General features: G+C 38.8%; 57 protein-coding genes and 2 tRNA genes (1 of these 59 running past the window's edge). 20 read left to right on the forward strand and 39 right to left on the reverse strand.

What is annotated here, in order from left to right:
- Positions 1-271: 271 nt before the first annotated feature.
- Positions 272-874, reverse strand: coding sequence for a TetR/AcrR family transcriptional regulator (locus tag AC1M9P_RS11650; protein ID WP_092768015.1), 603 nt, complete (start codon positions 872-874; stop codon positions 272-274).
- Positions 875-958: 84 nt separating this feature from the next.
- On the opposite strand from AC1M9P_RS11650, the gene AC1M9P_RS11655 reads away from it, so the two are divergent.
- On the forward strand, positions 959-2167 hold the full coding sequence (locus AC1M9P_RS11655; RefSeq protein WP_481587696.1) for an oxygenase MpaB family protein: 1209 nt from the start codon (positions 959-961) through the stop codon (positions 2165-2167).
- Between the two features lie 42 nt (positions 2168-2209).
- Here AC1M9P_RS11655 and AC1M9P_RS11660 read toward each other — a convergent pair whose 3' ends face one another.
- From AC1M9P_RS11660 to def, 4 genes are all read right to left on the reverse strand, one after another.
- A complete protein-coding gene (locus AC1M9P_RS11660; protein WP_035268234.1) occupies positions 2210-3139 on the reverse strand; it encodes a metal-dependent hydrolase in 930 nt (309 codons plus the stop codon).
- Positions 3140-3307: 168 nt separating this feature from the next.
- Positions 3308-5353, reverse strand: coding sequence for a TonB-dependent copper receptor (locus AC1M9P_RS11665; RefSeq protein WP_481587697.1), 2046 nt, complete (start codon positions 5351-5353; stop codon positions 3308-3310).
- A 69-nt stretch (positions 5354-5422) separates the two neighbouring features.
- Positions 5423-5893, reverse strand: a complete 471-nt coding sequence (locus AC1M9P_RS11670; RefSeq protein WP_481587762.1) for a DUF2946 domain-containing protein — start codon at positions 5891-5893, stop codon at positions 5423-5425.
- A 71-nt stretch (positions 5894-5964) separates the two neighbouring features.
- Complete coding sequence (gene def / locus AC1M9P_RS11675) at positions 5965-6495, reverse strand: peptide deformylase (RefSeq protein ID WP_035268228.1); 531 nt, start codon at positions 6493-6495, stop codon at positions 5965-5967.
- 122 nt (positions 6496-6617) lie between these two features.
- Between def and AC1M9P_RS11680 the strand changes: the two genes are divergently transcribed.
- The 3 genes from AC1M9P_RS11680 to tsaC are packed head-to-tail and all read left to right on the forward strand — an operon-like array spanning position 6618 to position 9597.
- The gene (locus AC1M9P_RS11680; RefSeq protein ID WP_179999911.1) at positions 6618-7769 is read left to right on the forward strand and encodes a LysM peptidoglycan-binding domain-containing protein; all 1152 of its coding nucleotides are present in this window, start codon (positions 6618-6620) and stop codon (positions 7767-7769) included.
- A 14-nt stretch (positions 7770-7783) separates the two neighbouring features.
- Positions 7784-8980, forward strand: a complete 1197-nt coding sequence (dprA, locus tag AC1M9P_RS11685; protein WP_481587698.1) for a DNA-processing protein DprA — start codon at positions 7784-7786, stop codon at positions 8978-8980.
- Between the two features lie 47 nt (positions 8981-9027).
- On the forward strand, positions 9028-9597 hold the full coding sequence (gene tsaC / locus AC1M9P_RS11690) for an L-threonylcarbamoyladenylate synthase type 1 TsaC (protein WP_035268223.1): 570 nt from the start codon (positions 9028-9030) through the stop codon (positions 9595-9597).
- A 402-nt stretch (positions 9598-9999) separates the two neighbouring features.
- Here tsaC and AC1M9P_RS11695 read toward each other — a convergent pair whose 3' ends face one another.
- The gene (locus AC1M9P_RS11695; protein WP_481587699.1) at positions 10000-10890 is read right to left on the reverse strand and encodes a DMT family transporter; all 891 of its coding nucleotides are present in this window, start codon (positions 10888-10890) and stop codon (positions 10000-10002) included.
- A gap of 340 nt (positions 10891-11230) precedes the next feature.
- On the opposite strand from AC1M9P_RS11695, the gene AC1M9P_RS11700 reads away from it, so the two are divergent.
- The 4 genes from AC1M9P_RS11700 (at position 11231) to AC1M9P_RS11715 (ending at position 14293) form a co-directional block, all read left to right on the forward strand.
- Entirely contained in the window at positions 11231-11752 is a 522-nt protein-coding gene (locus AC1M9P_RS11700; protein ID WP_481587700.1) for a hypothetical protein, read from the forward strand.
- A 116-nt stretch (positions 11753-11868) separates the two neighbouring features.
- Positions 11869-12411 (forward strand): glutathione peroxidase, encoded by a 543-nt coding sequence (locus AC1M9P_RS11705; RefSeq protein WP_481587701.1) that lies wholly within the window; start codon positions 11869-11871, stop codon positions 12409-12411.
- A gap of 194 nt (positions 12412-12605) precedes the next feature.
- Positions 12606-13190, forward strand: a complete 585-nt coding sequence (locus AC1M9P_RS11710; protein WP_481587702.1) for a hypothetical protein — start codon at positions 12606-12608, stop codon at positions 13188-13190.
- A gap of 89 nt (positions 13191-13279) precedes the next feature.
- Positions 13280-14293, forward strand: a complete 1014-nt coding sequence (locus AC1M9P_RS11715; RefSeq protein WP_481587703.1) for a pirin family protein — start codon at positions 13280-13282, stop codon at positions 14291-14293.
- A gap of 6 nt (positions 14294-14299) precedes the next feature.
- Here AC1M9P_RS11715 and AC1M9P_RS11720 read toward each other — a convergent pair whose 3' ends face one another.
- Complete coding sequence (locus AC1M9P_RS11720) at positions 14300-14749, reverse strand: hypothetical protein (RefSeq protein WP_481587704.1); 450 nt, start codon at positions 14747-14749, stop codon at positions 14300-14302.
- A gap of 93 nt (positions 14750-14842) precedes the next feature.
- Between AC1M9P_RS11720 and AC1M9P_RS11725 the strand changes: the two genes are divergently transcribed.
- Positions 14843-15289, forward strand: a complete 447-nt coding sequence (locus AC1M9P_RS11725; RefSeq protein WP_481587705.1) for an AAA family ATPase — start codon at positions 14843-14845, stop codon at positions 15287-15289.
- A 35-nt stretch (positions 15290-15324) separates the two neighbouring features.
- On the opposite strand, the gene AC1M9P_RS11730 is transcribed toward AC1M9P_RS11725, so the two are convergent.
- From AC1M9P_RS11730 to AC1M9P_RS11790, 13 genes are all read right to left on the reverse strand, one after another.
- Positions 15325-16692 (reverse strand): NAD-dependent succinate-semialdehyde dehydrogenase, encoded by a 1368-nt coding sequence (locus AC1M9P_RS11730; protein ID WP_481587706.1) that lies wholly within the window; start codon positions 16690-16692, stop codon positions 15325-15327.
- Between the two features lie 541 nt (positions 16693-17233).
- A complete protein-coding gene (locus AC1M9P_RS11735; RefSeq protein WP_481587707.1) occupies positions 17234-17617 on the reverse strand; it encodes a hypothetical protein in 384 nt (127 codons plus the stop codon).
- A 55-nt stretch (positions 17618-17672) separates the two neighbouring features.
- Positions 17673-18320: a hypothetical protein gene (locus tag AC1M9P_RS11740; RefSeq protein ID WP_481587708.1), complete on the reverse strand. Its 648-nt coding sequence runs from the start codon at positions 18318-18320 to the stop codon at positions 17673-17675.
- A 206-nt stretch (positions 18321-18526) separates the two neighbouring features.
- On the reverse strand, positions 18527-18946 hold the full coding sequence (locus AC1M9P_RS11745) for a F0F1 ATP synthase subunit epsilon (RefSeq protein WP_035268205.1): 420 nt from the start codon (positions 18944-18946) through the stop codon (positions 18527-18529).
- Between the two features lie 26 nt (positions 18947-18972).
- Complete coding sequence (atpD, locus tag AC1M9P_RS11750) at positions 18973-20367, reverse strand: F0F1 ATP synthase subunit beta (RefSeq protein ID WP_035268203.1); 1395 nt, start codon at positions 20365-20367, stop codon at positions 18973-18975.
- Positions 20368-20393: 26 nt separating this feature from the next.
- A complete protein-coding gene (atpG, locus tag AC1M9P_RS11755) occupies positions 20394-21263 on the reverse strand; it encodes a F0F1 ATP synthase subunit gamma (RefSeq protein ID WP_035268202.1) in 870 nt (289 codons plus the stop codon).
- 89 nt (positions 21264-21352) lie between these two features.
- Positions 21353-22897, reverse strand: coding sequence for a F0F1 ATP synthase subunit alpha (gene atpA / locus AC1M9P_RS11760; protein ID WP_035268197.1), 1545 nt, complete (start codon positions 22895-22897; stop codon positions 21353-21355).
- Positions 22898-22944: 47 nt separating this feature from the next.
- Positions 22945-23481, reverse strand: a complete 537-nt coding sequence (locus tag AC1M9P_RS11765; protein WP_035268194.1) for a F0F1 ATP synthase subunit delta — start codon at positions 23479-23481, stop codon at positions 22945-22947.
- A gap of 11 nt (positions 23482-23492) precedes the next feature.
- The gene (locus AC1M9P_RS11770; protein ID WP_035268191.1) at positions 23493-23963 is read right to left on the reverse strand and encodes a F0F1 ATP synthase subunit B; all 471 of its coding nucleotides are present in this window, start codon (positions 23961-23963) and stop codon (positions 23493-23495) included.
- Between the two features lie 38 nt (positions 23964-24001).
- Positions 24002-24256 carry a F0F1 ATP synthase subunit C gene (atpE, locus tag AC1M9P_RS11775; RefSeq protein ID WP_035268188.1) on the reverse strand — a complete coding sequence of 85 codons (255 nt, stop codon included), beginning with the start codon at positions 24254-24256 and terminating at the stop codon, positions 24002-24004.
- An 80-nt stretch (positions 24257-24336) separates the two neighbouring features.
- Complete coding sequence (gene atpB, locus AC1M9P_RS11780) at positions 24337-25212, reverse strand: F0F1 ATP synthase subunit A (protein WP_035268181.1); 876 nt, start codon at positions 25210-25212, stop codon at positions 24337-24339.
- Positions 25213-25323: 111 nt separating this feature from the next.
- Positions 25324-25716 (reverse strand): ATP synthase subunit I, encoded by a 393-nt coding sequence (locus AC1M9P_RS11785; protein WP_035268179.1) that lies wholly within the window; start codon positions 25714-25716, stop codon positions 25324-25326.
- Positions 25717-25885: 169 nt separating this feature from the next.
- On the reverse strand, positions 25886-26728 hold the full coding sequence (locus tag AC1M9P_RS11790) for a metal ABC transporter solute-binding protein, Zn/Mn family (protein ID WP_481587709.1): 843 nt from the start codon (positions 26726-26728) through the stop codon (positions 25886-25888).
- 138 nt (positions 26729-26866) lie between these two features.
- On the opposite strand from AC1M9P_RS11790, the gene AC1M9P_RS11795 reads away from it, so the two are divergent.
- The 3 genes from AC1M9P_RS11795 to znuB are packed head-to-tail and all read left to right on the forward strand — an operon-like array spanning position 26867 to position 28929.
- On the forward strand, positions 26867-27358 hold the full coding sequence (locus tag AC1M9P_RS11795) for a transcriptional repressor (protein ID WP_035268172.1): 492 nt from the start codon (positions 26867-26869) through the stop codon (positions 27356-27358).
- Positions 27337-28125, forward strand: coding sequence for a zinc ABC transporter ATP-binding protein ZnuC (gene znuC / locus AC1M9P_RS11800; protein ID WP_035268168.1), 789 nt, complete (start codon positions 27337-27339; stop codon positions 28123-28125). The genes AC1M9P_RS11795 and znuC overlap by 22 nt, the downstream gene beginning before the upstream one ends.
- Positions 28126-28128: 3 nt before the next feature.
- A complete protein-coding gene (znuB, locus tag AC1M9P_RS11805; RefSeq protein ID WP_481587710.1) occupies positions 28129-28929 on the forward strand; it encodes a zinc ABC transporter permease subunit ZnuB in 801 nt (266 codons plus the stop codon).
- A 533-nt stretch (positions 28930-29462) separates the two neighbouring features.
- Here znuB and AC1M9P_RS11810 read toward each other — a convergent pair.
- A complete protein-coding gene (locus AC1M9P_RS11810; RefSeq protein ID WP_481587711.1) occupies positions 29463-30083 on the reverse strand; it encodes a LysE family transporter in 621 nt (206 codons plus the stop codon).
- A 160-nt stretch (positions 30084-30243) separates the two neighbouring features.
- Here AC1M9P_RS11810 and AC1M9P_RS11815 point away from each other — a divergent pair, with 160 nt between their 5' ends.
- The gene (locus tag AC1M9P_RS11815; RefSeq protein WP_481587712.1) at positions 30244-31164 is read left to right on the forward strand and encodes a Dyp-type peroxidase; all 921 of its coding nucleotides are present in this window, start codon (positions 30244-30246) and stop codon (positions 31162-31164) included.
- Between the two features lie 231 nt (positions 31165-31395).
- On the opposite strand, the gene AC1M9P_RS11820 is transcribed toward AC1M9P_RS11815, so the two are convergent.
- From AC1M9P_RS11820 to AC1M9P_RS11840, 5 genes are all read right to left on the reverse strand, one after another.
- On the reverse strand, positions 31396-31929 hold the full coding sequence (locus AC1M9P_RS11820) for a hypothetical protein (RefSeq protein ID WP_481587713.1): 534 nt from the start codon (positions 31927-31929) through the stop codon (positions 31396-31398).
- Positions 31929-34322 carry a hypothetical protein gene (locus AC1M9P_RS11825; protein ID WP_481587714.1) on the reverse strand — a complete coding sequence of 798 codons (2394 nt, stop codon included), beginning with the start codon at positions 34320-34322 and terminating at the stop codon, positions 31929-31931. The genes AC1M9P_RS11820 and AC1M9P_RS11825 overlap by 1 nt, the downstream gene beginning before the upstream one ends.
- A 5-nt stretch (positions 34323-34327) precedes the next feature.
- On the reverse strand, positions 34328-34840 hold the full coding sequence (locus tag AC1M9P_RS11830; RefSeq protein ID WP_481587715.1) for a hypothetical protein: 513 nt from the start codon (positions 34838-34840) through the stop codon (positions 34328-34330).
- A gap of 9 nt (positions 34841-34849) precedes the next feature.
- Positions 34850-38239 carry a type VI secretion system Vgr family protein gene (locus AC1M9P_RS11835; protein ID WP_481587716.1) on the reverse strand — a complete coding sequence of 1130 codons (3390 nt, stop codon included), beginning with the start codon at positions 38237-38239 and terminating at the stop codon, positions 34850-34852.
- 156 nt (positions 38240-38395) lie between these two features.
- Positions 38396-40096, reverse strand: coding sequence for an NAD-dependent malic enzyme (locus tag AC1M9P_RS11840; RefSeq protein WP_481587763.1), 1701 nt, complete (start codon positions 40094-40096; stop codon positions 38396-38398).
- A gap of 297 nt (positions 40097-40393) precedes the next feature.
- On the opposite strand from AC1M9P_RS11840, the gene AC1M9P_RS11845 reads away from it, so the two are divergent.
- The 3 genes from AC1M9P_RS11845 (at position 40394) to AC1M9P_RS11855 (ending at position 43797) form a co-directional block, all read left to right on the forward strand.
- Positions 40394-40996 (forward strand): hypothetical protein, encoded by a 603-nt coding sequence (locus AC1M9P_RS11845; RefSeq protein ID WP_481587717.1) that lies wholly within the window; start codon positions 40394-40396, stop codon positions 40994-40996.
- A gap of 269 nt (positions 40997-41265) precedes the next feature.
- On the forward strand, positions 41266-43056 hold the full coding sequence (gene argS / locus AC1M9P_RS11850; RefSeq protein WP_481587718.1) for an arginine--tRNA ligase: 1791 nt from the start codon (positions 41266-41268) through the stop codon (positions 43054-43056).
- Between the two features lie 132 nt (positions 43057-43188).
- The gene (locus tag AC1M9P_RS11855) at positions 43189-43797 is read left to right on the forward strand and encodes an SPOR domain-containing protein (protein WP_481587719.1); all 609 of its coding nucleotides are present in this window, start codon (positions 43189-43191) and stop codon (positions 43795-43797) included.
- A 48-nt stretch (positions 43798-43845) separates the two neighbouring features.
- Here AC1M9P_RS11855 and AC1M9P_RS11860 read toward each other — a convergent pair whose 3' ends face one another.
- The 6 genes from AC1M9P_RS11860 to AC1M9P_RS11885 all read right to left on the reverse strand — a co-directional run bounded on the left by AC1M9P_RS11860 (position 43846) and on the right by AC1M9P_RS11885 (position 49510).
- Entirely contained in the window at positions 43846-44457 is a 612-nt protein-coding gene (locus tag AC1M9P_RS11860; RefSeq protein ID WP_218947423.1) for an alpha/beta fold hydrolase, read from the reverse strand.
- A 1-nt stretch (position 44458) separates the two neighbouring features.
- On the reverse strand, positions 44459-45100 hold the full coding sequence (locus AC1M9P_RS11865; protein ID WP_092767910.1) for a glutathione S-transferase family protein: 642 nt from the start codon (positions 45098-45100) through the stop codon (positions 44459-44461).
- A gap of 136 nt (positions 45101-45236) precedes the next feature.
- Positions 45237-45635, reverse strand: coding sequence for an OsmC family protein (locus tag AC1M9P_RS11870; protein ID WP_481587720.1), 399 nt, complete (start codon positions 45633-45635; stop codon positions 45237-45239).
- Positions 45636-45657: 22 nt separating this feature from the next.
- Positions 45658-46608 (reverse strand): pirin family protein, encoded by a 951-nt coding sequence (locus AC1M9P_RS11875; RefSeq protein WP_481587721.1) that lies wholly within the window; start codon positions 46606-46608, stop codon positions 45658-45660.
- Positions 46609-47291: 683 nt separating this feature from the next.
- Complete coding sequence (gene guaA / locus AC1M9P_RS11880; RefSeq protein WP_481587722.1) at positions 47292-48860, reverse strand: glutamine-hydrolyzing GMP synthase; 1569 nt, start codon at positions 48858-48860, stop codon at positions 47292-47294.
- Between the two features lie 233 nt (positions 48861-49093).
- Positions 49094-49510: a DoxX family protein gene (locus AC1M9P_RS11885; protein WP_481587723.1), complete on the reverse strand. Its 417-nt coding sequence runs from the start codon at positions 49508-49510 to the stop codon at positions 49094-49096.
- A 198-nt stretch (positions 49511-49708) separates the two neighbouring features.
- On the opposite strand from AC1M9P_RS11885, the gene AC1M9P_RS11890 reads away from it, so the two are divergent.
- A complete protein-coding gene (locus AC1M9P_RS11890) occupies positions 49709-50356 on the forward strand; it encodes a DedA family protein (protein WP_035268957.1) in 648 nt (215 codons plus the stop codon).
- A 75-nt stretch (positions 50357-50431) separates the two neighbouring features.
- Here AC1M9P_RS11890 and AC1M9P_RS11895 read toward each other — a convergent pair whose 3' ends face one another.
- From AC1M9P_RS11895 to AC1M9P_RS11915, 5 genes are all read right to left on the reverse strand, one after another.
- Positions 50432-51022 (reverse strand): LysE family translocator, encoded by a 591-nt coding sequence (locus tag AC1M9P_RS11895; protein ID WP_092767920.1) that lies wholly within the window; start codon positions 51020-51022, stop codon positions 50432-50434.
- Between the two features lie 199 nt (positions 51023-51221).
- A complete protein-coding gene (locus AC1M9P_RS11900; protein WP_481587764.1) occupies positions 51222-51617 on the reverse strand; it encodes a hypothetical protein in 396 nt (131 codons plus the stop codon).
- Between the two features lie 29 nt (positions 51618-51646).
- The gene (locus tag AC1M9P_RS11905; RefSeq protein WP_481587765.1) at positions 51647-52483 is read right to left on the reverse strand and encodes a ParA family protein; all 837 of its coding nucleotides are present in this window, start codon (positions 52481-52483) and stop codon (positions 51647-51649) included.
- A gap of 79 nt (positions 52484-52562) precedes the next feature.
- The gene (locus tag AC1M9P_RS11910; protein ID WP_180028969.1) at positions 52563-52955 is read right to left on the reverse strand and encodes a SirB2 family protein; all 393 of its coding nucleotides are present in this window, start codon (positions 52953-52955) and stop codon (positions 52563-52565) included.
- A gap of 26 nt (positions 52956-52981) precedes the next feature.
- Positions 52982-53290: a BolA family protein gene (locus AC1M9P_RS11915; protein WP_035268950.1), complete on the reverse strand. Its 309-nt coding sequence runs from the start codon at positions 53288-53290 to the stop codon at positions 52982-52984.
- Positions 53291-53517: 227 nt separating this feature from the next.
- Between AC1M9P_RS11915 and AC1M9P_RS11920 the strand changes: the two genes are divergently transcribed.
- From AC1M9P_RS11920 to AC1M9P_RS11930, 3 genes are all read left to right on the forward strand, one after another.
- A tRNA-Gly gene (locus AC1M9P_RS11920) sits at positions 53518-53590 on the forward strand.
- A 47-nt stretch (positions 53591-53637) separates the two neighbouring features.
- A tRNA-Gly gene (locus AC1M9P_RS11925) sits at positions 53638-53713 on the forward strand.
- A gap of 271 nt (positions 53714-53984) precedes the next feature.
- The gene (locus AC1M9P_RS11930) at positions 53985-55355 is read left to right on the forward strand and encodes a phosphohexomutase domain-containing protein (RefSeq protein WP_481587724.1); all 1371 of its coding nucleotides are present in this window, start codon (positions 53985-53987) and stop codon (positions 55353-55355) included.
- A 39-nt stretch (positions 55356-55394) separates the two neighbouring features.
- Here AC1M9P_RS11930 and galE read toward each other — a convergent pair whose 3' ends face one another.
- Positions 55395-56414 carry a UDP-glucose 4-epimerase GalE gene (gene galE, locus AC1M9P_RS11935; protein ID WP_481587725.1) on the reverse strand — a complete coding sequence of 340 codons (1020 nt, stop codon included), beginning with the start codon at positions 56412-56414 and terminating at the stop codon, positions 55395-55397.
- Positions 56407-57671: the 3' portion of a glucose-6-phosphate isomerase gene (gene pgi / locus AC1M9P_RS11940; protein WP_481587726.1), read on the reverse strand. 409 nt of this gene lie beyond the right edge of the window; 1265 of the gene's 1674 nt are visible here — the last part of the coding sequence; its start codon lies beyond the right edge, outside the window; the stop codon is at positions 56407-56409. The genes galE and pgi overlap by 8 nt, the downstream gene beginning before the upstream one ends.

Here is a 57671-nt window from a genome sequence, read left to right on the forward strand (position 1 = left end):
TCGGCTATATTACCCTTTCTTTTCAGAAAGTCAACTAGCAATGTTAATTTATTTTCTAACTCATTCTCAAAACCTAGATCCAACCTATTCATCTAAACCTTTGTTTTTCAACAAGTTTTAATCAACATCACCGCCGATGGATGTGCATTATAGGCTATTTATTTTCTTACGCAACTACTTTTTCAATCTTTTCTATTTGTTTGTATAGTTAATAAACCAAATAAACATTAACTATATGTTTTTTATATATAATTTTTATTTGTATGAGCTTTTAACTCTTATCACTGTCTAAATAAGACAAAATCATTGCACTTAGTTCTCTTTTAAGCTGTTGTTCTGAAATAAGAAAATCATTGTTGCTTACAAACCTCATCATTGTGAACAAGGTACTATTAATAATTACAAAAGATTTATGCTTAAGTGTTTCGAAGTCCCAATGACGATAGAAACGATTAAATACATATAAACCAACTTCAAAAAAATGTTTTTCTAAAACCTTTGCTGCTTCGGAATTGTTGTAGCCATGCCAATGTTTCAGGACTTCAAAGAAGAAACCATTATCTTCTCTCATTACATCAAATCCGAATTGAAGACTAACATCGACTAAGGTTTTTAAATCCATTTCTTCTTGATTCATCGCCAGCGCTTTAAGTGACAAACCTAAGTTTTCACTCTTACGGCGTAACAATTCTAAAATTATCTGATCTTTATTTTCGAAATATTGATAGATAGAGCCTACGCTCACCCCTGATTTTTCAGATATTTTTGGCGTAGTGATTTGATCTAGGCCCATTTCAGAAATGCATATCAGAGTCGCTTCCAAAATACTATCGACTACCAGCTTTGCTCTTTGTTGTTGTGGTCTTTTTCTCATAGCTGCCATTCTAATAATGCGAATTGAATGCGAATAAATATTCATATTAATCTTTGATCAAACAATAACCAGATTAATTACACCATGTCAAATTTTAGCATTCCAAAACGTATGGCTTCATATGAGCGAATGAAGCGTAGCGATCTATTGTCTAAGCTTCTACACAAAATGACCGATCAAAACTTCATTCCAACTTATGCTGAATATTTAGAGTTAAATGAAAGTTTACATACGGGTGATGTGCCGATGGATCGCCTAATGGATTGGGTGATGACCAATCCACGCGAAAATCGAAAGCTTTTTGAAACAGCCTTATATCAAGGCTTAGATGCTCTTCCCAAACCAGTCCCTGAAATCAAAGCATTCTTTGATCTCGTGGAACAACAGCCTGTTTGGTTCGATCAAGAAAAAATTGATCGTGCAATTCAATTCACGCATCGTTTAGGCGCAAATGTCACTTTTATTATGCGTGATCTCGCGCTAATGACTGGATATCAATACCCTGGCTTTAATCAACCTTTAATTTTAACAGGTGCTCTAAGCAAATATGCAGGCAAGCGCTTAGCAGAAACGCATAAATGGTGGCTAGATGTTACTAAGCCGAACGGATTTCAACGCTTTAATGATGGCTTTACTTCAACAATTTTTGTGCGTTTCATCCATTCTTTAGTTCGCTACCATCTAAAAAAATCTAAAGATTGGGACTGGGATATTTGGGGAATGCCGATTAACCAATATGATCAGGCAATGACAAATATTGCTTTCAGCGGTGTAATGCTTTTAGGTATTCGAGCAATCGGTATTTTTCCAACCAAAAGTGAAGTCGATGCGATTATGCATTTTTGGAAATATACAGGCTGGTTGATGGGTGTTGACGAACACTGGCTGATTGATAAAGAGTCTGAAGGCTGGAAATTATTGCAATGGATGAATTATGCTCATCCTCAAGTGGATGAAAGTAGTCGTCAGCTTGCAGTAAGCCTATCCAAAGAACCATTTGAACGCGAATATAAACATTTTAAACGTTTCATGCAGAAAAAAGCCTACCAGAACCACTTAGATGTTACCCAAATCTTTATGGGCCGTAAAAAAATGAAAAATTTAGGGCTTAAGCCTCGAATACTGCCGTGGTATCCACTGTATCTACTGACCAAAAATACTGTGATTTATGCTGGCGCAAAAAAAATACCAAAGCTTGATCTTTATTTACAGCGTAAAGGGCGATCACAACAAGAACAAGCTCTCGATTTATATCAAAATGCAGGAAAACAGCTGGCAAGTATGCATCAATAAATAAAAAACCGAGCTAAGGCTCGGTTTTTTTCATGTATATTTTTAAGACATTCTTAATGTTGCCTCTTGCTCAGCTCGAAGTGCTGATGGAGAACGTGCTAGATAATCCAAAGCTTGTTGAGTATTACCTTCTTGCACTGGATGAAACTTTGGACTAAACCAACGGATAGTAGCTAAAGTTAAATGGCTGAAGGTAGGAATATGATCAGTCTTACGGCTAATTTTTTCCATTTGCATAATGAGTCTTAAAGTACCCATATGTCTAAACTTACCTGCATCTTTATCTTGTTTCAAAATTGTTTTGCCGCCTTCGACCCAAACCGCTGCCATAATAGGGAAGATAAAGGTCATCAAAGCATTTTTTGAAATTTGAAAATTAAACTCTGATTCAAACATATGTTTAAACAAATCATACGCAACCGTACGATGTTCAACTTCTTCAGCAAGATGCCAACGGAATAGATCAGCCATAATTGGATCGGCTTTATCCAATGAAGTATTGTCCAAGCTCCACTGCCCTGCCACACCAGTATAGTGCTCAATGGCTGCAATCACACCCAGTCGGAAGATTAACCACCGTTTTTCACCAACCACTTTTTTCATCATTTTGATACCTACTGGATTTTCTCCTAAAAGGATTTCAAAAAGATAATGCATGCGTTGAATGAACGGCTTTACATCTAATCCATGTTGATCAAAATAAACTTGTGCATGTTGATGAGTACGACCATGAATCGCTTCTTGCTGAATAAAACCTTTCACGTCAGCTTTTAATTGTTCGTCTTTGACGAACGGTAAAGCTTTATTAAATACACGGCAAAACCAAAACTCACCCGCAGGTAAAATCATATGTGCTGTATTCAACATATGGGTGGAAACAGGGTCATTTTCAATCCAATGCTTTGGAATATGATTGAAATCAAATTTTACTTTACGACCATGTAGTTGATGAACTTGACTCATTGTTGTCATTTTATTATCCATTACATCTTTTTTATTATTTTTAAAATAATGATAACCTCATCACAATATCATTTAAGGACATTCATATTTTATGTCTGACAATTTTAAAGAAAACACCCATTCAGACGGCGATCTAAATGGGTGTTAGGCTTAATACGTCAAATAAACTGAATATGACTAGAACTTCATACTCACACGCGCCCAATAATTACGTCCTATATTATTAAATTGCTCATTCTGTGCAAAACCAAATCCAGCACTACCTGCTTTATTTAAGTGTTCCGTATAAACTTTATCCAGAACATTATCAATTCCAATACTCAAATCAACACCTTGATGAATTTGATAAGTACCATTTAAAGACAGCGTCGAGAAACCTGAACTCGTTTTAAAGTCCTTACCCACAATATTACCTTGATTAATAGTGACACGATCCTGCCCATCTACCACTCGCCACAATAAACCTAAGTTAAAACGCTCTTGCACATATCTTAAATTTAAACGTGCTTCCAGCGGAGATATTTGAGGTAAAGGTTGATGATCAGTTGTGTTTTTTCCCCAAGCATACATCGCACTAAGATCTGCCTGAACAGCATCACTAAATTGATAACCTATTCCAGCTTCTGCCCCTGCGATTGTCGCATCGACATTTCTAGAATCAGCAGCATTTTTACCATGACCAGTCATTTTTGCTGGGTCATAATTCAATAATATGAAATCATTAATCAAACCGGCATAAGCTGATGCCCATGAACTGAGTGCCCCGTGATTATGTTGGTATCCAACATCCAACTGTAAGGTTTTTTCTGTTTCTAAATCCTTGAAAGTAGCAACAGCATTGCCTTGGTAATCTGTCTTAAATAACTCCCAATAATCTGGTACGCGCTCTACATAGCCTAGACCAATATAGGTTTTAGCATCATGCTCTGGATGTTGATTTTCAAACCGTATAAAACCACTTGGTAATGTTTCCTGACGTTCTTGAACCATTTTTAAGTTTTTAATCCTAACTTGATCAACCCGAACACCTGTGACCAACTTATTATGATCATTCAATGGATATGATAATTCAGTGAACCCGCCATAAGATTGAAACTTCATATCCTCTGTCAGTGGAGTATTCATCATTGGCATGCTTGAATGATACATTCCACCAGCATGTTGATTATTCTGAGTATCAACACCCGTAATGAATATTGCTTTATCCCACTCCATCGTTGTGGCTAAACGTGCATTCAAAGTACGACGTGTCACATTCATAGCGCGATCCGCCCCATCAACATCACGCAAACTAAAATTATCCATCACATGATCATTAAAGTTGTAATTGACTTGCGCCTCAACTTTTTTGACTACCTCTGAGAGATTCTTTTTCTCAAATCTTAATCCCAAGCTCTCGCGGGCAAATTTAGAACCATCCATATCTCGCCCAGCATATACAGCCTCACCATCAGCCTTACCGCCAGTTAACTCGATCCATGTATCTGCATTAGGTGTCCAGCCCAATGCTAAATCTGCATTCCATCGTTTCCAATCTGATGGTACGGTCGCCCCATTACCATCTTGATAACTATTTGAGACTGATCGGTTGCTATTGATTCGAATATATTTTTGTTCATCTCCTACCGCTGCCTCAATATTTTGGTCTAAACGCCCAAAAGAGCCCATTAATACACTTGCCTGACCTCGATAATTTTTTTCATCATTCAATTGTTCTGGGCGTCGCTCGAAAATCACTGTTGCTGCTGAACCTGTGTTGGCGTACTGGACAGTTTGGGGACCTTTAATCACCGAGATTCGATCATAGCTCTCAGGTGAGATATACGAAGTCGGTGAATCCATACGACTCGGGCATGCGCCTAAATTTTCAGTTCCATCTGTTAGAATTTTGATTCGTGATCCAAACATTCCACGAAAGGTCACATCACCGTTCGTACCTGCACCACTATTTACGCTGCTAAACCCTACAATACTTTGTAAGTAATCTGCGCCATCCGACGCAGGAATAGGCTGAATGGGTTGCTTCGGGTTTGCCCGTACAATCAAGCCATTAGCATCATTACCTTGTAGAGCTGTAGCAACAATTGGCGCTAAGTTAGTCGTGTGTGTATCAGGTGTTGGATTTAAAGTTGTAGATTGGACTTCAGCAAATGAAGTTTGCGAAATAAAGGCAATATAAATCGCAGCCGCTAGTGGCTGTAAATAGAATTTTGGCTGAGCCATGATATATTCACTCAAAATTTAAATATGACAATGCTAGAGTCATTCAAAACCCTAAAATAAAGACAATATTTAAGAAAAGAGTGGTGGTGCCCGACCTTGAGGTAAAAGGAATAAACGCTGTAAGTCGAAATAAATATGTTTGAACGCTTTTTGGAATGCGATCAAACGTATATTCAAACGTACAAAAACTTCTTTAACATTCAGCTCAGGTGGCAAAATCAAATTACCAAATACAGTACAGTATTGGCATTGATGGTTTGGGTCATGATGATCGTGCCCACTATGCGAGGATTCAACATAGCGCTTAGACTCATGATGTTCATGTAACGCATGTGAAGTGGAACCATGATGAGCATGATGAGCGAGCGTTGTAATACTAGAATGATTAGGCTGTTCGAATAAGGCACGGGTGATCGTTTCGCAGACCGGCGCAATTTGATATTGCGCTGGAAGCAAAGGCTGAAGAAAAACAGCGATCTGTAATAATACTGCTGCGAAACTCAGCAGCAACCCATTGCGGAACAAATTGTCATTCCAAATAAAATTTGAGCAATTATAACAAAGCCCAATCGAAATTGGGCTTTATCAATATATTTAAAGTTCTTAGAAAATTAACGCTTTACAGCAACTTTTTCTTTTTGACGCTGACGAACGACTTTTTCTACCTTTTCACGCGCTCTTTGGCGTTTTAAAGGAGATAGATAATCAACAAATAATTTCCCGTTCAGATGATCCATTTCGTGCTGGATACATACTGCCAAAAGACCATCAGCTTCTAATTCAAAAGCTTGCCCTTCTAAATTAATTGCGTCAATTTTGACGCGTGACGGACGCTCAACTTTATCGTATATTTGTGGAACTGATAGACAACCCTCTTCATAAGGTTGGGTATCTTCAGTTAATGGGGTGACTTTAGGATTAATAAAAACCATCGGCTGATTTTTATCTTCAGACAAGTCCATGACGATAAGCTGAATATGATGATCAACTTGGGTTGCAGCTAGACCAATACCTGGTGCTTCATACATGGTTTCAAACATGTCTGCAGCAAGTTGACGAATTTCATCCGTCACTTCCTCTACAGGTTTGGCAATAGTACGCAAACGGGGATCAGGAAAACTTAAAATTGGTAATAAGGCCATGCTGCTCCTCACCGGCTATGCCATTGATCTTAAAAATTAAATGAAGTTAATGCTTCATCAAATAATACGTGTAATATGCGTATTATAGCGCAAATAGATACATAATTTTAGGAATTATGATAATGAAAAAGGTTTTCAATGGCATGGCTTTTTCACATGCTCTGGGGTTAAAGAAACGCTGCCTTTCACTTGCAATTTGCATTAGTGCGGGCTTGTTTACCGCGCAAATGACACAAGCCAGTCCAAATGTAAGCCCACCATCGATTAAGGCCGGTGCTCCTCACGTTTATGTGGTCAAAAAAGGCGACACTTTGTGGGACATTTCAGGTAAATTTTTGCGCTCACCTTGGCGTTGGAAAGAAATTTGGGCATCCAATAAACATGTCAAAAATCCACACTGGATCTACCCAGGTGATCGCTTACTACTCTGTACATTAGATGGGCGTCCACTGATTGGTAAAGATGAAGGTGACGGTTGTGAAGGCGTTATTCGTCGTCATCTTGGTGCTATCAATCTAAAACCTCAAGTACGTGTTGAAAGCTTAGGGAATACCATTCCAATTATTCCCTTGGATGATATTCAACCTTGGCTAGAAAGAAGTATTATCGTTGCGCCTGATGCTTTGCAAAGCACACCTTATATTCTCGGTTCGGCAGATCGTCGTATCGTTGCTGGGGAAGGTCAAACAGTTTATGCACGTGGTCAAGGGATTAACCCTGGACAAAGCTACGGTGTTTATCGTGAAGCTGAACCGTATGTTTTCTTAGATGAAAAAGGGAAAAAATACACAGGTGCACTTGAACTGATTGAGGTAGCTACTGCAGTCGCTGTTGCCAACGAAAATGAAATTTCAACCTTAGAGCTTAAACAAAGTTTTAATGCCGAAGTTCGTCGCGGTGATTACGTTTTACCTAAATTTCAAAATGAATTACCAAGCCTCTTCTATCCAACGGCAACAACGGATATTCAGCCAGGCGGTCAAGTGATTCGTGTTATGGGTTCTATTGGTACAGCAGCTCAACATAGTGTTGTCACCATTAACCGAGGAAACGTTCACGGTGCAAAAAATGGTCACGTGTTAAGTATTTTCCAACAAGGCGAAGTGGTTAAAGACCCGAAGACCAAAGAAAATATTCAACTGCCTAATCAGCGTGTGGGCAACTTAATGATTTTTAAAACTTTCGATCAATTAAGTTACGCTTACGTGCTAGACAGCGCACTTCCAATTAAAGTAGGTGCTGTATTAGAACCATCACCAATGGTTGAAAATTAAAATTAGGTGCGGATATGTTGAACGAGATTAACGACCATCAGTTGGCTTATATTAAACTCTGGTATCTCGTTCAACATTCACTCAGTGCTTATCAAAAACTTGTTCAGCATTTTGGTTCAGCTCAAGATGCTGTACAGAAAAATCATCTAAATCAATGGCATCAGCTCAACTTACATAAAAACCATATCGAGCGTGCATCTCAATTTTTCTCTGATCAACAGCAACAAGAATTTGAGCGAATTCTGTATCAAATTCATCAACATTCTGATTTTATACTCACTGAGCAAGATCCAGACTACCCTCAGCAATTGATGCCCTATCATGACCGCCCCCCAATTTTATTTGGGAAAGGTAAAGCACAACATTTATCTGAAGCACAAATTGCCATTGTTGGAAGCCGTAAACCAAGTCCACATGGCAAACAAGTCGCATATGATTTTGCGTATTATCTGAGTGATCAAGGTTTTTATATCACGAGTGGATTAGCACAAGGGATTGATGAAGCAGCCCATCAGGGTGCTTTGCAACATGGCAGAACAATCGCCGTTATCGGTACAGGATTAGATTTAATTTACCCATCACAAAATCGCCCATTACATGATCAAATCTTGAAGCAGAACGGGACCATCATTTCTGAGTTTTTACCCGGTACAAAACCGCTTCAGCATAATTTTCCACGCAGAAATAGAATCGTAAGTGGCTTAAGTTTAGGAATATTGGTAGCGGAAGCTCAATTGGGCAGTGGTTCATTAATTACGGCCCAAGCTGCTGCAAATCAAGGTAAAACGACCTTTGCAATTCCAGGTCATATTTATAGTGAATTTCATCAAGGTTGCCATCAGTTGATTCGTGAAGGTGCCATCTTAGTTGATCATCCTGATCAGATCATTGAAGATTTAGCCCTGCCGACTCAATGGCAACATCAACAAGCATCTCTGTCACGAAAAAACAATCCTAATGAGTTCCAAAATGACGAAATAGTTCATTCAGTAGACCATCCAAAGTTAAGTAAGTATGAGGATGATGAGCATTCGATTCCTATACATCTGTTAGCTGTATTTCAACAATTAGATTGGGTTGGACGCGATCTCGATCAAATTGCTGCAACCCTTGATTTAGACACAGCGACACTCACCAGTCACTTGATGGAGTTAGAACTTTTAGGACGCTGTATTCAACAATCTGGGTTATACCTTCGTTGCCGTAATTAAAATTAAGGTTCACAATAGTCTTTTAATCAAGAGAATGGTGAACGCTTATGTTAACAACCTCAGTTGCTGAGGCTGCTCAATGTCTAAAACAAGGTCAAGTTTTGGCTTATCCTACAGAAGCAGTATGGGGCTTAGGTTGCGACCCTTTTAATGAAAATGCTTTTAAAGAAATTTTAAGATTAAAACAACGCCCTATCGAAAAAGGGGTGATCTTACTGGCTGGTCAAGTCAGTCAGGTTGAACATTTATTATCAAAGCTTCCTCAAGACCGCCGTGATGCGGTAATTGAAAGTTGGTCACAAACATCTTATCAAGATCGCGCCACAACATGGCTTCTCCCTGCTGATGAGCAAATACCACTTTGGATTCGAGGCAAACATCCTAAGGTTGCTATTCGAGTCACCAACCACCCTCTTTGCATCGCACTGTGCAACGCATTTGATGGGTTTATTGTTTCAACCAGTGCAAATCCTGCTGGTTTAGACCCCGCTCGCTCATTGCAAGAAGTCAATCAGTACTTTGGTGCTGAATTAAATTATTTAAATGGAGATTTAGGCCTGAGCCAAGAACCTAGCCGAATATTAGATGCAGAAACTGGTGATGTCATTCGTGCTTAAAAAGCATGATATGCTGAGACTTAAAACTTATTATTTAAGACAAAAAAAAGCTCAGTCATAAAGGTATTGACTGAGCATATAAAAGGATGTGCTAATCACATCCAGAGGGTTCAGAAATTCATCTGTACAGAAAAAGAGTGTATTATCGCTTTCTCTGCAGTACGCATATTATGCTACAAAAAAAAATATTACACAATTACTAAGACTTAGAGTTTCAAATCATCATTTTTCTTATAAAGATTAATTATTAGTTCAATTGATATAATTAAGTACCTATTTTTAATTATTAATTTTACTTTTTAAAAAGCCTAATGATAGTTAATTTAGATCAATAAGCTTTTATAGATTTTAAGTATAATAAAAAAATAAATCGATTGTCTGTTTTTTAAACACTCTTAGCCTTTATGAATGAAGTTTTTTCTGTGCTAAAGCAATACCTATCAAAATCACGATTCCGCCTAAACTGTGATAAATCGTCCATGCTTCTTTTAACCAAACATAAGCAATGATGGCGGTAAAGATTGGCATTAAGTTCATAAAGATGCTGGTTCGATTTGGGCCTAAATGTTGAACAGCCAACATCCATACTAAGGGCGCAATAATCGAAGGGAAAATTCCCGCATATAACACACTCAAGCCGTTATCCAGATCAATTGCATCGAGACCCAATACGGCAACGAATGGTAAGTGGTACAACACTGCAAAACCAATCTGAATATAAAGACTAATCATTAAAGGGAGCTCGAGTTGCCACTTTTTGAGAAATACACCATAAAAAGCATAGAAGAATACCGCGACGATCATAATCATGTCGCCCCAATGCCCACCCAGATGCATCAGTGTATCTAGACGCCCCTGACCGATGACATAAATCAGGCCGATAAATGATAAAATACTACCCACCACTGCAAATCGCGTTGGAAACTCTTTTAAAATCATCAATGAAACAAAAATGGTGAAAATTGGAATAAAGGCATTAATTATGCCCATATTGGTTGCAGTCGTGTAATGTGCTGCGGTGTAGGCTAACCCCTGATAAAGCACCATACCAAATGCACTCAGCACTGATAATTTCACTAAGTTATGTCTTACCAGAGTACGCTGTTTGATGACTTTGGGCAGGATGAAGGGTGTTAAAATCAAAAAGGCAATAATCCAACGATAAAAACTAATACTGACAGGTGAAATATACACTGCAACATATCGTGTAATGGCTATATTCAACGACCAAATCAATACAGCAATGACTGGCAACGATAAAGCCCAGAGCAAATGCTTTTTTTCAAATGTCATATTTTCATCCTAATTTTTATTTAATCGTTAAGATCAAGATTTCATCAATTTTTAGACTTTTTCATTCCATGAAACACACTCCCCCCTCATTGTTAATGACTGCAGAACAGCCATCTAAGTCTGAGATTTTTACTTAAAAATTAAGTAGAGTGCTGTTCTATTTTAAAACACTTTTCACTTTTTTACAGGGATTCCTCTACAAAACAACACTAGAAGCTGTGTGTGAGCTATGAGATCGTAAATGCTTGAATTTTCCCATCAACGGGTTAACTGAATATTTTTCAATGTGCTTCATCGTGAATGTGAGTGCATTGAACCGAGCATATAAAAAGGATAAATTATGAAAAAACTTCTCATTGCATCACTATGCACTACAGCTGTTTTTCTAACCGCTTGTGATAAAAAGTCTAACGATCAATCCTCACCTACTGCCGCTGAAACGGTTCAAAGCAATACATTAAGTACCAATGTAAATGCAGATATTCAACATGACTTAGATTTACTGGATCAAATTTCAAATACAAAAGCTCAAGAGGCTTTGGCATTTCAAAACGAAGTGACACAAGCTGCGCAAAATAATAATAAAGCTGAATTAGACGCAGTGGTTGAGAAGATGGATAACTATGTGGATCAATTTAATGATGATCTGGACAAACTTGCGCTCAAAAGTACTGAAGGTGCATCTCTTCGAGATAAAATGAAAGAATCGAATGAGCTTGGATTGGACCTCGTAGAAGCAGGTGTTAAAGAAAAGCCTGATATGAATGAAATCACTGAACTACAAAAGAAAGCTGTTGAGTTACAACAAAGCTTGTTACAGGACATGCAGAATCTTAAAAACCAAGTCGGGACAAAATCTTAACTCATAAAGCAGGCCGTCAGGCCTGTTTTTTTTCACTGTAGACACCTTGGTGAGAGCTATATGCCATGGTATTTTCAATCTACATATTTTAAGTACTTTATGATTAGGACATTGAAATGGCTTCAGTTTATAACATTCCAGTAAATACAATTCAGGGGCAGCCTGTTGATTTATCACAATTCGAAGGCAAAGTATTATTGATCGTGAATGTAGCGTCTAAATGCGGCCTTACGCCACAGTACGAAGGTCTGCAAAAACTCTATAGTGAAAAAAAACAACAAGGATTCGAAATTCTTGGCTTTCCTTCCAATGACTTTCTTGAACAAGAACCAGGAAGCAATGAAGAGATTGAACAATTTTGTTCAGTGAATTATCAAGTGGACTTCCCTCTTTTTGCGAAAGTTCCAGTGGTTGGAGAAGACAAACATCCGCTATATGAAACTTTAACAAATGCCATTTCAGAGCGTATTGGTGAGGGGCCGTGGTGGAAAGATCTGGTTGATTACGGTTTAACGCCTAATAATCCCCCTGAAGTATTATGGAATTTTGAGAAATTCTTAGTTTCAAAAACAGGGGAAGTCATTGCTCGTTTTGCACCAGACATCACCGCAGATGATGCGCGTATTGTTGATGCAATTAATGCTGAACTGGCGAAATAATCTCATCAAGATCAAGTGACGATCTTGTCACTTGATTATTTCTTATTCAATTCAATAAATATCTTCATTAATCTGTCAAAATCATAAGTTACTCTTTCACATCAAAATTTTTGTTATTGCTTTGCAAATATTCAGATTTAACTCATATTTGTATCGTATCTTGGAATGAAGTGATTAACGATTTGGTTTTATTAATGAAAGTATTTCAAAGCATTATTACCCCTTTTGCATTATTTGGCTTCGGTCTCGTGATGTTAGGTTGTCAGCCGCAAACCCAACCCGATCAAGAAAAGGAATCAACAGCAGCTAATGTTGAAGAATCTTCTCCTGTCCAAGTCACTGATCCAGCTGACTTAAAGTCAGGCAATATGTTTTACATTGTACGTGATGTGGCAGATGTACAGCTGAAAGCAGGTGGATATATTGAGCAAATTCAACAGCTACAATCTGATTTAGAACAAGCTGTAAATAATAAAGATCGACAAAAGTTAGATCAGTCAGTGCAAAGTTTAAAATCTCAATTACTGGGCTTTAACGATGCGTTGACAGGACTTGACCTAAAAAGCCAAGAAATTGCCCAGATTCGTTCTAATATTTTAACGGCAAATGAAAATGTATTAGCTTCACCATTACTAAACGGCCAAGTGAATTTAAACAACATCGATTTTGCAGCTTTAGAAAAGCAAATGGGTAATATCCAAGGTGAAATGGTGAAATTAGCCAGTATGCTTTTGACTCAGTCCGGATCATCTACAGAAAATAATCGAGCCGAGGATTGATATACATTATTCTCACAAAATAGAGATGGTGGAGTGAGGGATTTCTCTTTAATTTGGATCTTAAATAATTCAAATATCATGGAGTCGGCATGTCTACCTCACCCATCTATAATATAACTCCTATTACTTTTCGTTTAGATTTAAAAGATCCTTTCATCTTTACTGCTCATCATATTGATCACTACCCTGCCGGGAATGCTGAAATGGGACCAGTTCATCCTGCAATCAATCAAGAATTCAATATGTATTATGGCAGTGTTGTTCCTGGCTTTCCCGAACATCCTCACACGGGTTTTGAAACCATTACTTTAGTGGAACAAGGTTATGTCGATCATTTTGATTCCTTGGGTAATGGTGGACGATATGCTGCAGGCGATGTGCAATGGCTAAGTACAGGAAATGGTGTTGAACACTGTGAAATGTTCCCGTTAATTCATCAGGATCGAGAGAATCCTTTTGAATTATTTCAAATTTGGTTTAACTCATCTCCAGAACAAAAAAAACAACCTGCTGATTATAAAATGTTTTGGCGTGAACAAATTCCTCATGTGAAAGTGACTGATCACCAGTCTCGCAACATTGATATACGAGTTATTTCAGGACAATATCAAAATCAAAATGCATTAAGTCGCCCACCACACTCTTGGGCAGCTGCAGCAGAAAATAAAGTGAATATATACTTAATTACTTTAGAAGCTGGCGCACACCTTGAAATTGCAGCCACCACCGCGACCTCTACTCGATTTGCTTACTTCTATCAGGGTTCAACTTTAAATATTGCTGATTCAACCATTCAATTTAAACATCTTGTAGAGCTTAAAGCTGACACCGAAATTCAACTTGAAGCAGGTGATCAAGAAGCGAGAATCTTATGGTTAGAAGGTGAACCTATTGGAGCACCAGTTGCAATGCGAGGACCTTTTGTACTGAACAGCAAAGAAGAGCTTGATGTTGCATTCAAACGATATCGTGAGACCCATTTCGGTGACTGGCCTTGGCCAAGTGATGCTCCAACGTTTTCACGTGAAACACCCCGTTTTGCCAGCTATGAAGGTGGTAAACGCAAGGAGTATCCTGAACAAATGAGTTCAGATGGGGCTTAACAAGGTTTAAATATTACAGTATTCATCTTTGCCCAATGCTCGTTTAATATCCTGTTCAAAACGCGCATTGGGAAAAGGATAACGTTGAGGCAAATACAAGGTAAATCTTGTCAATGTAGGTGATAACTTTTCTACAGTTGCCTTATGAACATATTCACCACGTTCTGTTCGAGCAAATAGGGTTGCCATTTCAATATGCTCTTCAAGCTTATTTTCAGTAAAGACTAGGTCATCATCACGTGTGAAACCGATACATCGACGATATGCTTGTCTCAGATTTTGAAATACGCTGAGATAATCCAACTCGATTTCAGCACTTAAACCATTTTTATACGAGTTGGCAACCAAGGCCGCTTCAGTAGGTTCATTGGGCTGACTTAAATAATAATTTTGACATGCGGTGAGCTGACTGAAGGTGAATATGCTTAGCGCGATAATTAGACTTTGACGATACATTATTTTATTTGGATTTATTAGACTTATACCTGAATTGTAGCAAAGTCTAAGCCGTGATTTAATTCAGCTTTATACTTTTAATGTAATTGAACCATGCAACTGATCATCTTCACTGGAGTTCAAGCTTCAGGCAAATCAAGCTACTATCTTTTACATTTGGCGCATTCACATTTAAGAATTAACTTAGACATGCTAAAAACTCGCCATCGGGAAATCATGATCTTTGAAGCATGTCTAGCCTCTAAAACCAAAACGGTGATCGACAATACCAACCCAACCAAAGCAGACCGTGCTCGTTATATTCAACGTGCTAAATCAGCAGGCTTTGAAGTGATTTCATATTACTTTGAAACAGATTTGAAAAGTACGCTAGAACGTAATGGTCAACGAAGCGGTAAAGCCAATATTCCTGAAGTCGGTGTTCGAGCAACATATAAGAAGTTAGAAGTACCTGATTTTCAAGAAGGGTTTGATGGAATACATCATATTAAGATAAAAGGTGCAGGTGAATATCACCATTTAATTTTAGACTCCAAATAATAAAGCGACCCGAAGATCGCTTTATTTCAAAGACTCTATTGTTTCACCACCACTAATTTTTTTTGTACAAATTCATGAAAACCTAAATCTGCCAGTTCATGACCATAACCAGAATTCTTTACTCCACCAAATGGTAATTCTGGAGCAGTATCCGTTAACCAATTGATCCACACCATTCCTGTTTCAATTCTCGAAGCTAATTTTTTTGCACGCTCTATGTCTTGAGAGTGAATGACACCTCCAAGACCATAATTAGAGTCATTGGCGATTTCAACGATCTCATCCTCATTTTCCGCAACATAAATCTGAGCAACTGGCCCAAAGAATTCTTCGTACCAAGCTTCATTATCTCGACTAATATTTTCTAAAATTGTCGGCTCATAGAAATAACCATCATGTTCAATTGCTTTGCCACCGATAACCAAAGTTGCACCCTGCTGAACTGCTTTATCCACTTGTTTAATCAAGTTTTTAAGCGCACTTTCCGATGAGAGTGGTCCCAATGTGGTACTACGATCTAACGGGTCGCCAATTTTGAGTGCTTTAAATGCTTCAACCAAACCCGTTCTAAACTGATCAGCGATGTCTTTATGCAAAATAAATCGTTTTGCTGCAGTACACACCTGCCCTGTATTATTTACACGTGCTTTACAACCAATCTCAATCGCTTTGCTTAAGTCCGCATCATCCAACACGATAAAGACATCATTCCCACCCAATTCAAGCGTAGACTTTTTAATGTGTTTGCCTGCTTGCGCAGCGACCGCACTACCCGCTCCTTCTGAACCAGTTAATGCAACACCGCGCACACGTTTGTCTGCAATAATATCTGCGACTTGATCGGTATTGATAAATAGGTTGGTCCAAACACCTTTAGGCGCTCCTGCTTCTAATACGAGTTTTTCAAATGCTTCAGCACATTGTGGAACGATACCTGCATGTTTCGCCAATACAGGATTTCCAATACCACAGTTTGGTGCGAATACACGGACCAATTGATAAAATGGGAAATTCCATGGTTCAACAGCCATGATAATACCTAATGGATGATGCTCCACCCAAGCTTCGCCTAACTCAGTTTTATAGGGGACTGATTTCAGAAATTGTTCAGTATTTTTTGCATAGTACTCAGCAATTTGAGCACAGGATTCGATTTCACCTTCACTTTGTTCAATGAGCTTACCCATATCTAAAGTAATGAGCTTGGCTAATTCACTCTTTTTTTCTCTAAATAATGCTGCCAAACGTTGTAAAACTTTTACGCGCTCATCTACATTTTTTACCCAATCTGATTTAAGAATAGATTCGGCTGAATCCAAAGCACGATCAATATCTTGTTGTTGGTGTGATGGATATTCTTTGTATACAGTATTGGTAAATGGGTTAATGGATTGATAACTCATAATTCTTCCCTTCATGCCAATAAAAATTTACAGTTCAATGCTTTGTATTGATTTAAGCGTATTCATTGAAGTGCGCGTTAGCTGTGCAAACTCTAGATAAGCTCAAAGTGCTCAAAAATTTTGTTTACATCAATCAACTTAGCATTATTTTTATGCAACTCAGGCATCGTTTACAGTTTGGTGCAAATCGTTACGTAGTTCTTGGTAAAGTTATAAGTAGATGTACATAACTCCTACTGTTTAACTTCAACTAGTAAGACGGTGATCAACAATATCAATCAAAGTAGAACGTGCTGTTTTAAACTCAGCTTCTTAATAAGCAGTTTTGAAGTTGTTTCTTATTATTTTGAAACAGATTTAAATTGTACTTAACAGCGTAATAGCTACCTTGAAGGTAAAGCGAATATTCCTGACATGGAAGTTCGAGCGATTTATAAAAAGCTTGAAGTGCCAAGTTTAGATGAAGGGCTTGATCAGATTTTTAAGGTAAAGATTGTGGGGAATGGGGAGTTTACATACATCCCCATCTCACAAAGGAAATCTAATTTTTATTACATTTATTATCCTGACCCAAAGCTCTAATACGATCTTGCTCAATGCGCTTATGAAACAATTTTTGATTCAAAGCTGACATTTTTGTCGCATAATAAGTCATTTTTGTTGAATTCTCCCCCGTAGCTTCTAAAGTCGTTTTAAAGAAAAGCGCCCCATAAGGCAAATTACCCGTAAAAGTACCCATCTTTTTATCGCGATCTAAATATGAATTCACAGTTAATGAACCATTTACATCTTTGATTTCAACACATTGTTTATACGCCAGCTTTAAATTCGCATAGGCTTGAACATAATCTATCTCCAAATCGGTAATTACTCCTCCATTGATCGATTTGCTCATTAATTCCGTCTCAGATGTCGGATACATCATTCTGACACATCCCTGTAAACCAAGTATTGAAATCATAATGACTGTGAATGGAGTTTTAATAAACTTTGACACTTTTTAAATTCCCTATTGGTATATTTTCGATAATTTTCTTTTTAATAATGAAGTGTTCGGGTTCTACGACTTTAAAGCGATTATCTATTTCGTATTCTGCTATAAAAATTTGAGCATTTTGCCCTTTTTTCACATCTGCACCAATAACGTACTTCTTATCTTTTTCAAAATTTACTTCATCTATCTTTGTAAACCAACGTGAATTCCCAAGTCCATTTACAATAATTAAATCGTGCTTTCCAATTGGAATCCTTAAATCATATTGAGCATATTCTGTTATCCGAACATTGTTTGGATTAAACATTGTATTTTCGAATATTTTCACTGGATTGGAGTCAATTTCATAAACCATGAATGGGATAGGGGTAAACCGATCATTTGTTTGATATGAAGGACGTGGTAGAACTCTAATATATGCACTATTTTGCTCACCATAAAATTCTGATAGCTGATTTGAATAATTTTCAAGCTTCTCTGCTTTACTCAAATTTTTATCATCTACATGTAAATATCTATTTTTATCTGAAATAAGCGGTAACATGTCTACCTGCTTGCCATTTGGGGTCGTAGTGACAGAACAACCAAATAGCACAATAGGGATTGATATAGTAAATATAATCTTTTTAATCATGTCTTAAACCTAACTGCTATATAGAAAATTTATTTTTTTAACTATTAATAATCAAACATCTGTCATTTTTAAGAAGCTATCAAAACCAACCTGTACAATAAACATTCATAACAGATTTTCAATAAAGCGTTAAATGAATCACATCCTAAATAGATATATATAAAAAAACCACCCTTTCGGGTGGTTTTTCAATCTCGAACCGTCTCTTATTGAGCGCGGTTTTTGATTTTGCGGATGGTTTCCAACTGTGCAGCTGTTTCTGCAAGCGCAGCCAAAGCAGCAGCAGCGTCCAAATCGCTCTTTTGATTTGCTAACAAAGTTTCAGCATTTTTACGTGCTTCAACGATTGCAGCTTCATCTAAGTTTTCTGCACGGACTGCAGTATCTGCAAGAACCGTAACAACATGCGGTTGAACTTCAAGAACACCACCAGATACATAGATTAATTCTTCTGTACCATTCTCCAACTGAACGCGAATCGCGCCCGGTTGAAGTAAAGTTACTAGTGGAGCATGGCCAGGCATAATACCTAACTCACCACCAGCACCTTTAGCAATTAGCATAGTTACAGTGCCTGAGTACAAAGACTCTTTAACACTTACAACGTCACATTGCATAGTCGCCATGAGAACCTCCTAAATTAGGTAGCTAATTAAAGTTTCTCGGCTTTAGCAATAACTTCGTCAATACCACCAACCATATAGAACGCTTGTTCTGGGATGTGATCGTATTCACCAGCTAGAAGACCTTTAAAGCCACGAATAGTTTCTTTAAGCGGTACAAGTTTACCAGGAGCACCAGTAAACACTTCTGCTACGTGGAACGGTTGAGAGAAGAAACGTTGGATCTTACGTGCACGGTATACAGTAAGTTTGTCTTCTTCTGACAATTCGTCCATACCAAGAATTGCGATAATGTCTTTCAATTCTTTATAACGTTGAAGAACGTTTTGAACTGAACGAGCGATTTCGTAATGCTCAGTACCAACAACTAATGGATCTAATTGGCGTGAAGTAGAGTCAAGTGGATCGATCGCAGGGTAAATACCTTGTGAAGCGATGTCACGGCTCAATACAACTGTCGCATCCAAGTGAGCGAACGTAGTCGCTGGAGATGGATCCGTTAAGTCATCGGCAGGTACGTATACAGCTTGGATAGATGTAATCGAACCAGACTTAGTAGAAGTAATACGTTCTTGAAGAACACCCATCTCTTCTGCAAGTGTCGGTTGGTAACCTACTGCAGATGGCATACGACCTAGAAGTGCTGATACTTCAGTACCTGCTAGTGTATAACGGTAGATGTTGTCCACGAACAATAATACGTCACGGCCTTTACCGTTTTCGTCTTTTTGATCACGGAAATACTCAGCCATAGTAAGACCAGTTAACGCTACGCGTAAACGGTTACCTGGTGGCTCGTTCATCTGACCGTAAACCATTGCTACTTTGTCAAGAACGTTAGAGTCTTTCATCTCGTGATAGAAGTCATTACCTTCACGAGTACGCTCACCAACACCAGCGAATACAGATAAACCTGAGTGCGCTTTAGCGATGTTGTTGATCAACTCCATCATGTTTACAGTTTTACCAACACCGGCACCACCGAACAGACCAACTTTACCACCTTTCGCGAACGGGCAAAGTAAGTCAATGACTTTAATACCAGTTTCTAAAAGGTCAGTAGAAGCAGCTTGTTCTGCATAAGAAGGCGCTTGACGGTGAATCGGTAAACGCTCTTCAGTTGCAACAGGACCAGCTTCATCGATCGGGCGACCAAGAACGTCCATGATACGACCAAGCGTCGCTGGACCAACTGGTACAGAGATCGGAGCGTTTGTGTTAGTTACGTTCAAACCACGCTTAAGACCTTCTGTAGATCCCATCGCAATTGTACGTACAACGCCGTCACCAAGTTGTTGCTGAACTTCTAATGTAGTTTCAGTGCCATCAACCTGAAGAGCGTCATAGATCTTAGGAACACTGTTGCGTTCAAACTCGACGTCGATAACCGCGCCGATGATCTGAATGATACGACCGCTACTCATTGCTGTCTCCTCAATTCAAAATAATGTTAAACGGCAGCGGCACCACCAACGATCTCAGAAATTTCCTGAGTAATCGCGGCTTGACGCAGCTTGTTATAAATAAGTTGTAGGTTCTTGATCAATTCACCCGCGTTATCCGTTGCAGCTTTCATTGCAACCATACGAGCAGATTGCTCACACGCGATGTTTTCGATCACACCTTGGTATACCACAGACTCGATATAACGAACCAATAAACCATTTAAAAGCTCTTCAGCTTCTGGTTCATAGATATAATCCCAACCGTATTGGCGGTTAAGAGTCTTGTCATCTTCAGCAGCTGCTAAAGGAACAAGTTGTTCGATTTTTTGATTTTGAGTCATGGCATTCACAAAGCCGTTAGACACCAAATAAATGCGATCTAATTCGCCTTTATCGTATGCATCCAACATGACTTGTACAGAACCAGACAACTGTTCAAGACTTGGAGTGTCACCCACTTGAGTGGTTGCACCAAGTACTTTACCGCCGTAGTTTTTAAAAAACGAAACCGCTTTTTGACCAATCAAAGCAAATTGAACTTCAATTGACTGCTCTTGTTGCTGTTGAACGTGTTTTACCACTTTCTTGAACAAGTTAATGTTCAAACCACCAGCAAGACCGCGATCTGATGACACGATGATATAGCCAACGCGCTTAACTGGGCGTTCAACCATATAACGATGTTTATATTCAGGATTCGCTTGTACTAAATGAGCAATTACACGGTGCATATTTTCGGCATACGGACGGCCCTGAGCCATGCGCTCTTGCGCACGACGCATCTTAGAAGCTGCTACCATCTGCATCGCGCGAGTAATTTTCTGCGTGCTTTTGATACTAGCTACTTTGGCGCGAATTTCTTTTAAATTTGCCATACGCTTAACCTAGTATTCGAAGGCCCTTTCGAGCCCTCGAAGGTTGATTCCGTGAACCAAACCGACACTAAATTTCAACAGTTTGAAAATTAGTAAGTTTGAGTCGCTTTAAAGCTTTCAATACCAGCTTTGAATGCTGCTTCGATGTCTTTGTTCCAATCACCAGTTTCATCGATCTGTTGCATTAACGCAGCATGTTCAGAACGGAAGTAAGAAATTAATGCAGCATCAAAGTCTACAATTTTCTTCACTTCTACGTCAGCCATGTAGCCTTCGTTAGATGCATATACAGATACAGCTTGGTCAGCAATTGAATATGGAGCATATTGTTTTTGCTTCATTAATTCAGTTACACGTTGACCATGCTCAAGTTGCTTACGAGTTGCTTCATCAAGGTCAGAAGCGAACTGAGCAAACGCAGCCAATTCACGATATTGTGCTAAAGCAGTACGGATACCACCAGACAATTTTTTGATGATCTTAGTTTGAGCAGAACCACCAACACGAGATACAGAGATACCCGCGTTCACAGCAGGACGAATACCTGCGTTGAATAATGATGTTTCTAAGAAGATCTGACCATCAGTAATCGAAATTACGTTCGTTGGTACGAATGCAGATACGTCACCCGCTTGAGTTTCAATAATCGGTAATGCAGTTAATGAACCAGTTTGGCCTTTAACTTCACCGTTAGTGAATTTCTCAACATAGTCAGCAGATACACGAGAAGCACGTTCAAGTAGACGACTATGAAGATAGAATACGTCACCTGGGTAAGCTTCACGACCTGGTGGACGGCGTAAAAGCAATGAAATTTGACGATACGCAACTGCTTGTTTAGATAAGTCATCATAAATGATTAACGCATCTTCACCGCGGTCACGGAAGTATTCGCCCATTGTACAGCCAGAGTACGGAGCAAGGAAAAGCATTGCTGCTGGATCCGCTGCCGCTGCTGCTACAACAGTCGTATACGCCATAGCGCCAGTTTCTTCTAACTTACGTACAACGTTTGCGATAGTTGATTGTTTTTGACCAACTGCAACGTAGATACATTTAATGCCAGAATTCTTCTGTGCGATGATCGCATCGATCGCCATTGCTGTTTTACCAGTTTGACGGTCACCGATGATTAATTCACGTTGGCCACGACCAACTGGAATCATTGTATCAACTGATTTATAACCAGTTTGTACAGGCTCATCTACCGATTGACGCCAAATTACGCCTGGTGCAACTTTTTCAACTGCATCAGATAATTTTGCATCAATTGGGCCTTTACCATCAATTGGGTTACCCAAAGCATCTACTACACGGCCTAAAAGTTCTGGACCAACCGGAACTTCTAATACACGACCTGTACAACGAGCTTTTTGACCTTCTTGAAGGCTTAAGTAGTTACCTAAAACAACGACGCCCACTGAATCCTGTTCTAGGTTCAGTGCCATACCGTATAAGCCGCCGTCGAATTCGATCATTTCACCGTACATTGCATCAGCAAGGCCGTGAATACGCACAATACCGTCGGAAACCATAACAATGGTTCCTTCGTTCTTAGCGGTCGCGCTGGTGTCCAGATCGCCGATACGCTGTTTAATGAGCGCACTGATCTCGGATGGATTCAGTTGTTGCATTGCGCTATACCTCAATCTTTATTAAGTTCAGTCTTCTTTTTACGCAATTATGCAAGAAGACGAGTCCGCATTTTTTCAAGCTTATTAAGCGCAGAATCATCTATCACTTGGTCGCCTGCACGAATAACAACACCCGCGATTAACGCTGGGTTAACTTCTACTGAAACATTTACAGCTGCGTTGAAACGTTTCTCTAACGCAGATGCAAGTAATTGCTCTTGTTCAGCAGAAAGTGGTAATGCAGATTCAATCACAACATCTACCACATTGTTATTTTGTGATTTAAGAAGTTCGTACTCTGCTTCAATCTCAGGTAACAAAGTTAAACGATCATTTTCAGCCAAAAGTGTCAAAAAGTTAGACACTTCAGCAGTTTGATCTGCACCTAAAACCTTAGCAAATAAACTTACTTGCTCCACAGGAGTAAGCTCAGGGCGACTCAAGTAAGCGGAAAATGCTTCATCTTGCACCGCAGCACTAAGCACTTGTAACACATTTGACCAATTGTCAGTTGCACCTTGCTCAGAAGCGAAAGCAAATGCTGCTTTAGCGTACGGGCGTGCTAACGTCAAGAGTTCAGCCATAATCGCCTCGCTTAAAGTTTAGCAGCCAGCTGAGTAAGCATGGCATTGTGAGCTGCTTCATCAACTTGTTGGTTCAGAATTTTCTCTGCACCAGCAACAGCAAGAGCTGCAACTTGTTGACGTAATTCTTCACGAGCAGCATTGATCTCTGTGTCAACAGCTTCTTTCGCTTGTTGACGAATACGCTCACCTTCAGCAGATGCTTGAGTACGAGCTTCTTCAACCAATTGAGCCGCACGACGGTTCGCTTGTTCGATCAATTGAGCCGCTTGTGCTTTCGCTGCATCTAATTCAGCTTTAACTTGAGCTTGCGCATCTGCAAGATCAGCTTTCGCCTTTTCAGCTGCATTTAAGCCATCAGCAATTTTACGCTGACGCTCACTAATCGCATTGATTAGTGGAGGCCAAACGAATTTCATACAGAATGCGACAAAGATCGCAAACGCAATCGCTTGACCAAACAGAGTATAGTTAATATTCATTGCTATTCCTCAAATAGTTGATTTCGGAATTTAGCTAATTAACCTACTAGGCCGATGAACGGATTTGCAAAGATAATGAACAAACCAATACCAACACCGATCATAGGCACAGCATCAAGAAGACCCGCGATTAAGAACATACGAGTTTGAAGTTGTGGAGCCAATTCTGGTTGACGAGCAACAGCTTCAAGGAAGCGACCACCTAAAAGACCAAAACCGATCGCAGTACCTAAAGCACCGAACGCGATTAAAAGAGCAGCTGCAACAGCAGATAAGCCAACTACTAAATCCATGAAAAAATCCTCAGAGGTTGAGTTTAAATCAAACAAAAAAACTTTAGCCCAACTACATAGTGTAGTCGAGCAAATATTAATTAATGCTTCTCGCTAGCCATACTCATATACACGATCGTTAACATCATGAAGATGAATGCTTGTAACGTGATAACAAGAATATGGAAGATTGCCCAAGGCACAGACAACGCCCATTGAATCCAGAACGGTAATAATGCGATCAAAATGAAGATCAATTCACCCGCATACATGTTACCGAACAAACGGAGAGCCAATGAAATTGGACGCGCGATAAAAGTTACTAATTCAAGAAGAATATTTACTGGAATTAATAATGCTTTTAAAAATGGGTTACTTGGATTGAATGGGTTAAGCGCAAATTCTGCACCGAAACCGACAAGACCTTTTTCACGGATACTATAGAAAATAGTTAACGCAAATACTGATAACGCCATACCAAGGGTTACGTTAGGGTCAGTAGATGGAACGATCTTGAAGTAAACATGATGCGGGTCGATACCGAATAGCCCACCAATTATGTGTTGAGCTGTATAAGGAATCCAGTCAACAGGGATAAGGTCCATCAAGTTCATGAGGAAAATCCACACGAAGATGGTAAGAGCTAGAGGCGCGATTAAACGTGATTTACCATGAAAGGTATCACGAACACTTGAGTCAACAAACTCAACGATCATTTCAATTGCAGCCTGGAACTTGGTCGGAACACCAGAGTTTGCAGCTTTCGCTACTAACCAGAACAACAAACAGAAAATGACGCCAAGGCCGATTGACCAACCCATAGAATCCAAGTGAATAGCAGTGAACCCCATCTCTTTCGCTTCTTCAGCAGTCTCAGCTAACTTCCACGTACCATCTGGTGCTTTACCATAGGTCATGTTCGTTAAGTGATGCTGAATATACTCAGACGAGGTAAGGGTATGTTCTTCAGCAGCCATAAATCACACCTGGTTAATGTCAAATACAAATTAGAGTTAACGAATATCGCGTGCTGCTTGATATCTCGTTAAACATCTAAAAAACTTTTCAATTTTTCGTTGCAATTCAACTCATTTTGATAGACGCGACGCCCAAAAAGGTGCGACCCACGACATGGTCTGAACGAGTATGAAACCACAAAACAATGCGACCGCTGACAACGGTTTCACATTGATTAAAATCAAAATGAAGCCAACAATCACAATTCCAAACTTACCGAGCAACCCCCGATACATATTCGATAGAACCTGTTTCGAAGCTCTTGCACCTGCAGCTCTGAACGACTGCCATGAAAAATAACAACTGGCTAGCCAACATACGAATGCACCTAATGCTGCACTCAAAGCCGCAGTCGAGTCTTTCAAGACCCACGCTATCAAGGCTGAAACAGGTATCATACATGCTTGCAAGATGACTAAAGCTTTCGCTAATCGTCGGTCAATCAAGCGACTAGTTCGGCTCATTTATTATCCACTCACAGCAATAATGCTTGACAAGTTTAGCTGATGATTATTTTTAATCGCAGGCATTATAGAGTTACACCCCTGAACATGCAATCTTTTCCCGACCTAAGTCTGGTATTTTTAGATCGTTTATTGCTGAGCACTTATACAATTATCGGCTGTTTTTACATCACTTTTGTGCTTTTTCTACACATGCACGTACTTGTATCGCTAGAGTCTGCCATGCTGTTATAAAATTCTGGTGTTTAGCAAAACTCTCATCAACTGCGAGAAAATTCACATGACCTAGAGACTTATATTGATTCTTATTAGCTACAGTTTCAGCCAAAAGACACATCTTTTGCTGAGGGCGATGGTCTTTTAAATATTTGATTTGAGCAATTGTAGGTGCCATATGTGGGTCTTCTGTCATCGCACCAGCGAATTTTAGCAACAGCACACGCTCCAAGTATTGGTATGCATCATGTAATGACCAATACGGCTGAACACCATGATTGAGTTTTACACTTTGTGAGGTTTTCAGCATCTCATGTGCAAAAAGTTTAGCATTACTCCAATACTTGTCTTTAAACTCAGGTTGTTGTTGTGAGCGTAATGCCGCTATAAAAAAGCCAATACGAACTGCATTATTTGGTTCTAACCATACATGAGTATCGACAGTTCCTTTTACTACGTCCCCTCGACTATTTCTAAGCGGCAATGTTTGCAATATTCCTGTATTCAATAAGGCAACTGCTTTAGAGTTTTTCGCCAAAATACTCTCTAATGGCGCTTCATGCGCTTTACCAAGCCAAATAACCAATCCTGCATCTTGAATTAATTTGCGGTGCGCAGGGGTCAGATGAACATCATGCCCTGTTTGATTTTCTAGCAACAATTTTGGTTCTTCAATACCTTGAGTGATTTCTTTTGCAATCAAATACACTGGGTGTGTCGAAACCACCAAGGGTGCTTGTGCCCAAGCCAAGGTTGTGAATAATGCTGTAAAGCATAGTGCTAGCAGACGCAACATGAAATTAATTACCACTCGAATTTTGACGTTATAATATAACAAACAGTTAAAAATGCCTATGCTGTTCGTAAGTTGCAAGGTCTCATGATACTATTTATGAGATATCCCCTTCCCTTTTCGAAGTCTTGAGGTCAGTCCATGAGCGCATGTTCACACGAACATCATGATACTTTACACGGTGTGCATGATCACCCGAATGTTGAAGCTCGTTTATTAGAAGCTGAAGCAAGCTGCGCTGCTTCAGGCGCTAAATTGACTCCGCTTCGCAAAGAAGTTTTAGAGTTAATTTTAACGGCCTCAGGGCCTATGGGCGCTTATGACTTGTTGGCGAAATTAAAAGGTAATGCTGAACGTCCAGCAGCACCTCCAACTGTTTACCGCACCCTCGATTTTTTGCTCGAAAAAGGTTTTATTCATCGTTTAACTTCAATTAATGCCTATATTCCATGTTGCCATCCTCGTGCTGGACATCAAGCCGCTTTTCTCATTTGCTCTAAATGCAATACAGTGAAAGAGGCTTCAGCTCTTGGTTTGATTCAACAACTTGATCAATTGGCTTCGTCTGATCATTTTCAGGCTCAACATAGCATTATTGAGATTTCAGGATTATGTCAGCAGTGCTCTCAGTAAGTTCTGCATTGCCATTAATTGAACTGCAGCAAATTAATGTGCGAATTGATGAAAGAGACATTTTAAAGAATGTTGACTTTCAGATTCATGACAAAGAAATTATTACCCTCATTGGCCCCAATGGGGCGGGTAAATCTACGCTTATCAAAGTGATTCTTGGAATTGTGAAGGCCAACTCTGGTCAAATTAAACATCATAAAGCCTTAAAGCTTGCTTACGTCCCTCAAAAGTTCAATCCATCCCACAGCTTGCCACTTCGAGTGAAAGATTTACTTGATTTAGAAAAGTGTGATCTTGCGATTAAACAAGAAATTATTCGAGATACTGGGATCATAAAATTACAAGATTCGAAAGTCCAACAGCTGTCTGGTGGGGAACGCCAGCGTGTACTTTTAGCACGCGCTCTACTGCGTCAACCCAACTTATTGGTACTCGATGAACCGATGCAAGGTTTAGATATTCAATCTGAAGCTGAACTTTATGATTATGTTCGAAGTCTACCTGAGCGCTACGGTTGCTCGATCTTAATCGTCTCTCATGATTTGCAGTGGGTGATGCAAGGTACACAGCGTGTGGTATGCCTCAATAAACATATATGTTGTAGCGGTTTGCCTGAAAATATTCAACAAGACCCTGAGTATCAAGCTATTTTCGGCACTAATCGAGTGTTCTACCAACATCATCACGATCATTGTGCACATGGTGATACAGCAACGCCATGTCAACACGATCCTCGTCCCCATATTCATCCAGAACCGGAAGCTTAGATCATGATGGAATGGTTACAACTTCTATTACCCGCATGGATTATGGGAACATTATTAGTGTTTCTAACTGCACCGCTCGGTTGTCTTATGTTATGGCGCCGTATGTCATTCTTTGCAGACACAATGGCGCATGGAACTCTCTTGGGTGTGGCGATTGCTGGCTTACTCACCCTCCCCTTATGGATAGGGGTTACGTTTACCGCGTTACTCTTGGTCGCAGTCCTTTGGGTATTGCATGATCCTCGCCTGCCCAACGATGCATTACTTGCGTTATGTTCAGCAACGCTGCTTTGCTCAGGACTATTGGTCATCCAACACCTCCCTGCGCTAAGACCTGAGTTGCTGAGTTATTTATTTGGCGATCTTTTAACAATATCTTGGTCCGACTTACCGACATTTGCAGTGGTGATTGTCATTGCACTCTCTGTGCTCTATAAAAGTTGGCAATCTCAAATTCAAATTGCGATTGATCCTGATATTGCGGTAAGTGAAGGTGTTAATGCGAAATGGCAGCGCCTTATTTTTATGCTGCTTCTTGCCTTATTTACAGTACTAGCGTTACGTGCAGTAGGTTCATTACTCATGGGTGCTTTATTGGTTATACCTGCATTAACCGCAAGACTTTTAGCACATTCACCTAAACACATGGTGCTATGGTCTTTTATTGTGGCTCAAGTTGGTGTGACTGTGGGCTTATGGTCGAGTGCAGGTTTAAATATTGCGACAGGTTTAAGCATTGTATTAACCATGGCAATCGTATTTGCTGTGATTTTTATCATTCAAAAATTTAAAAAAATAGCCTGATTTATTTGGGCTATTCATTAATCTTGCTTCTTTATAAAATATTTATGAAGACAGAGAAAGATATAACAAGAGAATAAAAAAACCACCATAACCAATAAATTAATGAGGCCTTTTATCCATATCACATGCCAAAAGCCAAAAAAGGTCTCAGGCATAAACCAATATTCAACAATATAGAAAGGCAACCATTCGAATAGTAAACCGATTGCAGCCGTGATAAATAAGACCACATTGATCCACATCAAATAAACCATTTGTTTGAAAAACATCTTATATTGCGAAGTATCATCCACAATCATTTTTTTTATAAGGGTGGTGATCAAAATTAAAATCACTGTAAGACCAAATGTGGCGCATATGCCAACACCCGCGCCCCACATCACAAACTTGATCCATTCCCACACACTTTCAGGCTGTAAATAAAAATACGCCCAAATATAGGGAGTTAAAATTAAGCCGCCCCCCAACAGAATAGTCAAAATTAAGATTATAATTTTCAGTAAAATAACCCTCAATCGTTATTTTATTGTGTCTTATTGATGCACTAAACTCAATAAAAAAGCCGCACCTGCAAATAAACCTGCAAAGGTACGATTCATCACTTTTTGCTGACGAGGTGATTTAAGTAAACGCAATACCTTCGCTGCAAGACCTGTATATCCAGCCATAACGATAAGATCGATAACAATCATCGTACAAGCCATGATGAGGTATTGTGGCCATTGAGGCTTTGAAAGATCCAGAAACTGTGGCAACACTGCCAATAAGAAGACAATTGCTTTTGGATTACTCATATTGACAAAGAAACCGCTGATTACTAGCTTCATCGCTGACTTTTGCTTTAAATCAGTCTGAATTTCGATGGACTGCACTGGGGCTTTCCACTGTAAATATGCCAAATATAATAAATACCCAACCCCAAACCATTTGACGATCAAAAATGCCAAAGGTGTCGTAGCAAATAGTACGCCTGCTCCCGCAGCGACAACTCCAATTTGAACCAAAAGTGCAAGTTGCAGACCAATTGCATTCCAATAGCCTCGTTTGAATCCATAATTCAAACCACTAGACATAGATGCAATAGCACCTGCACCAGGCGAAATACTAATAACCCAACATGCAAGCATGTAGGCAAACCACATTTGATATGACATAACGATTTGGGAGATTTATTTTGATGAGATTATATGACAATTCGACTTTTTTAAGATTTAAAATTTGAATGTTTTTTTAAACGTCTGTCTGTTCAGCACTATGATGATCAGGCACAATGTGATCAGCAAAATTAGGATATTATAATTTCAGGAGCCATGAATGACTTCCCAATCCGTAATCTTACCATTACCCTCAGATCATGCTCGCTTTATCACTTTACGTTTAAAAGATTTATCAATAGATCAACTAAAAGAAAAACTTGAAGATCTCTTTACGACTCGTGATCGCTTAATTACTCAACATCCTCATGCTCAAATTAAAACTGCGGTGGCTTTTGGACCAGAACTTTGGTCACAACTTTACCCTCACCAACCAGAAGGTTTTAAACAGCTTGAACCAATTCAAGGCTCTTTCACCATGCCTGTGGTCCCTGCTGATGTTTTAATCCATATCGCAGCACAGCGTACTGATATTTGCTTTGCCTTAAGCCAAGCTTTTTTTGAAGGAATTCAGGATTTGGTTGAGGTTTTAGATGAGCGCGTGTGCTTCCGAAATTTTGATGGTCGAGATTTAACTGGTTTTATTGATGGCACCGAAAATCCTCAATTTCCAGATGATCGTGCTGAAACAGCTTTATTAGGTGAAGATGCAGGAATTTTCACTGATGGCTCATTCGTTTTTGCTCAACGTTATCGTCATGATTTAGATAAATGGAAAAAACTTAAAGTTGATGCACAAGAGCAAGTGATTGGGCGCACCAAACTCGAAAGCATTGAGCTTGATGACGATGTTAAACCTGACAATGCACATGTGGCTCGCACCGTTGTTGAAGATGATGAAGGTGAGGAACTTGAAATTCTTCGCCATTCTTTGCCATATGGGGATGGACGTGGTGATCAAGGTTTGTATTTTATCGCTTATACGAAAGATTTAACCCGTATTGATCGCATGCTGACACGTATGTTTGGAACTAGTGGCGATGGTATTCATGACCGTTTATTGCACTTTGTTGCGCCTTTAGATGGAGCTTATTATTTCGCCCCAAGTGAAGAGTTACTAAAAAAGGTATTGGAAGGTTAAACAATAGAAAGCCGACGAGAGTCGGCTTTTTTATGGAGCATTTGAATTTCTGATATCCTGTGTAATCTTACAGGTGTTTGCGTTTTTAAAAAGAAAAATCATTTTTTTCTTATCAGTGATTGGACTCGTATGATCTTAACCATTCAAAGGTAAAACAATTGAGCAAAAGAGTACTAGTCTTTTAATATTTATTATCTTTGAAGCGCTTAATTGTAGCTAAAATTCTTATAATCAAGCACACCCTTCCATTAGAGTAAGGTTTTCATTACCAATGCTAATTGAAGTAATAACTTTATCTTCGACATCGTAACGAGTGCCGACTTTTTTTGATGCATCATTCCAAAAGATCAGTGCATAATCACCTGACTCTCCGTAAGGATTTTTGATTTTTTGTAATAGTTTTGATTCATGTTTAGTGTAAATTTTTTCCTCAGTATCATTTACTTTAATGCCAGTATACGAACTAACATTTTTGTCTTTTGTAGAGATAACCGATATTTTATCATTAATAATTTGAAATTGGACATCAGTCTCTGATCCATTATTCGCAAAATAACATTCGTCAATTCTGCTGTCTTCAATCTCATGTAATTTATAGGATGATGCTTTATCATTTATCTTCAATCCAACATAACTATCCTCAGAAAACCTACTTTGGCTTGATGTAACTGCATCAACTTTTTTATTAATTGAACAAGCGGTTATTATTAATGTAACAGTCAAAAATAAGATCAAAAGAGGTCTTTTTCTAGTACTTAGCATCATTATACTTCCTCAACTAAAGGTGAAAAACTATGAAGATGGACATGATTATGATGTCCACTCCATGATTTAGAGTGCGGTAATAGTTTATTACCTTTAACTTTAACAGGGTTTGAGCCAAATAACTTATACCCAAATTTATACAATTCATTTACGAATGCAACGTTTTTATCCCAGTCAAAATGCTTATGGGAGGTATAAGTCTTCTCCGTCATATGCCTATTATTAATTGCAATATATCTGAAATCACCATTTTCACCATTAAGGTGAGAAACACTCTCTCCTGGTGAACCATCCTTACAGCTAAATCCAGAACCAGTATATTCAGCATACCCTAGACTACACATTGCACCCAAAACTGCCGAAAGTGCAAGCCCAGATATATAATATCGACCGTCATCACTTATAATTGACCATTTATAACCAATACTTCCTTTTCTATATTGACTATGCTCTCTTTGATCTATTAGATACACCGAGCCATTACCTTTTACACCTTTTGAGGACCATCTTGGGGCCACATTGAATTTAGATTTTCCTAAATTATGTGCGGTTCCATTAGCCTCATAGTAAATAAATTCAGCAAAACCCGTAGCAGCTTTATTTTCACGCTTTATCTTACCATCATGATAAATATGATAGCGCGTTGTATCACTTGTAGGTGGAGACTGATTGCTTACTGTAGTTAAAGGTTTACCACCGTTTTCTGTATGCGTATTTTGTTGTATTGCTTTCGGTGTTTCCTGCTTTACTTCAGCTTGTTTAGTTTGAGTTGTTGTATTATTTGGTTGTGATCCTGAATTTGTTTGTTGATTATTAGGTTTAGTTTGAGTTGTAGTATTTTGTTTAGAAAGTTTTTCAAAACCTTCATTTATTCGAAATATTCGCGATGTATTACCATATATCGCCCTTACTTTAATAAAAGACTTACTACTAGTACCAAATCCATATACAAAGCCAACTAGCATTTTTACAGAAACTTCACCTAATGCATTAGTTTTTTTAGGAATCTCCCGCCCTCTATAAAATAATGTTATTGGTAAATTCGGCACCAATCTATTGTCTTTTTTTACAATTATTTTGAAAGCTTGAACTGGTAACTTAATTTTAACTGTCTGATTAGACAAAGTTTGTTCGACTTTAAAGTGATGTATTTTTTGATTTCCTACTTCACCTGAAACTGAAACTTCTATGTCTTGTCCAACTTCAGCAATAATACCTTGCTTAATACCTTGATCATTCGCTGTATGTTTTTTCTTATTTTCTTTATATGTAAGAAAAAAATTCATATTAGAGATTGGTTTCCCTGTATCACCCTCTACAATTTGAATATTGAAACTAATATCTTTGTTATTTTCAGCAGCTCCTTCATGCTTAGCTTCAGATTGATTTTTCTCATTTCTTACTTGTTGAGGTGTTTTATCTGGTTGAGGTTTAGGCTGAGGAGTACTATTTTGCTCTAAGGTTGCTGGAAATTTTGAAACTTCAAAATCCTTTAAAATTGCACGTTGTTTTTGGTCAGCTTTCTGAATAATAGGATTTGACTCTTTGCCATCAGCCACAATTTTAATTTCAGTTGATGGATGCCTAACAATGACAGGAAGATATCCATTTTCATCGCTTTTTATTTTAACTTTGGTCTCACCAGAAAAACTTTTTCCAGAATATTTTGAGACAATTGTAACTTCCTTATCTGGTAATACATTATCATTTTTATCCTTCAAATTTATATATATTTTCCGATTACAGCACTGCTCCAGATCAAAGCCACCAAAGTCTTGAATATATTTCTTAATATGTGTTCCATTACCATCCGTTTGTTTTTCACCAGAAAATTTTGAAAACCCTAAAAAAGCACCCAAACCTCCTATACCAACCAAATGCATCCCAGCAATTGCTCCAGACTCATTGACTTCAACGCCTTGAATCGTTCTACCAAAATGCTCATTTAAATTATTATTTCTTATTTGTTTACATAAATAACCAATCCATTCTTTGATAACCTCATACTGAACCTTAGGATTATTTAAAAAATCAGATTTGGAATTTATATTTCTTTTACCTGACCACTTACCCGACCAATTATTAGAGTCAAATTGACTCTTCCAACTATTGTGTAAAGCAGATCCCCTTCTTGCATCTTTAATATCATCATAGGAAATTCCTTTATCCCCTAAATAATACCCCAGCTCATACAGAGCAGACTCTCCCCATTGAAATAGGCCCAAATAACCTGCCTCGTTTACTTTTCTTGCACACCTTATATTGACTGGATTGCTTAATGGCAAAGACAAATCTGATGAAGATTCTTTAAAACTTACAGCTTGAATAAAACCCTCCAAATTTGTTTCAAACGTTCTAGTTGTCCCATCTTTAAAAGTTATTGTTTTTTTCATTCTTATTACTCTTTATACCAATCATTTGGTTTGTATTTTTGCATACTTACAGATGTATTATTTTTTAAATAAGTATTGAGTATAAATTTCAAATTTGTGTCCGCCCCCTCTTGAGCACAACTTACCTCCACTGATTGATCTTTACTATTCACTTTTCTAAAATATGCAAAAGCATTTTTGTCATCGTAAATTAGCCAAATATTGTGCCCATATTCTTTGTACTCTGAATTGTAAATATTAAACTGTTTTTTATTGTATGATACTTTTTGACACTGCCCTGTTGACATCCATTGTGTATTAGTTGTTTTGAGATTTAAATTATTTACTACTTTGAAGCGATTCAAACTATTTTTACTTTTACCAAAATCCCAGATATGATCACATTCAACTTCTTCTAATACCGTGATCTTTTTTATTGGTTGATTCCAATAATTCATACACTCTTTCGAACTTTCAGCATATAGTGTTGGGCTACTTAAGCACACGAAAATAGTCATTATTTTTTTTAGTTTTTTCATAAATCCACCTTAAAGTCCAAAACTGTTGAAATCAGCTTCTAAATCACTTTCATCGTTAAATTCTTCACCATGATAGTCATGATCATCTTCATCATGCCCTCCACAACATGCTTCATCTGAACTATCACTTTGATCTTGAGTAAATTCTTCCTCAATTAGAAGCAACTTATCTGATTCATCTTCAGATTTACCCAATAGTACTATTTCAACATTATCAGGGTTCTCACTAAAGATTCTCTCTGTGCGAGCATTTTCATCAAGAAAACCTATATATTCTGTCTTTTTATCATGATTAACGACTTTATATTTATAGCCATTCTTTAAAAGTTCTTTTGAAATTAGTTCACTAAAATCAAATCTTCTACTAAATATCCCACTCTCAGGCATCTTAGGTAATTGCGCATTTACAGTTGCTCCACCCGTAAACAAATGTTGCCCTGCCTTACTCTCAAATTTTCCACCCGTCGTGCTAAATACTCCACTAGCATTAATCTTGAGTTGCGAGCCACCTGCGGTCAGTACAATTTCTTTAGGGCTGGTAATTTCAATTTTATCTTCGGTTGAAATAAGCTTAATCACCTTACGTGCAATTGCTTCAATCGCATCATCTTGCGCTTGTAATTCAACTTTACCCTTAGCTGCGAACGCTCGAAATCCTTTCTGTGCAGCAAACAAACTGATCTTGTCTTGAGCATGCCCCACAATGTTTTTTTGCGCACTTAAATTAATTGAACCCTGTGCACTCTCCGCAATATCTTGTGATGCTTGAAGAATAATGTCCTCAGGCGTTGTTAATGCAATCCCATTCGGTGAAGCCAAAAGCATGAGTGCCTGTCTAAATAAACGTCCTTGCTCTTGTTTTTTTTGATCAGAACTATTTTCTAATCCTTGAGTATATCCCTCCATAAAACCTGTCAGTGTGCTTAAGGCTTTTACTGGATTAATATCATCTTTTTTGTTTGCACCACCAAAACTAGTGCATAACACCAGTTGATCTTCCACATTCAAGTCAACGCTCGAAATTGCTTTACTCACATCTTGAAGTGCTTGAAATGGGTTATCTTTAATCCCATTTTTAATACTTTCAAATTTCCTCTTTATCGCCTCAGAACCATATTCTTGTACGTTATCAATAAATTCCTTGAGATTATCAACCGCTTCTTGAGCATGCTCAAAGTAACTATTAAACTCATCTACAATACCAGCAGCATTACCACCTAAAGTACCAATATCCTTAATAAAGCCACCACAATCTTTCAATGCATTTACTGGATCCTTCGCTATTCCCTCTTTAAATAAACTCACTGTAGACTGCAAAGCTTGAGCACTACTTTTGATTTCTAATGATTGAATAAATTTAGGTAATCTACTAATTACATTTAATGCATCCGATTGTTGTTTTACTGCAATCTCACTGAGCATTTTCATACTCTGCTCACTCTGACTCAACAGAGATTGAGCCTGTGTAGCTTCAAGATGATCAGCAATTGCTTTTTCTTGTGCATAAGTCGTAATGAGCATTCCTTTCCCTGCACGAACAGCACCATAGGCATCAGTTCTCAGCTCAAATCCTTCTCCACGTCCATCACTTTTTTCCTTATCCTTAGGATGACTCAAATTACCCAAATTCAATTGAGTTGCCGCATGACTACTTTGCAACTGAGTACTAATTTGTCCTGTCGTATCATCAAATCGGAGTTGGTTAAATCCAGAACCACCAACTTCTGCCGTGCGAATTCCACTGAGTTTTTTTGTATCAGGTAACTGCCCCTTAACATCAAACATGGTTTGATGACGTTCAGCCTCATGTAAACGCCCAACAACGAAAGGTCGATCAACATTTCCATCAAAGAAGTCAATGACTACAATTTCACCTATACGTGGATGGAATCTTGATCCATAACCCTCCCCAGCCCAAGAGGTTAAAACATCAACCCATGCAGAGTCTGTATCATTATCATTCGCCCCTGCCCCACCATCATGTTGATGGTCATCATTACGTGTAAATACGAAGCGAACCTTAATACGTCCCCATTGATCCACATAGATCGTTTCACCTTCAGGTCCAACCACTTTTGCCCGTTGAGGATAAGCAACTGGACGATGTTTCAATGGATCATATTCTGGAACAATAGGTATAGCTCGGCGCACTAAACTCAGTTCTGTAGATAAACGCTCATCTGTTTTTGTCTTTTTCCAACGACTTAAATCAATTAATGTTTCAATTTGATTATTTAAATCTTTAGGTAAATTATTTTGATTAAAAAAATGTTTTCCTAAAATAATAAATTGGCGATCTGCCCCTTGATGTTGATCTATTTCTGGATGACCCATAAATTCAAACCAATACCCAACATTGGCATCTCGAACGCTACTCACCGCAGTAAAGTATTTAGCCTGCAAATCTTGGTATTGATTGAGTTGTGTATTCAGTTTTTGCAGTTGTGAATTGTTTGATGGAGTGGCTTGATCTTCACCTTTTAAATCAGCAATCCAAGCAGGACTCACAGTCCATGCTTGTTCTAGACTTAAGGTTTCATTGTCCAACTGGTCACTATGTTGATGAGCACTGAGTTGATAATCATCTTGATCTTGCGCAAGTATATCGCCCTGCCAACGTTGTACCTGAATTGCTGTAGATTGTATTGAGCGTTGAGCAATAAAGCTGGTAATCGTATCAAAACGTTCTGTTGCATGACTGCGATGGAATCTGAGCGTGCGTCGATCTAAAGGCTCGTACTGACTATTTTCATCTATTAGCCTTAATTTTTGTGATTGAATTTCTTTCGCTGAGAATGGCACAGTTTGATCTGTCTCATCAATCAACCAATTAATGCCTTCACTCCGCCATAAGCGTGTTAGAAAATCATAGTCTGATTCGTTGGCTTGCATCACAAATGGACGTATATCATATGATGCTTTTAAACCCGCCGTTGACAGACTCAAAGCGGCACTAAATAACACGCTTTTCGTCTGCCACTCTTTAAAAATAATCTCAGTGATATCAACCACGGATTTGTTCATAAATACGCGACTGTTACGGCGTTTGTGCCAAAGTGAAGTTGCATCTTCAACAGTCAACTTATATAAGGTCAATGCTCCATCACTTTGACCTTGGCTCACCCCTGTCACAATCCCAGTAGTCCGAGCTAATTTTCCAAGATCCGTAACTTGATCGACAGCCACTAAACAACCAATGAATTGCTTAAGTTGTAAATGCGCATTCGTCGATAAGCATAATACTTCAGCTTTTAAGCCTTGATTAATAAAGTGTTGACCCTGAATTCGTTGAATGAAAACTTGGCTATCTAATATTGGATTAGAAAATTTAATATGTAAGACGCGCTTTTGCGGGCTAAGACCCAAGCCTTCTATAATTGAATTGATATTATTGAGCATAGAATGATTAAAGCTATTATTATGATTTTTGAAAATTGTAGCGTATTCCGCTCAATCTTGCTTTTAAATATTGTAATTATTCTAAACAAAAAATAGGAACCAACGCATTGATTCCTATTTATTTCCAATGAATTTATATTGAAAATTCAAGTTTTTTTAAAATGGAATTCGCTTATAACGGCGATATTCAGGCTTCCAGAAATTATCTTCAATACTTTTTTCGATCAGCTCATCACTCAATGGCAAAGCAACACCATCCTCAATTGCCGCTTTTGCAACCTTAAACGCGATGATTCGGGAGACTTTCTGCAAATCATTAAGATCAGGAAGTAAGTCGTCGTCAGGGTTTTGCAATTTTGGAGAGCAATCTGCTAACGCCATACTTGATGCCATCAGCATATTGTCTGTAACACGCGTTGCCTGCACAGCAATCACCCCTAAGCCAATCCCTGGGAAAATATAAGAGTTATTACACTGAGAAATATTGTGTAGCTTATCTTGATAATTAACAGGCATAAATGGACTACCAGTTGCAATCAAAGCGCGACCGTCCGTCCACTGAATAATATCTGCTGGTACAGCTTCTACACGCGACGTTGGATTCGACAATGGTAATACAATAGGATGCTCGCAATTGGATGCCATAGTTCGAATAATTTCTTCAGTGAATAAACCCGGTTGTCCAGAGACACCAATTAACACAGTCGGGTGTGCATTTTTTACAACATCTAGCAATGAAATGATGCCTTCCGCATCAGCCCACGCGGATACATTTTCTGAACTTTGAACCAGTTTACGCTGAAAATCTAAAAGATTTGGTTGATTATCGGTCAATAACCCAAAACGATCGACCATATAAATTCGTGATCTTGCCTCAGCATCACTCAAACCTTCAGCCACCATTTGCGCAATGATTTGCTCAGCGATACCACAGCCCGCTGAACCAGCACCAAGGAATGCCACTTTCTGGTCACTTAATTGTTTTCCTGCAGCTCGACTTGCTGCGATTAAGCTACCGACTGCAACAGCAGCAGTGCCTTGAATATCATCATTAAAACAACAATATTGATTACGATATTTTTCCAGCAATGGCATTGCATTTTTCTGAGCAAAATCTTCAAATTGAATCAAAGCTTTTGGCCAACGGCGTTTAATCGCACGAAGTACGTCATCCACAAAGTCATAGTATTCATCGCCACTAATACGAGGCTGATTCCAACCTAAATAAATTGGATCATTTAGCAACTGTGCATTATTGGTTCCTACATCCAATGTAATGGGTAATGTATAAGCTGGGCTAATACCACCACATGCGGTATAGAGAGATAATTTTCCGATTGGAATTCCCATCCCACCAATCCCTTGGTCACCTAAACCAAGAATGCGTTCACCATCTGTGATTACAATGACTTTGACGTTGTTCTTATTCACATTTTGTAAAATATCGTCGATGTTGGCACGATCAGGATATGAAATAAATACACCACGATGACGGCGGTAAATATCAGAAAATCGTTGACAAGCCTCACCTACCGTTGGGGTATAAATAATCGGCATCATTTCTGATAAATGATTTTCTATGAGATGATAAAACAAAGTCTCATTGGTGTCTTGTATATTTCTCAGATAAATATGCTTATTAATGTCGTCATGAAATGACGTAAATTGTTGATATGAACGTTGGTGTTGCTCTTCAATCGTTTCAATCACATGAGGCAGCAAACCGTTTAGATTAAAACTTGCTCGCTCCTCCTCAGTAAACGCAGAGCCTTTATTAAGGAGAGGTAGTTCAAGCAAAGTAAAGCCAGCATAAGGGGTATAAAGAGGGTGTTTTACTTCAGTGTGTTCAGTTGTCATCTCTAATCTCATGGATCAGGCCTAAATTCAGACCCTTTTCATTTCATTTTTACCATTTATTTAAGAAATAGCTTAAGCCGAAATGAAGACAAATGTATATTTATAAAATTGATAATAATATTGGCAGTATTTTTAAATTTTATAACTTCAATCCATCATTCTATTGATTGAAAAATAGATAAAACTGTCACATTTCAAATGTATTATTCATGTTTATTAACTTTTTTTTGCAAACTAATCTGAACGATTCAGCTAATATCGGATTCAATCGTATTTTTACTTCATTATTAGATCCACATGAAAATTACAGCTAAAATTGCCATTTTGCCATTGACTATTATTTCACTGCTAAATGTAACGGGTTGCCAAACTATCACTGAAACGACTTCAAAGGTCGGTGATAAAGCACTTTCAATGGTGGGTTTAGCACGCGCTGATAAAACCCCTGAAATTGATAAAAAAGGCATTGTCGATATTAGTAAAACCACACTCGAGCAAATTGAGAAACTTAAACAAAATATGCCGATTGGTCAGTGGGTATATATCGAAAATGACCTTCAAGGAATTTATGACTTACAAAACAAAGCTGTTGATGGTCACATGCTGTTCCTGCGTTTAAATTGTAAGAATAGTGTCCAAAAACCAAGTCTCAGCATACAAAATGCGGAAGGATCAGAAATTTTAAATAGTCTTCAGCCTGAAGTTGGAACGATCCAAGTACTACTCGACAATAAGAATTACGGAAATCCTTTTAGTTTGACGAATCAAAAAAAATTAGCGACATTTCAAACTGCTGCTCAAAAGGCCAAAACCATTAAAATCTTCCATGCATCTAAGTTATACACTTTCCAAAATGGTAAAGCAGAATTACTAAATAAGCCTGTCACGTGTATGGCTTAATTTCGAGTCATAAAATTGCCTGATTTCTATTTAAATTCACATTAAATGAGATAAAGACAATCAGGCTCAATTCAATCATCGATATGCATTAGATGTAAAAGATTAATTTCATCATCGTTAATTCTGCAAATAGCGCATAGTGATTAAAAAAACTGATTTTATTATTTTTTATGTCGGATAAGTTTTATTCAACGCAAATCTGCTTCGCTAATGAGCGCTAAATTTGCTATATTTGTCGTTTTTCTGCGACATTAATTTTTCGATAAATTATGAATACGGCAATACAAGCAGCTCTCGATCATGCAGTGCAATCTCTTCAAGCTGAAGGGGCCCTCCCATCTGACTTTAACAACAGCGGAAACTTAACGCGAACCAAAGACCGAAGCCATGGTGACTTCGCTTCGAATATCGCAATGATCGCGTCTAAAGCTGCAGGTATGAAGCCTCGTGATTTAGCAGAAAAAATTCTTGCTGCACTGCCAGAAGTTGCGGATATCAGTAAAGCGGAAATCGCTGGTCCTGGTTTTATCAACTTTTTCTTGAATGCAGACCAACGTTTTGCTGTTCTTGATGCTATTCAGGCACAAGCTAATGATTTTGGTCGTACGCAAGTTAATGCTACGAAAAAAATCCAAGTTGAGTTTGTCTCTGCGAACCCGACATCAAGCTTACATGTGGGTCACGGTCGTGGCGCAGCATATGGCATGACGGTTGCGAATTTACTTGAAGCAACTGGTGCTACAGTGGATCGTGAATACTATGTGAATGACGCTGGTCGTCAAATGGACATTTTAGCGACGTCTACTTATCTACGTTACCTTGAGTTAACTGGTCAAACATTAGTATTCCCTAAAAATGCTTACCAAGGCGATTACGTTAAAGAAATTGCACAAAGCATTATTGATCAAGACGGCGATGCATATGTTCGCCCTGTAGCTGATGTTTATAAAGATGTGCCAGAAGATGTGCAGTATGCTGAAGAACTTGATGCCGAAGGCAACAAGGTTGTAATTTCTGGCGATAAAGAAAAACACATTGATGGTCTAATTTTTAACTCGCAGACGTTAATAGGTGAAGGTTATCGCGTTTTTCATCAAGCTGCGTTAAAAGCAATTCTTGATGATATTAAAGATGATCTTGGTGAATTTGGTGTGACTTTCAACCAATGGTTTAGTGAAGCATCATTGACTGATAAAATTGAAGAAGCATTACAAACACTTGATCAACGCGGCTTCCTCTATGAGAAAGATGGCAACATTTGGTTCAAATCAACAGAATTTGGTGATGAAAAAGACCGTGTTGTAAAACGTCGTAATGGTCAAACCACTTACTTCGCTTCTGACATTGCTTACCATCTGAATAAACTTCAGCGTGGTTATACTGACATTATTGATATTTGGGGTTCAGACCACCACGGTTATATCGCACGTGTAAAAGCAGCGATTGATGCGATGGGATATGACTCAAAAAAACTGACTGTGTTATTAGTACAATTCGTCAGCCTATGGCGCGGTGGTGAGATGGTTCAAATGTCATCTCGTTCAGGTCAATTCGTCACATTGCGTGATCTACGTAAAGAAGTCGGCAACGACGCTGCTCGCTTCTACTATGTCATGCGTAAGTCTGAACAGCACATCGACTTTGATCTAGATCTCGCGGTTTCTCAAAGTAAAGACAATGCGGTGTATTACATTCAATATGCTCATGCACGTATTTGTCGTATGCTAGAAAAAGCAAGCAGCTTGAACATCAACTTCGATGCGACCACTGCGCGTGGTTTTGCCGCAAAGCTTGAATTAGAAGCTGAAACTGAAATCTTAGCAAAACTTGCAGCATACCCTGAAATTATTGCACGTGCTGCAAACAGCCATGAACCGCATCAAGTAGGTAACTACTTAAAAGAACTTGCAGCATTGTTCCATGGTTGGTACAACGAAAATAAAGTACTCGGTGATGATGCTGATCTGACCCAAGCACGTTTGTTGTTATCGGTAAATGTTCGTCAAGTTTTGAAAAATGGTTTAGAGCTTTTAGGCGTTTCTGCACCTGAAAGCATGTAAGTCATCGAAGGTGAATCTTTTTAAAAGATTCACCTCTTTAGACTTTTATTATTGAAAAAAATGAGATAAAAATTCCATGTGATGGTAATCCAATTTTCCATTGCATGATCTTAAAATAAGAGAGGTTTCCAAGTGTTTGGAAAAACGCAGCGTGGTGTATCAGAAAGACCTAACAAACCTAAACAACCATTAATACCAAAATGGTTAGGTATGCTTGTTCTGATTTTAATTGTACTGAGTTTTGCCGTAGCCTTAATGCTATGGAAACCGTGGGCGCCAGTCCAACCAAAAAGCAATGATATTCAATCTGAACATTATCAAGAAGATACGAATAAAGATTATCGCTTCTACGATTTATTGCCTCAACAACAAGTGACTCCAATCCCCGATCAAGCTGTACCTGAAAATCAGCAAGTGAACACCGCACCTGTCATCGTGGAAGCACCTGTGGTTGCTGATGCTACAACGACCGAGGGTGAACTGATTGAAAGTGTAGAACCTCAACCCGTGGCGAGTAGCTACCTTTTACAAGTCAGAAGTTATCCAGATCCAGACAGTGCTGATGCACGTCGTGCTGAAATTATTCTCAACGGCTTATCTGCAGATGTCATTAAAACCACGGAAGGCGGTCAAACCTGGTATCGGGTTGTCTCTGGACCTTATGACTCTCAAGAAGCTGCTGTCATCGCTCAGCAAACCCTACAACACAGCGGTATTGATTCAATCGTTGTAAAACGATAATTATAAAAAAAGGATGCGATTAGCATCCTTTTTTAGTCTAGAGCAAACCTAAAATTTTGCTAAGTAGCGTTGGATAAAAGAAATACACTCTGACGCATAAACTTTAGCTAAATCATGTTGTCCGTTCGGGATCACATTCAGCTCTGAATACTTAAAAGCGTGATTTAAATACTCACCTACTGCGACAGGACTAATATCATCATCTCCGCCCCAGATTAATAGTACAGGACATTCAATTTCAGCAAGCCGTTCATCTAATTTGGTTTCATCATCAATAAACCAGTGCGGCACTTCATATTCATTTTGATATTCTGCACGCCAATCTTTAACATGAAATGGTGTTAAATCAACGCCACCTGACGTAGCGACCAACACCAAACCTTGAATCAATTTTGGATACCTCAACGCCGCTTGAACAGCAATGACCCCACCCATAGATTGAGCGATCAGAATACTTGGGCGCTGAAGATGATCAAATACATAATCTTGTAAATCTGACATTGAATTTACATGTGGATGATCAGGATATTCACCAAAACTGGGATAAGCAATGATGTGCGTGTCGTACTCAGATTCAAAATGTGATTGAACAGGTTTCCAAAATGCAGTACTGCCAGATGCTCCGGGCAGGAAGATTAATTTCACTGCCTGATCCGCCATCTTAATCACCCCCCTTGATAACCGCTCGCTGATAAGCAGGTCTTTGTTTTATGCGTTTTACATAGGCATGAATGTTCGGATATTTTCCATTTAAGCGTTCATCCATCGCGATCAAGGGAAAACTCATTTGGATATCTGCAAATGAAAACTGAGATATAAAAAATTCATGTTGCGCCAAATGCTGTTCTAAAAATTCAATATGTTCAGCGAGACGCGGTTGTATAAATCCATCAGTCACCCCATCAATAATTTTATTGGCAATTGGTCGAATCACAAAAGGTACTTTAGGAGGTACAAACGAGAGAACTAAGGTCATCACTAAAAGTGGCATTAATGAGCCTTCAGCGTAATGCATCCAATACTGATATTGTGTTAAGTCCGGCTGTGACTGGGGTTTAAATTGATGCTGAGTATCATAGCGATCTGCCAGATAGTCTAAAATCACCGCAGATTCTGCGATTACTAAATTATCATCAGTAATCACTGGTGATTTCCCCAAAGGATGAACCTTCTTCAATTCTGGTGGAGCGGCGTAAGTTGGCAATCTTTTATAATGTTGAATTTGGTATTCAGCACCCAACTCTTCTAGCGCCCAAATGATTCTTGAAGAACGTGATTTTTCTAAATGATGTAATGTCAGCATAAGACCACCTAATTTTATTTCTCTCTATATAGCCATTTTGAATAAAAAAAAGACATCCTGCTTTACACAAAATGTCTTCTTTTTAGCTGTAAATTACAAAAATACAGAATGTTGATGCCTATTAAGTTGTCTATATTTAAACAATTGTTGTTTTAATTTCGACGCTTCTGAGCAATGTTTTAGTGACGGGTGTTTTTTGGCACACATTTAAAACTTTTTCTTGTAGTGCTTCATCCAAGTTAGTTTTAAAACTTAAACGACGCTCAATCCATTCCTGCCCTTCTTTATTGGCTTTAAAATCTGCCTCGACAGTAAATTCGCCTAAATCCAGTCCTTTATGCTCTGCATACATCCGTAATGTGATCATTGTGCAGGAAATTAATCCTGAACAAATAAAATCATACGGTGCAGGCCCACGATCTAAACCTTGGAATGATTCAGGTTTATCGGTGAGAAATGTGTGCTGACCAGATTGAATTTCACCACCCCATTTTTCAGGTAGTGTGGTGACCTTTGCATTTGCGATCGTTGCCATTTTATTTTCCTTCTTTGTCTTATTATTTAGATGGACGCATGCTATCAGGCAATATCGGAGCTTTCAAACGCTCGCCTTGGTATGATGGAATTGACCCAAAACGAGGATCTTCTGCTATCCATTGATCACGTGCAATTTTGATTTCTTGTTGCGTACGTCCAACGAAATTCCACCATAATAAAATTGGTGACTCAAATGGCTCACCGCCCAAAAGCAGTACACGACTATTGTCATGGATCTCTACTTCCACATATTCTAGCCCTGGCTCTAAAATTACCATATTGTCTTCATCTAAATGATGACCATTGATGGTTGCTGTACCTTCAAGCGCCATAAATCCATATTCAAACTTTGGATTTAAAGGTAAACGTGCTTTAGTGGCTGCTTGCGCGAATAAATCAACACCTAAAAGCTCAGTATGTACTTTGACTGGTGATACTGTATTTAGATACTCACCGACCAATACCGTAAATTCGATACCTGACTGATTAACCACGGGTAATTCAGGATAGTGATTAAAAGCTGGATCGATGGTAAGTTTGTCATCTGGCAATGCAATCCAAAGTTGGGCAGCATGCATTTTTGTTTCATTCGCTGGCGCGACTTCAGTATGTGAAATACCTCGACCTGCTGTCATGAGGTTAACTTGCCTTGGCTGAATGAGCTGGTCTGTTGTACCTAAGCTGTCGCTATGCAACATGGTCCCTTCAATCATCCAAGTAAAGGTTTGTAGACCAATGTGTGGATGTGGTCCAACATCTAGACCTTGTCCAGCTTCAAATGTCACAGGACCTGCATGATCTAAGAAGCACCATGCGCCAATCATACGCTTATGGCGACTTGGTAAGGCGCGTTTGATCACTGTCCCTTGACCAATTTCAGCACGGCGCAGTGGAAATTCCTGAATAAATTGGTTGGCGTGCTTTTCACAGTCTTCTGAATGAGACAATTCGGTATAAATATTATTGGTCATGTTGTTATCCTAAAAGTTTGGCAAATGGCTATCTTTGTTATAGATATTAACAAGGTCATGCAAATTGAACCACCTTAGACTTAATACGCTGAATACTATAGGTAGGACAATTAGAGTTTTGTATGTATTGAAAATAGAATGCTTGCTCGCCCTTGATTTAATAGTTTTGGAAATAACTGTGATAAAGGACACTCATTCTCTAATGTATAAATAATTTTATCCAATCCAAATTGATCTGCTGTTAGATCAACTATATATCTACTTCTTACATTTAAAAGCCAAGCAGACTTTCTGTTTCCTTTATATTTTTTCCTAAAATATATTGGAATTCACCATATCCTTTAGATTCTAAGTAAGTAGCAATCAAATTGCTTGCATTGGCACAACAAGAGTTTGGGAAATTTCTTAAAACAACGTTATTTGGACTAATGACTTCCTATGCTTTACGTATTTTGACTAATTCTTCAAACATAGCATTCTTCTAAATTAAATTTTAGATAATAAATAGAAAGGACGCCTAAGCGTCCTTTTTTTATTAGGGCATGTCTTGATTCAGATACTGCCACGCACGCAGCGCTTGGGTAATTCAAGCGGACAGCCATGCTGTCCGAAATCCCTCTCTGCCGCGAGCATAGCTTTTGTCGTAATTTAGGCAAGAAATGTTGTTTCTTGAAAGCCCTAAATTACTCCCATTCAATCGTAGCTGGTGGTTTAGACGATACGTCATAAACAACACGAGAAACTTCAGCAATTTCGTTCATGATACGCGTCGAAATTTTATCAACAAGATCATAAGGAAGATGCGCAAAACGAGCCGTCATAAAGTCAACCGTTTCAACCGCACGAAGTGCAATCACCCATGCATAACGACGACCATCACCGACTACACCCACAGATTTTACTGGTTGGAATACAGCGAATGCTTGTGCAGTTTTGTCATACCAACCACTTGCACGAAGTTCTTGCATGAAGATGTCATCGGCTAAACGAAGAATGTCAGCATACTCTTTCTTCACTTCACCCAAGATACGAACACCAAGACCTGGTCCTGGGAATGGGTGACGATAAAGCATCTCAAATGGTAAACCTAAAGTCGTACCCAAACGACGTACTTCATCTTTAAATAAATCACGAATTGGCTCAACCAATTCAAAAGCGAGATCTTCGGGTAAACCACCCACGTTATGGTGTGATTTAATCACATGCGCTTTACCTTGTTTGCTTGCAGCAGATTCAATCACATCAGGATAAATCGTACCTTGCGCAAGGAAGTTTACGCCATCAAGCTTACGTGCTTCTTCAGCAAATACTTCGATGAACTCACGACCAATAATTTTACGTTTTACTTCAGGATCAACTTCACCTGCCAAAGCGTCAAGGAAACGTTGTTCAGCATCAGCACGAATCACACGGATACCCATGTTTTTCGCAAACATTTCCATCACTTGATCCCCTTCATTTAAACGAAGAAGACCATTGTCAACGAATACACATGTCAATTGATCGCCAATTGCTTTGTGAAGCAATGCAGCCACAACAGATGAATCTACACCACCTGAAAGACCAAGAAGAACCTTCTGATCACCAATCTGTTCACGTAATTGTTCAACACGTAAATCAATGATGTTTTCAGAATTCCATAGGCTACGGCAACCACAGATCTTTTGTACAAAGTTCTCAAGTAACTCTTTACCTTTAGCAGTATGTGTTACTTCAGGGTGGAACTGGATACCGTAGAAACGACGAGATTCGTCAGACACCATTGCCACTGGGCAGCTTGGTGTACTTGCAGTAATTTGGAAACCTTCTGGAATTTGAGTCACTTTATCGCCATGACTCATCCATACTTTCAATTTGTCTGCTGAATCTTCAAGATCGCCAATTAAAGCATCACGTACTTTAATATCGACTTCAGCATAGCCAAACTCATGAACTGTACCCGGTTCAACTTTACCGCCCAACTGAGCAGACATCGTTTGTAAACCGTAACAAATACCCAATACTGGTACGCCTAAGTTAAACACAACTTCTGGCGCACGTGGGCTGCCTTCAACGTGAACACTCTCAGGACCACCTGAAAGAATAATCCCTTTTGGATTAAATGCGCGGATGTCCTCTTCCGACATATCAAAAGCATACATTTCAGAATATACGCCTGATTCACGTACACGACGTGCGATCAATTGGCTATATTGAGAGCCGAAATCCAAAATCAGGATACGATCTTCGGTAATTTGAGTATTGGTAGTCATGATAACAACTATGAAAGGCTAACGAAGGATTAGCGCGCTATTCTATCATTTTTATTAAGCTTACGCACACTATTCAAATCTCTCTATATTTCAATACATTATTATTAAATATTGTCTTTTTATTCAACAATTTCAGTTGATTGCTTTGATCATGCAAGCCTTGGGGTTACATTCAGATCACGATGCAGCAGGCGAATAATTCTTTCATTTCACCTGCATTACGTATTCGTCATTTATTTTTCAAAACGCTGATCAACACTCCATTGACCTGCACCATGCAATACGAGAAAGATTAGACCACCAGCCATAGCAAAGTTTTTCATGAAATGTATCGAATCTTCAGGTGTACCATGAAAAAGAAATGCGGTAACTAAACTGAAACCAGCTAAAGCTGCTGCGAATAATCGTGCTTGCACTCCAAACAACAGTGCTAAGCCTCCACCCAGTTCAACCAAAATGGTTATTGGCAATAATGCACCTGGCACACCCATCGTTTCCATATATCCAACTGTCGCGCTATAACCTACGAGTTTGCCCCACCCCGCCACAATAAAGATATATGCTAAAAGGACACGTGCGACGAGGCTTAAAGTTGCATGCACTGCGGGTTGAGCAAAATTTTTTTGAATCACTTGATTTGGATTAAACATTGGGTTGACCTATCTATGTTTTGTTTTTGGTAATGACCCTAGATTAGTAGCTTTTATTTTTAGGATAAATAATCAATATAAAGAATCAGCGTTGCATAATCAGAACAATAATTCACCTATAATTTAAATCAATTGACTACTGACATCAGCGCCGTTGGCTGTTAGCATTTGAACACATTTTTGCTCAGTTCACCCCTCATGGATTTAATCGATTTTATTCTGCATGTAGATGATCATCTACTTGAATTTATTACCAATTATGGCATTTGGATTTACGGAATTTTATTCCTGATTATTTTCGTAGAAACGGGCTTGGTGGTCATGCCTTTTCTACCTGGGGACAGTTTACTGTTTGCAGCAGGTGCTTTAGCAGCCTCAACAGGTGCAATGGATCCGTGGCTCTTGGGCGTGTTGTTATTCACTGCGGCAGTATTGGGTGATACCTTAAATTATCATATTGGAAAATATATCGGACCACGTGTTTTTGAGATTGAATCTCGATTTATCAATAAAAAACATTTGGTTTATACGCAAAAATTCTTCGAAAAACACGGCGGTAAAACCATTATTTTTGCGCGTTTTGTCCCATTCGCGCGTACATTTGCACCCTTTGTCGCTGGTGCAGGAAGCATGAATTATAAATACTTCATTACTTATAATGTCGTTGGTGCTTTCTTGTGGATTTCTTCGTTTATCACTTTGGGTTATTTGTTCGGTAATATGCCGATCGTGAAAGATAATTTCACCCATTTAATTTTCGGAATCATTATTCTGAGCGTATTGCCGGGGATCATTGGCTTTATTCGCCACAAGTTTTTCCCAAAGAAAAATCCCGAAATGATGTAATGATCTTAGGCTTCAAAAAAAGCAGATTCTCCACCAAGAATCTGCTTTTTTTATTACTACAAAATATTGAATGGCTTAGAAAAATCCAATAATGACAGGCAACATACTGAGCATAAGTAACATGGCAGAACCTTTGTATAAGCGATCTGCGCTGACCACCGTCTGATTCCCTGCCAAGACTTTACGACCAAAATACATCCAAAATAAAGCACATGGAATTAAACATAAGGTGAATACACCCAAAACTAAAAAATAGTTTTGAAAAGAATCCCAAGTCCATGCTGGAAAAATACCAACTGCAAACAAAATAGATTTTGGATTTTTCAGTGTCGATTTAAAAAGATGACTGCGACTCATTCGAATGTTTTTTTGGCTCAATTGCTTAAGGTGTGAAGCTTTCCATAAATGAAAAGCCATCCAAATCACATAAACTGCACTCACCAAATGTAAGATATGAATCAGCATTGGCCAAATTGGTAGGGTTAAATGCACCAACAGTGCCCAAATGCTAATGCCGTAGATATAACCCAGTAACTCAAGAGGTACGAAATAGAATGCTTTTAATACACCATGGTGATGTGCTGCGCTAGCCAATAATGCATTGGTTGGACCGGGAATAAGTAATACCGCGAACACTGCAAAAATATAAAGCCAACTTTCTACCATAGATTAAAATCAGAGATTTAGAGGAGGCACACCTTAAACGAAAAACGAATTTAAAGACAAGTTTTTAAAGTGAAGGAATGATGAATGTCACGTCTATTTTCAGTTAATAATTTTATAAGATATTGATTTTAATAAATTTACATTGAAACATTTTGCTAAAAAAAAGCTGCTCAAACTCAAATTGAACAGCCCTTTTAAATTACTGAGCTTGCTGTTGACGCTTAGGAACATAAGGACAATTTTTAAATGTTGCCGCTTGTGAGATCGCATCTTGCTCACCATATAATCGCGACAATTCAGTATTTTTGGTATTTGATGACTGCCCCATATTGACGGAAACTGAAGGACCAAAACCCCAACCGCCACGGCCCCAGCCACCACCAACACCTAGACCAACGCCAACACCTGTACGTTTAGGCGGTTGTACACCATTATTGATGTACTGTTGAATACGATTGAATTCAGCACCAAGTTGTACACAGTTCAATGCTTGATATTGCGTCGGAGAAACATAACTCGGTTTAACCGTCGTCGCACAAGCGGTCATCAATACAGTAACCGAACCGACTACACCAAGTTGCATGAGCATTTTCATCGCGCGTGAGTTCATACACTTCTCAAATCTTATTTATTCTCGATTTCATTGAACAATGATTGGTAGGCCTGCGTCAATTTATGATCTGTATTTAAATAGATTAACGGCATATTTTTATGATGAGACTCTTTCATTAATACAGATGGTGGCAACATCGCATTGAGCACAGGTAGTTGTTCATCTCTGAGCTGCTGTACCACTTCACGAGGAAGCTTTGCTTGCGCTTGAAACTGGTTAACGACGATACCTTCAATTTCCAATCGATCATTATGATCATCTTGGGTTTCTATAATGTTTTCGATCAAGGTGTTTAATGCCCGCTTAGAAAAGACATCACAATCGAATGGAATCAACACTCGGTCTGCTGCAATTAATGCCGACAAAGTAAAAAAATTAAATGCAGGCGGTGTATCGATATAGATCCGATCATAAGTCCCTGCTAGATGCTGAATCGCGTCACGTAGCTTATAGATTTTATGTTTGGATTCGAGGCTATGCTCTAAAGCACCAAGCGAGGGACTTGCAGGCAAAACATCGAGAGATGGGAATGGTGACTGATGTATATAGGCTTCTAAGCCTTTATTTTTATTTTTGAGTAAATTTCCAATGGCTTGACCAATCAAACCTTTGCTGGACTGATTCGCCAATACATCTTCGAAAAAATTTTCAATATTGGGTTCTAGTGCAGGTTTATCGGCATTATAAGTCGCATCATCCCCCAATAGATACTGACTAGAATTGGCTTGAGGATCGAGGTCAATGACAAGCGTCTTAAAACCCTGATGTGCACTGAGTGCAGCCAAGTTTACTGTAATACTGGATTTACCAACGCCACCTTTTTGATTAAACACCACACGTGTACGCATCATTCCCTCTAGGCTCAATTCATTCTATGAATCAAGTTTAACCTAGAGGGGTGAGAGCCTAAGCGATTGTGTCTAACAATTAACCGAAAGTTGGCTTAATCATCACGATGCCGATAATGGCCATAAATGCGACACAACTAATCAATACTCCCGCACGACGTTGAATTAACAGTACAGACGCATCTTGGCGATATGCTTTAATTAATGAAGATAACATTACGATCACCAAGACCACTTTGGCATAGAACCAAGGTTGAACTTGAAAATTATTCAAAAACAATAAAATCAAGCCTGTCCCAATAACCAAAGTAAATGCCAAATGTTGAAGCGCAACATAAGCCTTACGTCCTTTCGGATTGGGTTGTTGATTTTCGACGCCAAAATATAAGGTTGTCGCACGTGCTAATACAGCAATGATCAACAAGAGCAAACTCGACATATGCACGATTTTAATGACTAAGTGTGTATCCATTTCAGCCACTCTCCTACTTTTAAAATTTAAGCTTTCGGTGCATGTGCACATTCAGGACTATTTGGCGCTTGACCAGTCCATTCAGTTGGCACATAAGCATGAATCGCCAAAGCATGAATCTTTCCTGGACTCAATAGGTCACCCGCCAGTGCATATACTTTTTGATGGCGTTGAACTAAACGTAAGCCTTGAAACACTTCACTCACAACAGTGACTTTAAAATGCGATTCTTTACCAGGGAAATAGCCACCATGACCTGATGACTCATTCACCACGTCCAAGTGCACAGGAGACAATTGTTGTAAACGTTCAATTAATTGTTGCTCTAAAGTCATGCTTACATTCCACACGCATTCATTGGTTGCCAGCAGTATACCGTGAAGTTTTAGAATAAAAAGTAAATAAACCACACAGCCATTGGATAGATGCGCTTTGATGTTGAGCTTAAGACCTATCAAAAATTAAGCGAAATACATTGAAATGCTTTAATTTTATTCAATCACACGATATTTTTTTATAAAGTTGTTGACCCTGATTTTTCATGCTGTATTATACACGGCATGCGGGAATAGCTCAGTTGGTAGAGCATAACCTTGCCAAGGTTGGGGTCGGGAGTTCGAGTCTCCTTTCCCGCTCAAAATTTTTTCATTCAGTTTTTTCATTTAAAAAATTGATAGACTCCGCGGGAATAGCTCAGTTGGTAGAGCATAACCTTGCCAAGGTTGGGGTCGGGAGTTCGAGTCTCCTTTCCCGCTCCAGATTCAAAAAAGCCCTGATCAATATCAGGGCTTTTTTATTATTAAATTTTTATAAATTCAATTTTTTACATCCAATAAAGTTTCACTACATTTTTTCCAAAAAAATTCATTCACTTATGAGCGCTGCTTGATTTACAACCAACAATAAGCATCATAACGTAAATTAATTTACTGAATTTAAATGTAATTTTTCATCTCAACCCATGCCGTACTTAGATCAAAATCGCTATAATTTTCGTATTCAATTTGCTCAATAGATTAGAACCTTAACATGGAAAAATTAACCTGTTTCAAAGCCTATGATATCCGCGGAAAATTGGGCACAGAACTCAATGAAGATATCGCATACCGTGTTGGACGTGCTTATGGCGAAATTTATCAACCTCAAAAAGTGGTAGTCGGTTGCGATGTTCGCTTAACCAGTGAAGCACTTAAACAAGCTACCATCAATGGCCTGAATGATGCAGGTGTTGATGTTTTAGATTTAGGCATGACTGGGACTGAGGAAGTTTATTTCGGTGCATTCCATCTTGATGTGCAAGGCGGGATCGAAATAACAGCCAGCCATAACCCGATGGACTATAACGGCATGAAGCTTGTACGTGAAAATGCTCGTCCGATTGGTGCAGACTCGGGTTTAAAAGATATCCAACTTCTTGCTGAAAAAAATCAGTTCAAAGCAGTCGAAATTAAAGGCACAACTCAGCATTATAATATCTTGCCTGAATTTATTGATCATTTGATGACCTATATTGACCCTGCTAAAATCAAACCACTAAAACTCGTAGTCAATGCGGGTAATGGTGCAGCAGGTCATGTGATCGATGCGATCGAAGAGAAATTTAAAACCTTGAATATTCCAGTCGAATTTATCAAAATTCATCATGAAGCGGATGGCAACTTCCCAAATGGTATTCCCAACCCTATCTTAGTTGAAAACCGTGCAAGCACCTCCGATGCTGTACTTCAACATCATGCTGACATGGGCATCGCTTGGGATGGTGACTTTGATCGTTGTTTCCTTTTTGATGAAAAAGGTCAATTTATTGAAGGGTATTACATCGTCGGTCTCTTGGCACAAGCCTTTTTACTGAAACAAAAAGGTGAAAAAATTGTGCATGATCCGCGCTTGGTGTGGAATACCTTCGATATCGTTGAACAATATCAAGGCGAAGCTGTGCAATCGAAATCAGGCCACTCTTTCATTAAAGATAAAATGCGTGAACACAATGCAGTGTATGGCGGTGAAATGTCAGCACACCACTACTTCCGTGATTTTGCCTATTGTGACAGTGGCATGATTCCATGGTTATTAGCAATCTCAGTTGTCTCTGAAACAGCAAAACCACTCTCTGCTCTAGTTGAGGAAATGATTGAAAAATTCCCATGTTCTGGCGAGATTAACTTTAAAGTTGCGGATACAAAAGAAACCATTCAGAAAATCTTTAATCATTTCGCAAATCAAAATCCAGCCATTGATGAAACGGATGGCGTCAGTTTGGATTTTGGTGCATGGCGTTTAAACGTTCGTGCATCGAATACTGAGCCTTTACTCCGTTTAAATATTGAAAGCCGTAAAGACAAAAATCCAAAGCCGATGCAAGCTTATATCGATGAGCTCACTCAACTCATTCAGGCTTAAAACCGCATAAAAAATGGAGCGTTGTAACGCTCCATTTTTTTATTCACGATAGCCATTTGGATTTTGTTTTTGCCAATTCCAACTATCTGCCAACATATCTTCCAAATTCAATTTTGGCGTCCAACCCAATTCAGCAACTGCACGCGCATTATCTGCAAATGATGTTGCGACATCCCCTGCACGACGCGGTGAAAATTCGAAAGGTATCTCAATACCATTGACTTTCTCAAAGGTATTTTTAATTTCTAGCACCGAACAGCCATTGCCTGTCCCAATATTCCAAGCACGACAGCCTTGTGCATTTAAACGATTTTCCAGTGCACATAAATGGGCATTCGCCAAATCCACCACATGGATATAGTCACGCACACCCGTGCCATCGACGGTATCGTAATCATGACCAAAAATTGATAGTTTTTCACGACGACCCACAGCCACTTGAGTCACATAAGGCATTAAGTTGTTTGGAATGCCTTGTGGATCTTCACCAATTTGACCACTTTTGTGCGCACCGACAGGGTTGAAATAACGCAGTAAAGCAATCGACCAACCCGCATCTGCTTGCGCGAGTTTCTGCAATAACTGCTCAACAATGAGTTTAGTATAACCATAGTTATTACTTGGCATGCCTGTCGGCATCTCTTCATTCAGTGGCGATACATTGGCTTCGTCATACACCGTTGCAGAAGAGCTAAAGACTAAATTAAAAACATTGGCGCGTTCCATCGCTTTGACTAAGCTAATCGAGCCAGAAATATTATTCTCGAAATACTTCAATGGGATTTGCTGACTTTCACCTACCGCTTTCAAGCCTGCGAAATGAATCACGGCGTCAATCTGATGATTTTGGAAAATTTGATCTAAAATGGCTTGATCAAGAATATCACCCTCGATAAATTCTAAAGATTTAGACGTTAAAGCTTGAACTCGATTCAAAGATTCCGGTGAGCTATTCGATAAATTATCAAGAACAACAACTTCATATCCTGCATTTAACAATTCAACACAGGTATGCGAACCAATATATCCTGCACCACCCGTCACTAAAACTTTAGACATTGTCTTTTCCCATTAAGATCTGAATTAAACCTTGTGTCGACGCATCAAGATTCGATACATCTGTTTGTTCTCCACTTAAAATCGGCAATAGTTGATTGGCAATCTCCTTGCCTTTTTCAACACCCCATTGATCAAAAGGATTAATATTCCAAATGACAGATTGCACAAACACTTTATGCTCATACAAAGCAATCAACATACCCAAACTATAAGGATTGAGCTCATCCATCAATATTGTCGTGCTGGGCTGATTACCTTCATATTGTTTATAGAGCGGTAAATCCTCAAGCTCTTGAGGATTTAAAGCATCATTCCCAAAGGCTAATAATCGTGACTGCGCCAAACAATTGGATAATGCGAGATAATGCTGTTGCTTAAGCGCCTCGGCATTATCCACATAGGTATATTGGTCACCATTATAACGTTTGATGGGTGCTATAAAATCACTGCTGACCGCTTGTGTACCCTGATGCAGTAACTGATAAAAAGCATGTTGCGCATTGGGGCCGACTTCACCCCATACAATCGGGCAGGTATCTAACGTAGTCTTCTCACCATTGCGTTGTACAGATTTACCATTGGACTCCATTTCCAATTGTTGCAAATACGCAGCAAAATATTTAAGTCGTCCATCGTAGGGTAAAACTGCATGGGTTTTCGTTGCTAGAAAGTTACTATTCCACACTCCTAGCAATCCCATCAACACCGGAATATTATGTGAAAAGGCGGTGCTTTGAAAATGTTGGTCAATCGCATAGGCCCCTGCGAGCAGTTGCTTGAACCCCTCTACGCCAATACTTAATGCGATTGGTAATCCAATACATGACCACAGTGAATAACGACCACCCACCCAATCCCAAAGCAACAGCTGGTTTTCAGGGGAAATTCCCCATTCGGTCATTTTCTCAGGCTTGGTTGACACCCCAATAAAATGGTGTTTTAGAATAGCAAGCTCTTCACCCAATGCTTTTTCGAGCCACAAGCGCGCCGTTTGCGCATTGGATAAAGTATCAATGGTGCCAAATGACTTGGAAGAAATAATAAACAGCGTGGTTTCAGGACGCAGTTTATGCAGCAAGTCAGACAACTGACTTCCATCCATAGTCGACACAAAATGCACATTCAATGGCTTTTGAGTGGTTTGTTTAAAATCCGAGAGCGCATGGCTGACCATCAATGGACCTAGGTCTGATCCACCCACCCCAATATTCACCACATCTTGAATCACTTCACCTGATGCACCACGATACTGCCCCA

The sequence above is a fragment of the Acinetobacter sp. 25-47-122 genome, from assembly GCF_056779695.1.

Bases quoted from the DNA above. Each gene is read 5' to 3' on its own strand.
- AC1M9P_RS11650 (WP_092768015.1), bottom strand. From the start codon at position 874: ATGAGAAAAAGACCACAACAACAAAGAGCAAAGCTGGTAGTCGATAGT.
- AC1M9P_RS11655 (WP_481587696.1), top strand. From the start codon at position 959: ATGTCAAATTTTAGCATTCCAAAACGTATGGCTTCATATGAGCGAATG.
- AC1M9P_RS11660 (WP_035268234.1), bottom strand. From the start codon at position 3,139: ATGACAACAATGAGTCAAGTTCATCAACTACATGGTCGTAAAGTAAAA.
- AC1M9P_RS11665 (WP_481587697.1), bottom strand. From the start codon at position 5,353: ATGGCTCAGCCAAAATTCTATTTACAGCCACTAGCGGCTGCGATTTAT.
- def (WP_035268228.1), bottom strand. From the start codon at position 6,495: ATGGCCTTATTACCAATTTTAAGTTTTCCTGATCCCCGTTTGCGTACT.
- AC1M9P_RS11680 (WP_179999911.1), top strand. From the start codon at position 6,618: ATGAAAAAGGTTTTCAATGGCATGGCTTTTTCACATGCTCTGGGGTTA.
- dprA (WP_481587698.1), top strand. From the start codon at position 7,784: ATGTTGAACGAGATTAACGACCATCAGTTGGCTTATATTAAACTCTGG.
- tsaC (WP_035268223.1), top strand. From the start codon at position 9,028: ATGTTAACAACCTCAGTTGCTGAGGCTGCTCAATGTCTAAAACAAGGT.
- AC1M9P_RS11695 (WP_481587699.1), bottom strand. From the start codon at position 10,890: ATGACATTTGAAAAAAAGCATTTGCTCTGGGCTTTATCGTTGCCAGTC.
- AC1M9P_RS11700 (WP_481587700.1), top strand. From the start codon at position 11,231: ATGAAAAAACTTCTCATTGCATCACTATGCACTACAGCTGTTTTTCTA.
- AC1M9P_RS11705 (WP_481587701.1), top strand. From the start codon at position 11,869: ATGGCTTCAGTTTATAACATTCCAGTAAATACAATTCAGGGGCAGCCT.
- AC1M9P_RS11710 (WP_481587702.1), top strand. From the start codon at position 12,606: ATGAAAGTATTTCAAAGCATTATTACCCCTTTTGCATTATTTGGCTTC.
- AC1M9P_RS11715 (WP_481587703.1), top strand. From the start codon at position 13,280: ATGTCTACCTCACCCATCTATAATATAACTCCTATTACTTTTCGTTTA.
- AC1M9P_RS11720 (WP_481587704.1), bottom strand. From the start codon at position 14,749: ATGTATCGTCAAAGTCTAATTATCGCGCTAAGCATATTCACCTTCAGT.
- AC1M9P_RS11725 (WP_481587705.1), top strand. From the start codon at position 14,843: ATGCAACTGATCATCTTCACTGGAGTTCAAGCTTCAGGCAAATCAAGC.
- AC1M9P_RS11730 (WP_481587706.1), bottom strand. From the start codon at position 16,692: ATGAGTTATCAATCCATTAACCCATTTACCAATACTGTATACAAAGAA.
- AC1M9P_RS11735 (WP_481587707.1), bottom strand. From the start codon at position 17,617: ATGATGTATCCGACATCTGAGACGGAATTAATGAGCAAATCGATCAAT.
- AC1M9P_RS11740 (WP_481587708.1), bottom strand. From the start codon at position 18,320: ATGATTAAAAAGATTATATTTACTATATCAATCCCTATTGTGCTATTT.
- AC1M9P_RS11745 (WP_035268205.1), bottom strand. From the start codon at position 18,946: ATGGCGACTATGCAATGTGACGTTGTAAGTGTTAAAGAGTCTTTGTAC.
- atpD (WP_035268203.1), bottom strand. From the start codon at position 20,367: ATGAGTAGCGGTCGTATCATTCAGATCATCGGCGCGGTTATCGACGTC.
- atpG (WP_035268202.1), bottom strand. From the start codon at position 21,263: ATGGCAAATTTAAAAGAAATTCGCGCCAAAGTAGCTAGTATCAAAAGC.
- atpA (WP_035268197.1), bottom strand. From the start codon at position 22,897: ATGCAACAACTGAATCCATCCGAGATCAGTGCGCTCATTAAACAGCGT.
- AC1M9P_RS11765 (WP_035268194.1), bottom strand. From the start codon at position 23,481: ATGGCTGAACTCTTGACGTTAGCACGCCCGTACGCTAAAGCAGCATTT.
- AC1M9P_RS11770 (WP_035268191.1), bottom strand. From the start codon at position 23,963: ATGAATATTAACTATACTCTGTTTGGTCAAGCGATTGCGTTTGCGATC.
- atpE (WP_035268188.1), bottom strand. From the start codon at position 24,256: ATGGATTTAGTAGTTGGCTTATCTGCTGTTGCAGCTGCTCTTTTAATC.
- atpB (WP_035268181.1), bottom strand. From the start codon at position 25,212: ATGGCTGCTGAAGAACATACCCTTACCTCGTCTGAGTATATTCAGCAT.
- AC1M9P_RS11785 (WP_035268179.1), bottom strand. From the start codon at position 25,716: ATGAGCCGAACTAGTCGCTTGATTGACCGACGATTAGCGAAAGCTTTA.
- AC1M9P_RS11790 (WP_481587709.1), bottom strand. From the start codon at position 26,728: ATGTTGCGTCTGCTAGCACTATGCTTTACAGCATTATTCACAACCTTG.
- AC1M9P_RS11795 (WP_035268172.1), top strand. From the start codon at position 26,867: ATGAGCGCATGTTCACACGAACATCATGATACTTTACACGGTGTGCAT.
- znuC (WP_035268168.1), top strand. From the start codon at position 27,337: ATGTCAGCAGTGCTCTCAGTAAGTTCTGCATTGCCATTAATTGAACTG.
- znuB (WP_481587710.1), top strand. From the start codon at position 28,129: ATGATGGAATGGTTACAACTTCTATTACCCGCATGGATTATGGGAACA.
- AC1M9P_RS11810 (WP_481587711.1), bottom strand. From the start codon at position 30,083: ATGTCATATCAAATGTGGTTTGCCTACATGCTTGCATGTTGGGTTATT.
- AC1M9P_RS11815 (WP_481587712.1), top strand. From the start codon at position 30,244: ATGACTTCCCAATCCGTAATCTTACCATTACCCTCAGATCATGCTCGC.
- AC1M9P_RS11820 (WP_481587713.1), bottom strand. From the start codon at position 31,929: ATGATGCTAAGTACTAGAAAAAGACCTCTTTTGATCTTATTTTTGACT.
- AC1M9P_RS11825 (WP_481587714.1), bottom strand. From the start codon at position 34,322: ATGAAAAAAACAATAACTTTTAAAGATGGGACAACTAGAACGTTTGAA.
- AC1M9P_RS11830 (WP_481587715.1), bottom strand. From the start codon at position 34,840: ATGAAAAAACTAAAAAAAATAATGACTATTTTCGTGTGCTTAAGTAGC.
- AC1M9P_RS11835 (WP_481587716.1), bottom strand. From the start codon at position 38,239: ATGCTCAATAATATCAATTCAATTATAGAAGGCTTGGGTCTTAGCCCG.
- AC1M9P_RS11840 (WP_481587763.1), bottom strand. From the start codon at position 40,096: ATGACAACTGAACACACTGAAGTAAAACACCCTCTTTATACCCCTTAT.
- AC1M9P_RS11845 (WP_481587717.1), top strand. From the start codon at position 40,394: ATGAAAATTACAGCTAAAATTGCCATTTTGCCATTGACTATTATTTCA.
- argS (WP_481587718.1), top strand. From the start codon at position 41,266: ATGAATACGGCAATACAAGCAGCTCTCGATCATGCAGTGCAATCTCTT.
- AC1M9P_RS11860 (WP_218947423.1), bottom strand. From the start codon at position 44,457: ATGGCGGATCAGGCAGTGAAATTAATCTTCCTGCCCGGAGCATCTGGC.
- AC1M9P_RS11865 (WP_092767910.1), bottom strand. From the start codon at position 45,100: ATGCTGACATTACATCATTTAGAAAAATCACGTTCTTCAAGAATCATT.
- AC1M9P_RS11870 (WP_481587720.1), bottom strand. From the start codon at position 45,635: ATGGCAACGATCGCAAATGCAAAGGTCACCACACTACCTGAAAAATGG.
- AC1M9P_RS11875 (WP_481587721.1), bottom strand. From the start codon at position 46,608: ATGACCAATAATATTTATACCGAATTGTCTCATTCAGAAGACTGTGAA.
- guaA (WP_481587722.1), bottom strand. From the start codon at position 48,860: ATGACTACCAATACTCAAATTACCGAAGATCGTATCCTGATTTTGGAT.
- AC1M9P_RS11885 (WP_481587723.1), bottom strand. From the start codon at position 49,510: ATGTTTAATCCAAATCAAGTGATTCAAAAAAATTTTGCTCAACCCGCA.
- AC1M9P_RS11890 (WP_035268957.1), top strand. From the start codon at position 49,709: ATGGATTTAATCGATTTTATTCTGCATGTAGATGATCATCTACTTGAA.
- AC1M9P_RS11895 (WP_092767920.1), bottom strand. From the start codon at position 51,022: ATGGTAGAAAGTTGGCTTTATATTTTTGCAGTGTTCGCGGTATTACTT.
- AC1M9P_RS11900 (WP_481587764.1), bottom strand. From the start codon at position 51,617: ATGAAAATGCTCATGCAACTTGGTGTAGTCGGTTCGGTTACTGTATTG.
- AC1M9P_RS11905 (WP_481587765.1), bottom strand. From the start codon at position 52,483: ATGCGTACACGTGTGGTGTTTAATCAAAAAGGTGGCGTTGGTAAATCC.
- AC1M9P_RS11910 (WP_180028969.1), bottom strand. From the start codon at position 52,955: ATGGATACACACTTAGTCATTAAAATCGTGCATATGTCGAGTTTGCTC.
- AC1M9P_RS11915 (WP_035268950.1), bottom strand. From the start codon at position 53,290: ATGACTTTAGAGCAACAATTAATTGAACGTTTACAACAATTGTCTCCT.
- AC1M9P_RS11930 (WP_481587724.1), top strand. From the start codon at position 53,985: ATGGAAAAATTAACCTGTTTCAAAGCCTATGATATCCGCGGAAAATTG.
- galE (WP_481587725.1), bottom strand. From the start codon at position 56,414: ATGTCTAAAGTTTTAGTGACGGGTGGTGCAGGATATATTGGTTCGCAT.